We start from the raw sequence: 56,620 nt of genomic DNA, 5'->3' as shown, positions 1-56,620 counted from the left end.
GGGTGCTACTGCTCGTGCGCCCCCGCGCCGCGGGCGCGCCGCCGGCCCGCCGCCCGCCCGCCCCCCTCCCCCGCCCCCCCCACGACTCGTCGTTCGGGGGGCGTCGCCCTCGGCGGGCCCGCGCGCCACTCTCGACGGGTGGTCCGGTCGCCGTCGGCGTTGCAGAGCGTCGCCCTCGGCGGGTGTCAGCGTTCGCAGGCGACCCCGTTGCCGTCCCAGTCGAGCGCCGGGTTGAAGCCGTCGTCGCCCTGCTTGAGAGGGGCCTTGCCGTCGCGCTTCACGGCGTCGCACGTCAGGTAGATGCCGTTGACCTTCCCGTTCTGCCAGCCGCCGTCGTCGTTCCCTGCGTCGGCCTCGCGCTCCGCGATCGCGGCCTCGCGCTCGTCGAGGCCGACCTGCCGTTCGTCGAGCTCGGTCTCCCGTGCGGAGACCGCGGTCTCCCGCGCGGCGACCGCCTCGGTCGAGGCCGCGATGCCCGCGAGCTGGGTGTCCAGGTCGGCGCGCTCGGCGTCGAGCTTGGCCCGTTCGACCGCCATCTGCTCGGTCGTCAGCGCCGCTGCCGCGGTCGCGTCACCGGCCTCCGACTGCGCCTTGAGCGTCACGCCCAGCCCGAGGATGAGCCCGACGGCGAGGCCCCCGACACCGATGCCCAGCGGCAGGAGCCAGCGCATGTACGGGCGCTCCTCCCGGGGCTCGTCGTCCCCCGAGAAGATGGCGAGCGGCCCGCGCGCCGACGCGGTCGGCTCGGCGGAGGGGGAGGGGAGGGGGACGGCGGGACCCGCCGCGTGCCCGGCGGTGCCGGCAGCAGCCCCGGCAGCGCCGTTGACGACCGGCAGGATCATGGTCGACGACGGCGCCTCGGCCGGTGCGCCACCGCCGACGTCGCGCAGCGAGCGGCGAGTCGGCCCCGACGGTGGGCCGGCCGGTGACGGTGCCGAGGGGGCCGTGGCCCCGTGCCCGGGCGTCACCGGCACGATCGCGGTGGGGAAGTGGAGCGGGATGCCGCCGCCCGGCGTCTGTCGTGACCAGGCCTCGGCCCCTGCCGTCGGCGGGGCGGGCGGGGGCGTCGGAGCCGCCTCGACCCAGAAGACCCAGCCCGTGGGGGCGGCCGGCCAGGCGGGGTCCGGGTGCCAGTCCGACGAAGGGGAGAAACCGGGAGGTACCAACCAGCCGGGCGGCGGGTTGAAATGTACGGCCATGGGAGCTCTCCTTCGACGGTTCCTGCGCGCTCACTATGCTGCAGAACGGCCCGATGACGCTAATTCCCTCACCTTTCGTGAGACGACGTCGCACCCTGGGCGCGACGTGACGGCACCGGGATGTGGGCGGCACCCGGTAGAAAGGAACCGGGTCGCGGCAAGCGCCGCGACCGTCGACCGACGCTCGACCGGTTCGTCGAGGATCGACGACGCGCGTGAGCGATCCCGAGGAGTCGCCGTGTTCCTGATGGACCAGCAGGACCCGACCGTCGAGCCGCTGCTCGTCTTCTCGGCGAGCGACCTCGTCGCGGCGAGCGAGTGCGAGTACCGCCTGCTGCGCACCCTCGACGAGAAGGTCGGGCGCGCCGCGCACGCCGCCGTCGAGGTCGACGACATGCTCGAGCGGACCGCGACCCTCGGCGACGTGCACGAGCAGCAGGTGCTCGCGGGCTTCGTCGACCTCGTGGGGGCCGACGCGATCCGCGAGGTCCCTGTGCCGCGCACGGTGCGGCGCGCGGACCTGGAGGCCGCGCACGCCGCGACGCTCGACGCCCTGCGCGACGGAGTCGACGTCGTCTACCAGGGCTCGTTCTTCGACGGACGCTTCCACGGGCGCGCGGACTTCCTGATCCGTACCGACAGCCGGGCGGCCCACGCCTGGCCCCACGCTGCCGGCCCGACGACGTCGGGCACCCTGGAGGTCCCGGGGGCCGGCGGCCCGGTGTACGCCGTGCACGACGCCAAGCTCGCCCGGCGTGCCAAGGTGCCCGCGCTGCTCCAGCTCGCCGCGTACGCCGACCAGCTCCTCGCCGCCGGGGTCGAGACGTCCCCGGTCCTGCACCTGATCCTCGGGACGAGGGCCGTGACCGACCACCGCCTCGCGGACGTCCTGCCCGTCTTCCGCGAGCGGCGCACCGAGCTGCTGCGGCTCCTGGACGCGCACCGTGCGAGCGGCGAGCCCGTGGCCTGGGACGCGCCCGGCCTGCGCCAGTGCGGGGCGTGCGCGTACTGCGCGCAGCAGGTCACCGACCACGACGACGTGCTGCGCGTCGCCGGCCTGCGCAGCACCCAGCGCGTCCGGCTCCGTGCGGCCGGCATCACGACCATGACGCAGCTCGCGACCGCGACCACCCCGCCCAAGGGTCTCGCGGCGCGCACGTTCGAGACCCTGCGTGTGCAGGCCAGGCTCCAGGCCGGGCTCGTCGACGTGCCGGTCGACGGGGGAGGGGTGCCCGACGTCGGGCCCGGCCCCAGCGGGTCGGTCACGTGGAGCACGCCCGCAGGCGGAGGCGACGCGGGTCCCGGCGCGGCCGAGCCCGAGCAGCACACGCTGTCCTACGTCGTCGTCGACCCCGCCCCGTTGCGCGACCTGCCGCGCCCGGACCCGGGCGACGTGTTCTTCGACTTCGAGGGCGACCCGCTGTGGTCCGCTCCCGACGCCTCGCCCGAGGGCATCGTCTGGAACATCGACTACCTGTTCGGGCTCGTCGAGCGGCCGGGCAGCCCCGGTGAGAAGCCGCCCTTCACCGCGTTCTGGGCGCACGACCTCGATCAGGAGAGGCAGGCGCTCGTCGACTTCGTCGACTACCTCGCCAAGCGCCGCGCCCAGTACCCGGGCCTGCACGTCTACCACTACGCGTCGTACGAGAAGACGCACCTGCTCTCGATCGCGGCGCGGCACGGCGTGTACGAGCAGGAGGTCGACGACCTCCTGCGCGAGGGCGTCCTGGTCGACCTCTACTCGACCGTGCGCCACTCGCTCAAGGTCTCGGCGCCGTCGTACTCGATCAAGAAGCTCGAACCCCTCTACATGGGCGACCAGCTCCGTGGCGGCGACGTCACGGACGCGGCGGCGTCCGTCGTGGCCTACGCGACGTACTGCGCGGCGCGCGACGCGGGCCGCACCGAGGACGCCGAGCGTCTGCTGCACGGCATCGCCGACTACAACGAGTACGACTGCCTCTCGACCCTGCGCCTGCACGAGTTCCTCCTGGGGCTCGCGGGTCGCGCCGCTCCCGCGACCTCTGCCCCTGGCGTGCTCGCCGCCCCCCTCGGCAACGGCTGGGAGGACGACCTGCCGCCCACGCTCGAGCTCTCGGACGCCGAGGTCGCGCGCCGCGCCAAGCGCGCCGAGGCCGAGCAGGTCGAGCTCGACGTCCGCGCGCTCGCGGGCGGCGTGGACGGTCGCTCGGGGGACGGACGGACCGACGACGAGGAGGCCGTCGCGCTCCTCGGCGCGGGCGTCGGGTACTACTGGCGCGAGGCCAAGCCGTTCTGGCAGGAGTTCTTCGCGCGCCTCAAGGATCCCGTCGACCAGTGGCAGACGCCGCGCGCCTACTTCCTCGTGGAACGCGCCGAGGTGATCGAGGACTGGGCGAAGGCTACGCCGCGCAGCAACCCGTCGCGTCGCCTGCGCCTGTACGGCGAGCTGCCGGACGGCTCGGAGCTCAAGGCCGGGTACGACGGCGCCACCGCGCTCTTCGAGGGCCCCGCACCCGAGGGGATCGAGCCCGCCCGCGGCGCGGTGCGCTGGTCGACGGGGAGCGTGCGCGTCCACGGCGTCGAGCGGGGCCGACTCGGGAACGGGCGGGAGGTCGACGTCCTCGACGTGCGTCTGCCCGTGCCCAAGGGGGTCGCGCCGCACGACGTGCTGCCCATGGCGCTCACGGTCGGGCAGGTGCTCCCGACCCCGCAGCAGGAGGCGTCGATCCGGGCGCTGGCCACGGCCGTGCAGGTGCAGAACCCCGGGGGGCCGCAGGCGCCCCTGGTGCTCCCGGACCACCCGGCGCTCGACCTGCTCCGTCGTCGCCCGCCGCGCACGGTGTCCGGTGCCTCGCTGCCCGTCCTGGGCGGTGGCCCCGAGCGGTACGTCGACGCCGTGACCGACGCCGTGCGAGACCTCGACGGCTCCTATCTCGGCGTCCAGGGGCCGCCCGGCACGGGCAAGACCCACCTCGCGTCGAAGGTCGTCGGCCGGCTCGTCGCCGAGGGGTGGCGCGTGGGCGTCGTCGCGCAGTCGCACGACGTCGTGGAGAAAGTGCTCGCGGGCGTCATCTCCAAGGGCGGCGTGCCCGCGGACCGCGTGGGCAAGAAGGCCTCGGGGCCCAAGGGGCGCGACGTGTCGACCGTCGGGCGGGACGTGGGTCCCCTGCCCGACGACGTCGCGGCGGCGGACCTGCCCGAGGGCTCGCGGCTCGTGCCCTGGCGCCTCGTCGACTCCCCGCAGACCGCGGCCTTCGTCGCCGAGGGGCCGTGCGTCGTCGGCGGGACGGCGTGGGACTTCGCGCACGCCGAACGGTTCGGCGACGGCGAGCTCGACCTGCTCGTGATCGACGAGGCCGGGCAGTTCTCGCTCGCCAACACGATCGCGGTCTCCCGTGCGGCGCGACGAATCCTGCTGCTCGGCGACCCGCAGCAGCTCCCGCAGGTCTCGCAGGGGCAGCACCCCGAGCCGGTCGACCAGTCGGCGCTCGGGTGGCTGACCCGTGCGGGCGGCGGCCACGACGTGCTGCCGCCCGAGTTCGGCTACTTCCTGGCCCGCTCGTGGCGCATGCACCCCGCGCTGTGCGACGCGGTGTCCGAGCTCGCGTACGAGGGTCTTCTGCACGCCGAGGTCGCCGCGGGCGAACGCCTCCTCGTGGGCGTCGAGCCCGGTGTGCACGTCGTCGAGGTCGAGCACGCGGGCAACGCGGTGTCCTCGGTCGAGGAGGCCCAGGAGATCGTGCGGCAGGTCAAGGCGCTGCTCGGGACGACCTGGTACCCGGGGCCCGGTGGGTCGGACGGCACCGCACGTGACTCACGAGCACTCACGGAGGACGACTTCGTCGTCGTGGCCCCCTACAACGCGCAGGCGTGGACCGTCCGCCACGCGCTCCAGGCCGCGGGTCTGGGCGACGTGCGGGTCGGTACCGTCGACAAGTTCCAGGGCAAGGAGGCGCCCGTCGCGATCGTCTCCATGACGGCCTCGGCCCGCGAGGACGTGCCCCGCGGCATGGAGTTCCTGCTCTCGCGCAACCGCGTCAACGTCGCGGTCTCGCGCGGCCAGTGGTGCGCCGTCGTGATCCGCTCGCCCCGGCTCACGGACTACCTCCCGAACCATCCCGAGGAGCTCGCCGAGCTGGGCGCGTTCATCGGGCTGTGCCAGTCGGGCGTGGCGCCGCTCCGCTGAGCCACGCCGCTCCGCTGAGTGCGGAGCAGTTGTCGTCAGATCGGGCTCTCGGGGACAACTGCTCCGCACTCAGGCTCTGCCGGATCATGCACTCAGCGGCGGTCGAGGGACTCAGAAGTCTCCGAAGCCGCCGAAGTCCCCACCACCGAAGTCGCCGAACCCGCCGAGGTCGCCGCCGAAGTCGCCGCCGGCCTCGGTGAAGTCGCCGCCCGTGTCACCGGCTCCCGGGTCCGTCTCGCCACCGGCCTCGCCGGCGCCGGCCTCGCCGCCACCGGCCTCGCCGCCACCGGCCTCGCCGCCACCGGCCTCGCCGGCACCGGCCTCGGCCGCGCCGGGGTCGCCCTCGCCCGAGGTCCCGCCGTCGCCCGCGAAGTCCGCGGTCGGGTCGCCGAACATCGGGCCGAACATCATGTTGGCGACCGAAGAGCCGATCACGACGCCCGCGATCGTGCCGAGCATGCTGGAGCCGATCATCGAGCCCATGCCCGGGCCGCCCTGCCGGCCGCCGAACGACCGCTCGAGCGTGCCGGGGTTGCGCATCTCGGCGCGCGTCGCCATGCGGGCGAGCGACTGCGGGTCGTCGGAGGTCGCGCGCTCGGGGGGTGGCACGGTCTCGCCGAGATCGGCCAGCACGCGTCGCCGCTGCTCGGGCGTCAGCCGCTCGAACGCCTCGGCGTGCGCCTGCTCGACCGCCTCGGGGGGAGCGGTGCGCAGCAGGTAGCGGTAGCGGTCGATCGCGACGTCGTCCTCGCTGCGCGCGGGGCCGGTCGGAGCGGGCGGCGGGGTGCCGTAGGCGGGCGCTCCCGGGCCCGGGCGGTCTGCCGAGCCGTACGGTGAGCGGTCGTCCTGCGGGGTGCGGCCGAGGAGGCGGTCGAGGAATCCCATGAGCGTGTCCTTCTGGTCGAACCGTGGAGGGCGGGCGCCCTCACTGGTCCAACGCGGCGCCCGGCCGACCCGTTCCGTCGGTGCACGATCCGGCAGCGAGACACCGCGGGTCGCTGCCGGACCACGCACTCAGCGGGGAGGGTGCACCGGTTCCGGGACGGGGCCCACCCCGCCGAGCAGGCGCACGTTGAGCCCGCGGCCCCCGAGCTCGAGCGCGTGGTACTGCTCGTGCACCCGCACGGTGGACCCGGGGTCGAGGTCGAGCGCCGTGTGGTGCCACACCCGGCACGCTCCCTCGCCCGTCGCGTACTCGACGACGACCTCGACGCCGCCGTCTCGCGTCCGCACCGCGAGCACGAGGCCCTCGCGCCAGCCCCAGGGCCGGTTGCGGAGCATGCGCTCGTGGACGGGGTGCAGGAGGTGCCCGGTGTCGTACCGGTCGCAGACGGCGGGCGGGGGACAGGCGACGGCCGTCGCCCGGCGGTCCATGACGCGCTCGGCCATGGTGCTCCTTCTCTCCGTGCCCGACGACGGAGCTCACCCCCGTGCGTACGCTCGCCCGGGAAGGTCCCCGGGTGAGGGGCACGAGGAGGCGCCCTACGACGTCGGGCCTCGCTCTTCCCCCGCGGTCGCGGGGGCGGGTCTTCCTCCGGGAGCACCGTGCGCGTCGCGCGGTTGCCGGACCAGCACGCCGGAGGGCGGTTCGCTGGTCCTCTGGACCGTTCTCAGTTCTACCACGGCGTCAGCGCCAGAGCACGGGGGCTCCTGGTCCTGGACGCACGAGTGCCCCCGACCGAGACGGTCGGGGGCACTCGTTCAATGATCAACTACGCCCGGAGGCGAGTGAGATCAGAGCGGGCGGATGTTCTCCGCCTGCGGGCCCTTGGGGCCCTGCGTCACGTCGAACTCGACGCGCTGGTTCTCCTCGAGCGAGCGGAAGCCCTGCGTCTGGATGGCGGAGTAGTGCGCGAACACGTCGGCGCTGCCGTCCTCAGGTGCGATGAAGCCGTAGCCCTTTTCGCCGTTGAACCACTTCACGGTTCCCAATGCCATGGGGATCTCCTTCTAGAGTTTCAAACAGCTCCATGATCTGGAGCCGAACATCACGGTGTTCGTCGTCAACTCTTGGGTAACAAGGTTCGCGGTGGCATGGGGCCGTTGCGCAAGGACAAGCGAGGCACTGCAATCTCACCGGCTACGGTACAGGGGTTACTCCGACTGTGCTAGCCCTGATGCTAACGATTGAAGTACGCGTGTCCGCCAACCAGGTCAGGGCCGAGCAAATCGGGCACCGTCACGAGCGTGTAGCCTGCCGCCCGCAGACCGTCCACGATGCCCGGGACGGCGTCCACCGTCGAGGCGTGGATGTCGTGCATCAGGAGGATCGCCCCTGGTCGGACGCCTGCCAGAGCCCGTTCGGTCGTCATGGCCGTGTCCTTGTTCTTCCAGTCCTCGGTGTCGACGTCCCACAGGATCGCCGGCTCGTTGCGCTGGGAGAGGACACTGGTCACAGTGTCGCTCGTCGCGCCGTACGGAGGGCGTACGAGCGTCGGCCGGACGCCCGACGCGGCCTCGACCGCGTCCGCCGTCGAGGTCAGCTCGTCCGTGATCTGGTCCGTGCCGAGCTTCGAGAGGTCCGGGTGGGACCAGGTGTGGTTCCCCACCGCGTGCCCCTCGGCGACCTCGCGACGGACCAGGTCGGGGTGCGTCTTGACGGAACGTCCGACGAGGAAGAACGTCGCCTTGACCTGCTTCTCGGCGAGGGTGTCGAGCAGTCGCGACGTGTGCTTGCCCGGGCCGTCGTCGAAGGTCAGGGCCACGCACCGCAGCACCGAGCAGTCGGGGGCGCCGGACGGGTCGGGCGCGACCGGCGTGGTCACGGGGGGCGGCTCGACGGGCGGCGGTGCGATGCCCGTGAACGGGGTGCCGCTCGCCGCGACGTCCGCGATCTGCTTCCCGACCGCGGACAGGACCGTCCGCGTCGCGTCCGGCTCGATGCGCACGGCCAGCTCGCCGTCCGAGCGGGCCGAGACCAGCCCGGGCGAGAAGACCAGGGTCGCGGCGCCGTCGGGACCCAGCCGCACGTCCCGGAACGTGTCCTCCGACGACGGCACCGGCTCGTCGAACCCCAGGCCGGCCTCTGCGAGCGCCGCGTCGACCCACCGTGCGGCCTGCGTGCGGCCGTCGGCCGTGAAGAGGTCCGACGACCAGGTCGTGGTCGCGCGCGGGAGGTCGGTGTAGAACGTCTGGGCGCCCGTCGTGCCGTTGGCACCTCCTGTGAAGGCGTACGTCGTGGCCCGCACACCCAGGACATCGCCCTGGGCGAGCACCAGGTCCCACCCGACGTTGAGCTCGTTGCCCACCCCGGCGGGGTCGACCGCGGCGTCGTAGTCCTTCTCGGTCGCGTCGACGAACGTGCCGAAGGCGCGCGAGAGGGAGTGCTCGCCGGGGATCGACACCGTCGAGATCGAGCGCGCGTCCCCGGCGTCGGCGGTCGACTCCTGGTGGACCGTGAGGTTCTCGACCGACGCCGGGTCCAGGACCGTCGGCGGGTCGACCCGTCCGGCGGGGACCGGAGGGGCCGTGGGGGACGGTGAACCCGTGGGGGAGGCCGCCCCGGACGGGTCCGCCGCGGCGCGCGTCAGGTAGAACGTGACCCCGGCCGCGACGACCAGGAGCGGCACGAGCACGGCGAGGACCCAGACGGCACGGTTCCGCGGGCGCGCGGGAGCGGGGCCGCCCGGCGTCAGGTCGCGGGTCGGAGGAAGGGACTGGGGCATCAGTCCACCGTGCCACCAGCACCCGGTGCGCGTCGCGACCGGCACGGCGGATGAGAGCAGTGCCACAGTCGTCTCCGGCACCCTCTCGCACGGTCGTCGCAACGGCTCCACAGGCTTCACCGACCGATCACCGACCGGCTCCCCTCCCGCGACCGTCCCGGCGCCGCCGGGACGGGTGGTGCCCCCTGCGGGGGCCAGGGTAGAAAGGGGTGATGGTCTCTCCCGCACAGGTCCCCGACGTCGTGCTCAACAACGGTGTCACCGTCCCGCAGGTCGGGCTCGGCGTCTTCAAGGTGCCCGACGACGCGACCCAGGCGAACGTCGAGCAGGCGCTCGAGGCCGGGTACCGGCACATCGACACCGCGGCCGGGTACTACAACGAGGCCGGGGTCGGCGCCGCGCTGCGCGCGAGCGGCCTGCGCCGGGACGAGATCTTCGTGACGACCAAGCTCCGCAACGGCGACCAGGGGTACGAGTCGGCGCTGCAGGCGTTCGAGGACTCGCGCGAGGAGCTCGACGTCGAGGTCGTCGACCTCTACCTCGTCCACTGGCCCGTCCCCAGCAGGGACCTCTACGTCGAGACCTGGCGGGCGTTCGAGAAGCTCTACGCCGATGGCGCGGCCCGGGCGATCGGCGTCTCCAACTTCCTGCCCGAGCACCTCGCGCGCCTGCTCGCCGAGACCGACGTGGTGCCGGCCGTCAACCAGATCGAGGTCCACCCGACCTACCAGCAGCGCGCCACGCAGGCAGCGACCCTCGCCGCGGGGATCGCCGTCGAGGCGTACTCGCCGCTCGGCCGCGGCGCCGACCTCGACCACCCCGCCGTCGCCGCGGTCGCGGACGCCCACGGCGTCACGCCCGCCCAGGCGATCCTGCGCTGGCACGTCCAGGGCGACCGGATCGTGATCCCCAAGTCGGTGGACCCCGAGCGGCTCGCGGCCAACATCGACGTGTTCGGCTTCGAGCTGTCGCCCGACGAGGTCGCCGCGATCGACGCGCTCGACTCCGACGCCCGGCTCGGCTCCGACCCCGCGACCGCGGCGTTCTCGCAGTACCCGTCCTGAGCCGGGCGGCCGGTGCGGGTCGGCGGGTGCCGGGCATCCTGAGCCGGTCGTCCGGCGCGGGTCGTCCGGCGCGGGTCGTCCGGCGCGGGTCGGTCGGCGCGGGTCGGTCGGTGCCGGGCGACCGGTGTACCGGGCCCGGCACCAGATCGAGACGTTCCCGTGACGGCGCCGTAACGAGGGACGGAGTCTCGCGTAACCGCGCCCGCGTACGTTCCAGGCACTCAGGTCGTCGGACCCGGGGCCCGGGACGTCGGGCGCCTTGTCCGGTTCGCCGGGTGTGCCTCCCCGGTTGCAATTGTGCATCTGGGGTTTCGCGCTCGTCCGACCTGTGCCATCGTCAGCACGTTATTCAGTGCTGAATATCAGGTGATCCACCGCGGGTGCGAGGTCTCTGAGCACCCTGGGTGCGATCTGGGCGCACGGAGGTTCGGAATGCAACGCACAGCACGTCGAACGACGGGTGGGCTGGCTCTCGCGCTGGCCGCCACCCTCGCCATCACCGCATGCGGTACCCAGTCTCAGGGGGACAACGGAAGCTCGACGGAGTCATCGAGCGAGTCAGGGTCGGCCGATCTGAAGATCGTGCCGTCCGTCCAGATCGACATCGACGGCAAAGAGGTCCCGGTCGAGACCTCGGGCGACCCCGTCGACCCGGCCGGCGACGGCGCGGCAGAGTGTGCCGAGGGCACCTCGATCGCCATGGCAGGCGCTCTGACCGGTCCCAACGCCGCGCTCGGGCAGAACATCCTCTACGGCGCCAAGGTCGCCGTGGACGCGTTCAACGCCGCGAACGCGGGCTGCCAGGTCACGATCAAGGAGTTCGACACCGAGGGCGACCCGCAGAAGGCGACCCAGGTCGCCCCGCAGATCGTCGGTGACGCGAGCATCATCGCTCTCCTCGGCCCGGCGTTCTCCGGCGAGACCTCCGCGACCGGCGACGTCTTCAGCCAGGCGGGCCTCCCGTCGCTGTCGGCGTCGGCCACCAACCCCGACATCACCAAGAACGGCTGGAAGACGTTCTTCCGCGGTCTCGCGAACGACGCGGTCCAGGGCCCGGCGGTCGCCAAGTACATGGTGGACACGCTCGGGTACGAGAAGGTCTGCGTGGTCCAGGACAACTCGGACTACGGCGTGGGCCTCGCGAAGGAGATCACCGCTGGTCTCGGTGACGCCGCCGACGACTCGTGCTCGGCCGAGGTCAAGGTCGGCGACAAGGACTTCGCGGCCGCGACCCAGCTCATCTCGAGCTCGGACGCCGACGCGGTCTTCTACGCGGGCTACTACGCCGAGGCCGCGCCGTTCGCGCAGCAGCTGCGTGACGCGGGCGTCGACATCCCGTTCGTGTCCGCGGACGGGACCAACGACCCGCAGTTCGTCACCCAGGCGGGAGCGGCGTCCAAGGGCGCGATCCTCTCGTGCCCGTGCGGTCCGGCTCCCGACGAGTTCGCGTCCGCGTACGAGGCGCTCAACGGCCAGGCTCCGGGCGTCTACTCGGTCGAGGGCTACGACCTGGCGACGATCATGCTCACGGGCATCGCGTCGGGTGTCACGGACCGTGCCGGGATGCTCGACTTCGTGACGAACTACGACGGTGAGGGCCTGGCCCGCACCTACAAGTGGGACGACACGGGCGAGCTCTCGTCCGCGCTGATCTGGATCTACAAGGTCCAGTAGCCGGTCGGCGCCCGCCTGTCCGGAGCGCCGCCCCCTTCCCGGTCGAGCTCGGCCGGGCCGGGGGCGGCGTCGCCTGACGGCAGCCGCCGAGCGGGTCACGGTGCGACCGCCTCCTCGCGGGGTGGGCGGACCGTGGCCGGCCGACCGCCCTCCCACCGGCTCGAAGGAGCAGCATGTCGATGCTCGTCCACGACGTCCTCGCCGCAGACCCACTCATCGGATTCGACCTCGCGGCCCTGGGCCGCAACTTCTGGGCCCTCACCGTCGACGGCCTGACCTACGGCGCGGTCTACGCGCTCGTCGCGGTGGGCTACACGCTCGTCTACGGCGTGCTGCGCCTCATCAACTTCGCCCACTCCGAGATCTTCATGCTCGGCATGTTCGGGCAGTACGCCACGCTCCTCGCCCTGGGCTTCTACCCGAGCGGTGACGCGTTCGACAAGGGCGTCCTGCTCACGGTCGTCTACCTGGGGATCGCGATGATCGGCGGCATGGTGGTCGCGGGAGGGGCCGCCGTCGGGCTCGAACGCGTGGCCTACAGACCGTTGCGCAAACGCGGGGCCCCGTCGCTCGTCTTCCTCATCACCGCGATCGGTGCCTCGTTCGTGATCCAGGAGTTCGTGCACTTCGTGCTCCCGGCCCTGACCGGCGGCGAGCTGGGCGGCGTGAACGCCGAGCAGCCGATCCGGCTGGTCGAGCCCGAGGTCCAGTTCACGCTCTTCGGCGCCAACGTCACCAACGTGACGCTCATCATCGTGCTCTCGGCGCTGATCCTGGCGCTCGCGACGGACATGTTCATCAACCGGACCAAGTTCGGCCGCGGCATCCGCGCGGTCGCGCAGGACCCTGTGACGGCGACCCTCATGGGGGTCTCGCGCGAGCGCATCATCATGCTGACGTTCCTCATCGGCGGTGTCCTGGCCGGTGCCGCGGCGCTGCTGTACACGCTGCGCGTCCCCAACGGGATCATCTACTCGGGCGGCTTCATCCTCGGGATCAAGGCGTTCTCCGCGGCGGTCCTCGGCGGGATCGGGAACCTGCGCGGGGCGCTGCTCGGCGGCCTGCTGCTGGGCGTCATGGAGAACTACGGCCAGGTCGTGTTCGGCACGGAGTGGCGCGACGTGGTCGCGTTCGTCCTGCTGATCGTGGTCCTGATGTTCCGTCCGACCGGCATCCTCGGCGAGTCCTTGGGGAGGGCGCGAGCATGACCACCAGCACTCCTGCGGAGAACGACCGCACGACGGGCGCCGGCGGCGCCGCGCAGCCCGCACGTCCTCGCCCCGAGCTCCCGCCCGCGGGTCAGACGCCGGTCGCGCAGCGGCCGCACGGCGGGGTCGGGGACCGGTTCCGGCTGTGGTGGGACGCGCTCGCTCGGCCCGCGCAGTGGGGGGTCGGGGTCCCGTTCATCCTGTTCGTGGCCCTGCTGCCGATCCTGAACATCCCGGTCCTGACCACGGTCGGCACCAACTTCGGGGCCGTCATGGCGCAGTTCGGGATGTACGCGCTCATCGCGATCGGCCTGAACGTCGTGGTGGGGCAGGCGGGTCTGCTCGACCTCGGCTACGTGGGCTTCTACGCGATCGGCGCGTACACGCTCGCGATCCTGACGAGCCCCGACAGCCCGTGGAACGTGACGCAGCCCGAGGGCTGGCTGTCCGACGACTGGGCGTGGCTCGCGATCCTGCCCGTCGCGGTCGCCATCACGGCCATGTCGGGCCTGGTGCTGGGGTCCCCGACGCTGCGGCTGCGCGGCGACTACCTCGCGATCGTGACGCTCGGCTTCGGTGAGATCGTGCGCCTGCTCGCGGACAACCTCGACGAGATCACGGGCGGTGGCCAGGGCCTGAAGTCGGTCGCCTACCCGCGGCTCGGGGTCACCGAGGAGCTGCCGAACGGCGTGTTCTCGGCGGGCAACGTCGGGACGACGCTCAGCTCGGGCGTGTGGTGGTTCTGGCTGTCCCTGGTGTTCATCATCATCTCGCTCATGCTCGTGGGGAACCTCGAGCGCTCGCGCGTGGGTCGGGCGTGGGTCGCGATCCGCGAGGACGAGGACGCGGCCGAGATCATGGGCGTGCCCACGTTCAAGTTCAAGCTGTGGGCGTTCGTCATCGGGGCGTCGATCGGCGGCGTCTCGGGCGCGATCTACGCGGGCCAGGTGCAGTTCGTCATCCCGACGAACTTCAACATCATCAACTCGGTCCTGTTCCTGTGCGCGGTCGTCCTGGGTGGTCAGGGCAACAAGCTCGGCGTGATCCTGGGGGCGTTCATCATCGTGTACCTGCCCAACTTCTTCCTGGGCCGTACGTCCCTGTTCGGCATCCCGATCGACGGCAACGAGATCGCGAACTACAAGTACCTGTTCTTCGGGGTCGCGCTCATGGTGCTCATGATCTTCCGGCCGCAGGGGCTCATACCCGTCCGGCAGAAGCTCCTCACGTACGGGCGCGAGCTGTACGTCGCCGCGCGCCGCACGCTCGCCAAGGTGCCCGACGGCGGCCCGCAGGCCGCGTACGCGACGTCCGCTCCGGCGTCGGGCACGGGGGGCAGGACCGGGAGCGGGACCGACGGGCACACCGGGAACGGTGCCGGCGAGCACGACGAGACCACCGACGGGGGGCACCGATGAGCAACGATCCTGGTGGCATGGGGGCCGGCGGCGACGTCGGCGACGCGCACCTGTCGCTGTCCGCGGAAGCGGGCGAGCCCATGGCCGAGAAGTACCTGCCCGGTGCGGGGCTCGCCGAGCCCGTGATGGTCGACGTGACCGAGGTGCGGCCCGAGCTCGCGGACTCCGCGCTCGTCGACGCGATCGTCGCGGCCGACCGCACGGTCCGCACCGAGGTGGGCGAGCCGCTGCTGCGCATGGAGGACGTGTCGGTCGTGTTCGGCGGCCTGACCGCGCTGGACTCGGTCTCGTTCGACATCCGGCGCGGGGAGATCCTGGGGCTGATCGGGCCGAACGGGGCCGGGAAGACCACGGCCTTCAACGCCATGACGGGCGTCTACCGCCCCACCAGGGGCCTCGTGCGGTTCGACGGGCAGGTCCTGGGCAAGGCCAAGCGCAACCAGATCACGCGCCTCGGCATCGCCCGGACCTTCCAGAACATCCGTCTCTTCAACGAGATGACGGCCCTGGAGAACGTGGTCGTGGGGACCGACGCGCGGCACCGGACGTCGGTGCCGGGCGCGCTGCTGCGCACCAGGCGTCACCGGCAGGAGGAGCGTGACGCGATCGACCGGTCCATGGCGATCCTCGAGTTCGTCGGGGTCGGGGCGCGCGCCACGGAGAAGGCGCGCAACCTGTCCTACGGCGAGCAGCGACGCCTGGAGATCGCGCGGGCGCTCGCGACCGAGCCCAAGCTGCTGTGCCTCGACGAGCCCGCGGCCGGCTTCAACCCGGCGGAGAAGGAGGCCCTCATGGACCTCATCCGCCACATCCGCGACGACGGGTACACGGTCCTGCTCATCGAGCACGACATGCGGCTCGTGCGGGGCGTGACGGACCGCATCGTGGTGCTCGAGTTCGGCAAGGTCATCGCCGAGGGCACCCCGGAGGACGTCACGTCCGACCCCAAGGTCATCGCCGCCTACCTGGGCGTACCCGACGAAGAGCTGCCCGAGGGAGACGCAGATGCCCCTGCTTGAGATCACCGACATGACGGTCGCCTACGGGCGGATCGAGGCCGTGCGCGGCGTCTCGATCACGGTCGAGGAGGGCGAGCTCGTGACCCTCATCGGGGCCAACGGTGCCGGGAAGACGACGACCATGCGCGCGGTCTCGGGGATCCGGCCGCTGTCGCGCGGGAAGATCGTGTTCGACGGCAAGGACATCACGCGCATGAAGCCTCACCTGCGGGTCCTGGAGGGGATCGTGCAGGCACCCGAGGGGCGGGGGATCTTCCCCGGCATGACGGTGCTGGAGAACCTGGAGATGGGCGCGTACGGGCGCACGTTCGAGAGCAAGGCCGTGCACGACGAGACGCTGGCCCGGGTCTTCGAGCTGTTCCCGCGGCTGGAGGACCGCACGTCGCAGGTGGGTGGGACCATGTCCGGCGGCGAGCAGCAGATGCTCGCGATCGGGCGCGCGCTCATGGCCCGGCCGCGGCTCATGCTGCTCGACGAGCCGTCGATGGGCCTGGCGCCCATGGTCATCCAGCAGATCTTCCGGATCGTCTCGGAGATCAACGCGCAGGGCACCACGGTGCTGCTCGTGGAGCAGAACGCGCGACAGGCGCTGTCGCGCTCGCACCGTGCGTACGTGCTCGAGACGGGGGAGGTCGTGCGGTCCGGTGGCGGCCGGGAGCTGCTCGCGGACCCGAGCATCAAGGAGGCGTACCTCGGGGTCGCGTGAGCGGTGGAGCGCCCCTGTGCACACTGTCCCCAGGTCTGTGGATAACTTTGTGGACAGACGTGGGGACAACGTGTGGAACAGGGTGTGGACAGGCGTGGACCGGTGCCGCCGACGGTCCCGTCAGGACCCCAGGCGCTCCTTCGCCGCCAGCACCCGCAGCACCGCGGCGTCGACCGTGGCGGCAAAGGCGGGGTCGGCCTGCGCGCGTCCGACGAGGGCCGTCGCCATCTCGGGGACCACGGCCGGGTCGGCCGACGCGAGCACCATGTCGCCGCCCGCAGCGATGGTCAGGACGGCCCGGTCTCCCGGTGACCACGCCTGGACCTGCTCGGCCTTCGACACGTCGTCCGTGATGACGACACCTCCGAAGCCGAGGTCGCCGCGCAGCAGCCCGTCCACGACCACGGGCGAGAACGCCGCGGGGAGGCTGCCGTCGATCTGGTCGTAGATCGCGGTCGAGGTCATGACGAACGCCGCGCCCGCCTCGATGCCGGACCGGAAGGCAGCGACCGACGGGTCGTCGCGCGTCGTCACGGCGTCGTGCACATCGGCCGTCGTGTCGGTGTTCCCGCCCACGCGACCCAGCCCCGGGAAGTGCTTGATCGCGACGTCGACGTCGTTCGCCTCCATGCCCGCACTGAATGCGTTCGCGTGCGACGTCACGGTCTCGACCCCGAACCCGTAGTTCCGCCCGAAGTACCCGATCGGTGCGTTGGTCACCGCCGTCTCCGGGCTCGTGACGACGTCCATGACGGGCGCGAGGTTGAGGTCGATCCCCGCGTCGGCGAGCTCCTTGCCCCACGTGGTGGCCTGGTCCTGGAGATCCGCGGGGGCGAGCGCGGACTGGTCCATGGCGCTCGGCATGTCGGAGAAGCCGGGCCCGCGGAGCACCTGGACCTTGCCGCCCTCCTGGTCGGTCGCGACGAACATCGGGGTCCCGTGCGTCGTCTCGTCGGACACGAGGGCCGTGAACGAGTCGACGAGGTTCTTGACCGGCACCACGCCGGCCTGGGTGCGCCCCGCGAGGAACACGTTGCCCACGTGGTGCTGGTGGATCGCGTCGTAGCTCGACTGGTCGATCTTCCCCACGTTCACCCCGACCATGAGGAGCTGGCCCACCTTCTGCTCCAGGGTCCACCCGGCGAGGGGGTCCGGGGCGTCGGTGGTCGGGTCGGGCGTGGGGGTGGGCGTCGCGGTCGCGGTGGGGCGGGGCGTGCCCGACGGCGGAGCATCCGTCGGGGAGGGCGTCCCCCCTCCCGGGGAGCACGCGGCCAGCAGCAGGACGGTGGTGAGCAGGGCGACGCTCGTGGCGCCTCGACGGGACGACCTCATGCTTCGACCCTAGGACCGTTCGCGGGGGACTCGCGTCGAGCGGAGGCGCAGGGGCGTGTTCTTCGCGTCACGGTGCTGTGGCTGCGGTGGGTGCGGTGGGTGCCGAGCACGCGGTTGGCGTCAGCCGAGCATGCGGTTGGCGTCCGGAAACCGCCGATTCCGGATGCCGACCGCATGCTCGCCGCCGGGCAGGGGGCGGGGAGAGGGAGGGCCGGAGTCGGGGTCTCAGCCGGCGAGGTGCCGGCCCACGGGGTCGGGGGTCGCGATCGGCCGGCCGACGGTCAGGGCGTCACGCATCGCCGGGTCGAGGTCGGCGAAGGCCGCGTCGGCCTGGGTTCCCGTCGCCTCGAGGACCGAGCTGAAGAAGCAGCGCGCCGACGCGGCCAGGATCACGTCGAGGATCTCGCCGTCGTCGAGGCCGAGGTCGCGCAGCTCGGTGAGGTCGGGCTCGGTCATGTCCGCGGCGCCGGCCGCGACCTTGTCGGCGAGGTCCATGACGGCCCGGTCGATCGGGGAGAGCTGGAAGGTGTCGTGCCCCTCGGCGACCTCGCGCACGGCGTCGACCCCGACGTGGTGGTCGGCGAGCACTGCGCCGTGCGCGAGCGCGCAGTACGTCGACCGGAGCCGCAGCGCCGCCGCGAGGGTCGCGAGCTCGTACCGGCGGGGCGACATGGACGCCTTGATCGCGCCGTTGAGCCCGATCCACGCGTCGAGCACCGCGGGCCGGTTCGCGAGGAGCCGCGTGAGGTTCGCGACGTACCCGCGCGACTCCTGGTCCTTCGCGAAAGCTGCTGCGACGGCGCCGCTCGGCTCGCTCTCGTCGGCCTCTCGGATCCAGCTCATGGCAGGTCTCCTTCCCGGGCGGCCGAGCGCTCGCGGTGGGGAGCGCCGCGCCCCGGGGTGTCCCTCCAGGCTGGCACGGTGCCGGCCGCACCGGAAGGTCTCCGGTGGCGCCGAGCATGCGGTTCCTGTCTCCCGAGCATGCGGTTGGCGTCCGAGATCGGCCGAAGAGCGACGCCAACCGCATGCTCGGCACCGAGAGGGGGGCAAGATCACCCTCCCGTTTCCTCGCCGAGCCGCGCCCGCGGGTCTAGCGTCGGGTACAGGTACGCCCGTCGCTCGGACCGGGGGGATCTCATGTGGGCGATCCGTGGACGCGTCATGGCACTGTCGGACGACCGGTCGGTCGCGCCGTCCGAGTCCGCGGTCTTCACGGGCCGCGTGTGGATCGACGACGACGGCCGCGTCGCCGACGTCACCCGCAGCACCCGGCCCGGTCCCGCACGCTTCGACGGCTGCCCGGTCGTCGACGTCGGCTCGTCGCTCGTCCTGCCCGGCCTGATCGACCTCCACAACCACCTGGCCTACGACACGCTGCCGCTGTGGACCGAGCCGTCGCAGGCCGTCCCGTTCGCGCACCACGACTCGTGGCCCCGCGCGAAGACCTACGCCGCGAGCACCACGTGGCCCGCGTACGCGTTCATCACCGCGAGCCCGCACGAGCTGCTCGCGTACGTCGAGACCAAGGCGATCGTGGGCGGCACGACCTCGATCCAGGGTTCCCCGCCCATGAACCGCCCGCGCGACGGGTGGCTCGTGCGCGAGATCGACGACGAGAGCTTCGGTACGGGGGACCGCAACATGGTCCTCGCGTCGGTCCTCACGGCCAAGCCCGCCGACCTCGCCGACCGCGCCAACCGCATGCGCGCCGGCTCGCTGTTCGTCTACCACTGCGCCGAGGGACAGCCCGGCAGCCTCGTCGCCCGCGAGTACACCGACGCCGAGTCGGCCGGATGCCTCCAGCCCCGTTTCGTCGCGGTCCACGCGACCGCGGTCGACGCGGCCGGCTTCGCGCGCTGGACCGACCCCGGCGCCGTCGTCTGGTCGCCCTTCTCCAACCTGTGGCTCTACGGCGCCACGACCGACGTCCCCGCGGCGAGGGACGCGGGACTCGCCGTCTGCCTCGGGGCCGACTGGGCGCCGTCGGGCTCGAAGAACGTCCTGGGCGAGCTCAAGGCCGCCCGCCTCGCCGCCGACCACGCCGGGTGGAGCCTCGGCGACGAGGACCTCGTGCGCATGGTGACCTGCGTGCCCGGGGACGTCCTCGCGCGCGGCTGGGGACGGCAGACCGGACGGCTGCAGCCGGGGGCGCTCGCGGACGTCCTCGTGCTGCGGGCCGAGCGCGGCGCCGACCCGTTCGCCACCGTCGTCGCCGCGACCGAGGAGGACGTGGACCTCGTCGTGATCGACGGCGTCGCGCGCTACGGGACGCCCGCTCTCACGGCCGCGGCGGGCGCGCCCGACCTCACGGCCCTCACGGTCGGCTCGCGCGACATGCGCCTGAGCCTCACGCACCCCGACGACGGCACGACGCCCTGGGCGTGGACCGACGTCGTCGACCGCCTCGAAGAGGTCCGCGCCGACCCGCAGACCGAGATCACCGCGGCCCAGGCGCGGGCCGCTGCATGGGCGGGGAGCATGAGCGACGAGGGTGCGCCCCTGCGTCTTGCGCTCGACATGCCCACGGGCGTCGGCCCGGTCGGCGGGCTCCCGCGCGACCTCGGGACGATCACCGTCCCACCGCTCGAGTCCCTGGTGCCCGACGACGCCTGGTTCGCCCAGGTCGTCGGGCGCGGCTTCCACGCGGGCGTGCTCGACAGCCTACGCACCTACTACTGAGCGTCGGCCGGGGACCTCGCCGCACGCCGCACGACCGCTCCACCGCAGACCGCACGACCGCTCCACCGCAGACCGCACGACCGCTCCACCGCTCCACCGCTCCACCGCTCCACCGTTGGGAGGGAACGTGACGACCACCGACCCGCGCGACGCCCGCGTCCGGCGCCTGCTCGCCGAGGCCGTCACAGCCACGCACCTCGCCGACGTCCCCCCGGCCGCTCACCTCGACGGCGGCGAACGGCTCCAGGTCGTCGACACGTTCGTCACGGTCCTGGGCGGCCTCTACTCCCACCTGCCCGCCAAGCGCGCGGCCTACGCGAGCGACCCCGTGCAGGGGCTCACGCTGCTGCGCCGACGAGCCGTCGACCTGACCGACGCCGAGTTCCACCTCGCCCTCACGGGCATCCTCACCGGGCTGCGCGACGCCCACACCCGCTACGTGGGGCCCGTCGCCGCACGCGGGCAGGTCGCGACGCTGCCGTTCCTGGTCGAGGCCTACGGCCCCGACCGCGAGCCGCACTTCCTCGTGACCACCGTCGGCCCTGGCGCCACGACCGACAGGTCATTCGTCCCGGGCATCGAGGTCCTCGCGTGGAACGGGGTACCCATCGCCCGCGCGGTCGAGGTCCACGCCGACCGCGAGACCGGCGGACGGCCCGACGCACGGCGCTCGCGGGCGCTCGAGTCCCTGACGTTCCGTGCCCTCGACTACGGCCCGCCGCCCGACGAGCACTGGGTCGTCGTCGGGTACCGGACGCGCCGGGGTGCGACCAGGGAGACACGCTTCGACTGGACCGTCGTCGCGCCCGGGCGGGCCGGGACCGCCGTGAGCCGGGCCACGCGGGCCGCGCTCAAGATCGCGGTCGACCCCGCGGCCGACGCCGTGCGCCGCGCCAAGAAGCTCACGTTCGTGCCCGAGCTGTGGGCCACCGAGGACGAGACCGAGCCCGCCGCGCCACCACCACCTCCCTCTGCCCGGGCGAGCGCGACGCCGGCGAGCGCCGCTCACGCGGGGCGAGCGACGCCGTCGGGCCGTCTCCCGACCGGGCGCGCAGGCGGGGTGAGCACGGACTGGATCCCCACCCCGCTCCAGGACGTGCTCGCCGCGCGGGCCCTCGACGCCGACCACGGCCTGCTGCGACTGTGGTCCTTCGACGTGGGCGACGACGCCGCCTACCTCGACGAGATGACCCGGCTCCTGGGGCTCCTGCCCACCGGGGGCGTCGTCGTGGACCTGCGCGGCAACCCCGGCGGGCTCGTCTGGGCCGCCGAGCGCGCGCTGCAGCTCTTCACCGACCACCCCGTCGTGCCCACGCGCTTCAGCCTCGTCGCCACGCCCCTCACCCGGCTCATGGCCGCGAGCCCGTTCAACCGGCTCGAGCTCGAGGCCTGGAACGGCTCGCTCCAGGACGCCGTGTCGACCGGCGAGCAGTACGCGCAGCCCCTGCCGCTGACCGACCCCGCCTGGTGCAACGACCGCGGGCGGGTCTACCCGGGACCCGCGGTCGCGGTCGTCGACCCGAACACGTACTCGTCGGGTGACCTGTTCGCGGCCGGGTGGGTCGACAACGACGTGGGGCCGCTCGTCGCCGTCGGGCAGGCCACCGGCGGCGGCGGGGCCAACGTCTGGACGCTGTCCCAGGTGCGCGACGCGCTCGCGGGCACCGAGCGAGCGCTACCACCCATGCCCGCCGGGACGTCGCTGACCGTCGCGGTGCGACGGACCATCCGCTCGGGCCGGGGCGACGGCATCCCGGTCGAGGACCTCGGGATCGCGGGCGTCCCGTACGACATGACGCGCGACGACCTGCTGCGGGGCAACGTCGACCTCCAGGCGTTCTGCCTGGGGCTGCTCCGCGACGGGTGACCCGGCCCGCGCGCGCCGGACGACGACGCGCCGGACGACGAGTGTCAGGGACGACGAGAGGGAGGGACGGCATGAGCACCGACCACGACCCGGGACCGCCACCCGAGATCGCCGAGATCTTCGAGCGGCTACCGGGCTACGGCGAGCACGCCGCGCTGTTCTGGCACGACTGGGGCCCCGTCTTCTACCGGGGGCGCCTCGACCGGTCCGCGCGCCTGCTCGTCATCGCGTCGGACCCCGGCCCCACCGAACGCATCGCCGGTCGGTCCCTCGTCGGCAACGCGGGCCAGCGCGTCCAGGGCTTCCTCACGAAGCTCGGGCTGACGCGCAGCTACGTGTGCCTCAACGCCTACGCGTACGCGACGCTGCCGTCGCGCGCCGACGAGGCCGCGCGCGAGATCCTCCGGGCCCCCGAGCACACACGCTGGCGCAACGAGCTGTTCGACGCCGTCACGGGGCCCGGTCTCCAGGCGGTCGTCGCGTTCGGGGCCCAGGCGCGCGACGCGCTGGCGCGCTGGGAGGGTGCCCCGAACGTCCCCGTGCACAAGGTCCCGCACCCCTCCAGCCGCGACCCCAAGGCGCTGCTCGACGCGTGGCGCGACGCGGTCGGCGACCTGCGGGGCGTCGTGACCCCGGACCCCGACGGCGACGCGACAGTCCCCACCTACGGCGCGACCTTCGAGGAGAGCGACTACGCACCGATCCCGCGCGGAGACCTGCCGTACGGGATGCCCGGGTTCTACGGGGACGACGCCTGGATCCGCGCGCTCGGCGAGAACGGAGCCGTCCAGCGGCCACGCAGCGACGCCCTCCACACGATCGAGTGGAGGGCGCCGGGAGGAGCGGTCTGACGCAGGGTCGGCTTCGGCCGGGGCCGGGGCCGGGGCCGGGGCCGGGGCCCGCCCCGCCCGCCGGGGCCACCGGGCCGGGCGGCCTGCTGGCCGGTGGCCGGGCGGCCGGGCGGCCCGGCGGGCTCAGCCCGTGACGTGCGTGGCCGGCTCGTAGGCCGCGAGGAACGCCTCGAGCTGCGAGGTGATCCCCGTCAGGGAGTAGCCCGTGCGCAGCTCGACCTGTGCGAGCTGGCCCGACGCCACGGCCGGCAGCGCCGTGAACGTCGGGGTCTCGAGCTGCGTCGCGTCCGCCCACGTCGAGGGCACCAGGATGAGGTCGGCCGGGTATGCCCCCGGCTCCTCCCAGCTGGCCGACGCCCAGAAGCCGTCCTCGCTGTCGAGCTCGGTGAACGTCACGCCCAGGTCGACGAGCGTGCTGCCCAGCGGGGTCCACGTCGGGACCGCGTAGTCGACGCTCGTCTCGAGCGGGATCGCGTAGGCGACCGCGACGTCGGTCTTGGTCGCCGCGAGGGCCTTGACCTTCTCGCTCAGCTCGGCGAGCTCGGCGCTCTCCTCGGCGTAGACGGGCGACGTCTCGGAGCCGCCCAGGCTGAGGACGACCTCCTGGAAGTCGGCGAGGGTGGCGGCCGCGCCGTCGATGATGTTGACGCCCACCATGGGCACGACGCTCTCGACGCGCTCGATGTCGTCGCCCCAGATGCTGCCGAAGTTCCCGCCGTTGTAGGAGCTCCAGATGTCGAGGACCAGGTCGGCGTCCGCCGCGAGGACCTTCTCGAGGCTGATGTCGGTGTCGGTCTCGGAGATGCGCTCGATGCCCTCGAAGTCGAACGACGCGAGCGCTTCCTCGGACAGCCGCGAGAAGCCGATGATCCCGACGGGACGGATCCCGTACTCGAGGAGCACGGGCGCGGTGTCGGCGGTCGCGATGATGCGGTCGGGGACCTCGTCGAGGCTCACGGTCTCGCCGCGCGCGTCGGTGTAGGACCAGGTGCCGGCCGCGCCCGAGGTCTCGGCGGCACCTCCGGCGTCCGAGGCGTCGGAGCCCGACGAGCAGGCGGTGAGCAGCAGCGCCGTGCCGACGGCGGTGGCCCAGACGGCGCTCGCGCGGCGGCGGTGAGGAGTGCGCTGCGGTGCGTGCTGCGGGGAGGTGGACAGGGGAGCGGTCACGGTCACGGTCTTCGCTTTCGGGGGAGCTCGTGGGCACGGCGGGGACGGCCCACGGGACGGGACTCCTCGGGGTCGGGAACGGCCCGCGCGAGGAAGTTTGGTAAGGCTTACCTTCGTGTCGTCACTCTAGGCAACGGACAACCGGCGCACAATCACGCGATCTGGTCGCCGGATGTCGCGATCCGGTCAACGCCCAGGTCGGCGGCTTCCGGCCTGTGACGAACGGGCACCCCTGGGCCCGTCCGCGAGGACCGGGGAGCGCGTCTCCGCCCGGCGAGGCGACTCGTCCGCAGACCGGGCCGCGTCCCGGAAGGCCCCGGGGGTCGTGCCCGTCTCGCGCCGGAACACCGCGACGAACGCGCTCGTCGAGGTGTACCCGACGGCGTCGGCCACGTCGCTCACCAGGGCCCCCTCGGAGAGCCGGGCCATCGCGACGTTCATCCGCAGGTGCAGCCGCCACCGCCCGAACGGCTGGCCCGACGCGCTGCGGAAGACCCGGCCCAGGGTGCTCGTGCTCAGTCCCACGTGCCGTGCCCACTGGGCCAGCGTGCGGTCGTCGCCGGGATCGTCCAGGAGGTCGTGCACGATCCGCGCGACCGGCTCGACGGTCGGGACCGTGATGCGGGTCGACGGCGTCACGGGCGCCAGGAGGTGGATCGCGACCTGCTCGGCGTGATGGCGCGCCTCGTCGGGCATGTCCTGCGACGTCAGATGCAGGACCAGCTCTGTGAAGAGGGTGCTCGCGGCGACGGTGACGGGTTCGACCCCCAGGTCGCGCGAGTGCGAAGGATCGAGGTAGACCGTGAGGAACCGGCTGTCCGGACCTGCCCGCACGGCGTGGGGGAGCCCTGCCGGGATCCACAGGCCGTGCCGCGGCGGGAGCGCCCACACGTCATCGCCCGACTGGACGGTCAGGAGCCCCGAGAGCGGGACGAGCACCTCGTGCGTCCGGTGGGCGTGCTCGAGCCACACCACCGGCTGGTGCGTCCGCGACGGGCCGCCCGCGAGGACGAAGCCCGCGTCGTCGGGCGGGTCCTCGGGGCGCACGACGAGCGCGTCCTGCGAGGGGCTGCCCCACTGGAGCCACGTCCCGGCCGGGTCGGGCGGCCCGGTGGGTGCCGGCGGCCCCGTGGGTGCCGGCGTCACCGGGCCCTCCGGGGGCCGGGGCGTCGACGTCGAGCGTCTGCCGGGGCCGCCCCCCGCGTGATCCCCACTACCGGTGGTAGTGCGCGGTGGGGTGCCCGCCGACGTGGTGCACCGTGCAGGGGGTGTCGAAGATCATCGACAGGACGTCGTCCTGCATGATCTCGTCGACCGTCCCCGCCGCGGCGATCTGCCCGTCGCGCAGCGCGACGATGCGGTCCGAGTACGCCGCCGCGAAGTTGATGTCGTGGATGATGAGCACGATCGTCTTGCCCAGCTCGTCCGCGGCCCGCCGGAGCTGGCGCATCATGAGCACCGAGTGCTTCATGTCGAGGTTGTTGAGCGGCTCGTCGAGCAGGACGTAGTCCGTGTCCTGGGCGAGCACCATCGCGACGAACGCGCGCTGCTTCTGACCGCCCGAGAGCTCGTCGAGGAAGCGGCCCTGGAAGTCCTCGAGGTGGAGGAACGCGACGGCCTCGTCGATCTTGACCTGGTCCTCGGGCCCCAGGCGCCCCTTCGAGTACGGGAAGCGCCCGAACCCGACCAGGTCCCGGACCGTGAGCCGCGCCGTGAAGTGGTTCTCCTGCCGCAGGATCGACAGCCGCTTCGCGAGGACGTCGGACCTCGTGGTGTGCACGTCGAGGCCCGCGACCGAGATCTCGCCCGACGACGGCTGGAGCAGGCGGCCGATGATCGTCAGGAGCGTCGACTTCCCGGCGCCGTTGGGCCCGACGAGGGACGTGATGCCGCCCTCGGCGATCGTGCCGGAGACGGGGCCCAGGACGCGCTGGTCGAGGTAGTCCTTGGTGACGTTGGCGAACTCGATCACAGCGAGCCCCTTCGCAGGAGGAGGAACAGGAAGACGATGCCGCCGACGAACTCGATGATGACCGTCAGCAGGCCCGCGGCGTAGAACACGTGCTGCATGACGAACTGGCCGACCACGAGCGTCACCAGCCCCAGCAGGAACGCCATGGGCAGCACGAACTGGTGCTTGTGGCTGCCCGTGACCCGGTACGCGAGCGTCGCGATCACGAACCCGAAGAACGTCATCGGCCCCACGAGCGCCGTGGACATCGAGATGAGCAGCGCCACGAGCATGAGCACGATCGTCAGCTCGCGCTTGTGGTCGATCCCGAGGTTCGTCGCGGTGTCACGGCCCAGGGTGAGCGTGTCGAGCCGGAAGCGGCGGCGCCACACCACGACCCCCACCGCGACGCACACGATCGCGGCGAACGGCAGGTAGTCGGCGTCGACGTTGCTCATCCGACCGAACAGGCGCGTCGAGAGCAGGTCGTAGTCGGTCGGGGACAGCAGGCGCTGGAGGAACGTCGAGACGCTGCTGAACGCCATGCCGAACACGACGCCCACGAGCAGCAGCACGTACAGGTTCCCGAAGCGCCCCGAGAACAGCCACCGGTACAGCAGCGTCGCGAACGCGACCATGAGGAGCGTCTGCACGATCACCTTGGGCAGCCCCTCGGTGCGCGCCAGCACCTCGCCGCCGAACACGAAGACCATGAGCGTCTGCATGAGCGTGTAGAGCGAGTCGAAACCCATGATCGACGGCGTCAGGATGCGGTTGTTCGTCACGGTATGGAACAGGACCGTCGCGACTCCCTGCGTGAACGCCGCGATCACCATCGCACCCAGCATCGTGGCCCGGCGCTCGAGGACGAACTCGAACCCGCCCCGGATGAACAGGAGCAGGAAGCAGGCCGTGGCGACCACGACCACGGCCGAGACCAGGGCGAGACGGACGCCCGGGGTGAGCGGGCGCCGTCGGGCACGCCGCTTCTTCCCGCCCGACGACGACGCGGGCGCCAGGGCGTCCTGGTCGGGGAGCACGGCGGTCTCCGCGACCGTGGGCGAAGGACTAGTACGAGACATGACGACGCTGCCTGAGGACGAGGGCGATGAAGCCCACGGCGCCCACGGTGCCGAGCACCACCGAGACCGGGAGCTCCAGAGGGGCGATGACGACGCGACCGATCAGGTCGCAGGCCAGAATGAGCGCGACCGAGACCAGCGCGACCCACGGGAGGTTCTTGCGCACGTCGTCGCCGCGGACCATCGAGACCATGTTCGGGACGATGAGCCCCAGGAACGGCAGGAAGCCGACGACGACGCTCGTGACGCCCGTCGCGACCGCGACGACCAGCGTCCCGAGGAGCACGACGCGCTCGTACCGCAGGCCCACGTTGGTCGCGAGATCACGCCCCAGGCCCGCGACCGTGAGCCGGTCGGCCAGGAAGAACGTCGCGACCGTCGTGCCCGCCACGATCCACAACGGCTCGTAGCTGCCGCGCACGATGCTGCTGAAGCCGCCCGAGCGCCAGGCGTCCATCGACTGGAGCAGGTTGAACGTCGCGGCCAGGTACATCGTCACCGCGCTCACGACCGCGCCCAGCATGATGCCGATCAGCGGGACCACGATCGAGGACTGGAGCGAGACGCGGCGCACGATCGCCATGAACGCGAGCGTGCCGGCGAACGCGAACACGGTCGCGACCGTCATGCGCAGCAGGGGAGAGGCGCCCGGCACGAGGATGAGCATCACCAGGATGCCGAAACCGGCCCACTGGCTGGTGCCGATCGTCGTGGGCTCGACGAACCGGTTCTGCGTGAGGACCTGCATGATGACGCCCGAGACGCTCATCGCGACGCCCGCGAACACGAGCGCGAGCGTCCGGGGGACGCGCGAGATGAGGAACATGTTCCACGCGTCGGCCGTGAAGAGGTTGGCGAACGTGATGTCGTAGCCGCCGACCATGAGCGAGGCCACGAGCAGGGCCGCGACGACGAGGATCGTCGCGGGCATCGCGAGGCGGCGGAGCAGGACGGCGCGGCGGGGCGGGGCAGCGGGGTGCGGCGTCGCAGAGCGGCGGGGCGGGGCAGCGGGGCTCGCGACGGGGCTCGCGGCGTCGGCCGTGCCGTCGGTGTCTTCGGTGCCGTCGGTGCGGGCGCCGGGGGCGCTGGGGGTGCGGTTCATGGGACGTGCCGCCGGGGCGGCCGCGACAGGTCGCGACCGCCCCGGGCGGAGTGTCGTTCGATCAGGCCGCGAAGGCCGCGGTGATCTGGTCGTACGCCTTGGTGTAGGCGTGGATGCCCTCGGTGAGGTAGAAGGTCGGGGCGAGATAGACGACCTGGTCGTTCTTGAGGAACGTGGTCTCGGCCCAGGCGGCCTGCGACTCGAAGACGTCCTTGGCCGGGGTGAACTCCTCGTCCGAGGTCGCCGCGTCGTAGTCGAACACGATCGCCCAGTCGGGGTTGGCCTGCGCGACGGTCTCGGGGGCCAGGCCCTGGTCCGTGTGGTGCGAGCCGTCGTCGAGCGCGCCCGAGTCGACCGCGAAGACGTCCTTGAGGTTCAGGGGCTCGATGATGCGGCTGATGCGCCCGGCCGCGTTGTCGACCTTGCCGACCGAGGTCGAGGCGAGGAACACGGTCTCGCCGCCGGTGCTGTCGGCGGCCGCCTTGGTCGACTTCTCGAGGTCGGCGACCAGCTTCTCGGCCTCCTCCTCCTTGTCGAAGATCTTGCCGAGCGTGAGCGTCTGCGCCTTGAGGGCCTCGACGTAGCCGCCCTCGGAGTCGTCGGACGGTGCGATGTCGATCGTCGTCGCGATCTTGCTCAGGTCCTCGGTGTAGTCGCCGAAGCGGTACCCGCCGATGATGAGGTCCGGGGCGGCCTCGCTCACGGCCTCGAGGTTCGGCTCGCGGTGGCTGCCCGCGTCGAGGACCTCCGCGTCGTCGACCCAGGCCTCGAAGCCCGTCGAGGGCAGCAGCGGCTTGGGGGTGACGACGGGCTCGATGCCGAACGCCAGGAGGGTCTCGAACGACGTGCTGTCGAGGGCCGCGACGCGCACGGGCTGGACGGGCACCTCGACGTCGCCGTTGTTGGTCTCGACCGTGATCGTGGAGGCGGCGGGTGCCTCCTCGGCCTCGGGGGTGGAGGAGCAGCCGGTGAGCGCGAGCGCTGCGGCGATGCTGGCGCCCGTGAGGACGGTCCACCTGCGGGGGCTGGTCGTGAGCTTCAAGGCGTGTCTCCTGAGGGTGTCGGTCGTCCGGCACGGTGTGGGCGCGGTCGGCGACACGGCCAGAATGTCGCTTTCCGGCCGTGTCGTATGTCAGGTTAGCCTAACCTGACTTTCTACGGAAGTGGGACGCGGGTCCCAGGTGGCGTTTCTCGTCGAGTGTGCAGTTCGGGTCGCCGTCTCGCGCCCCTGACGACCCGAACTGCACACTCGACGGACGCCCAGGGCGAAACCATGACCCCTACGGCTCGCCGTGCGGGATCAGCACCCGCACCTCGCGCCGTTCCAGGACGGTCGTGGTCGTCTCGTCGAGGGTCCGCACGGTCGCCGCGTCGAACCCGTTGCCCACCGAACGTGCCAGGATCGTCGCCGACCCCGACGTCAGGTAGCGCAACGCCTCGCGCTGCCACGCGGCGTTCTGGTCGCGCGGCACGGGGCGCCCCTCGGCGTCCTTCGCCCCGACGTCGTACGCGTACCCCGACAGGTCCACGGGCAGCTCGCAGCCACGCGCCAGGTCGCGGCTCATGACGTCGGTCAGGGCGAGCAGCACAGGGGAGTCCGCACGGACGCAGCCCTCGTCCGGCAGGTGGGAGCGAACCTCGGCGGCGGGGAACGGGACCGTGCGCGGCGTCGCCGTCACCCCCGCACCGAGGGTGAAGCCCACGCACACGAGCGCCGTGACCGGCTCCCGCCAGCGCGCCGGCACGAGCGAGATCGCGGCCGCGACGACGAGGACCAGCGCCGGGACCACGAACGCCGCGTACTGCTGGTACGCCGACGGCGACGCCACCAGCACCACGGTCTGCACGACGAGCAGCGCGACCCACAGACGACCGCGACGACCGACCCAGGCGGCGACCGCCGTCACGAGCACCACGGACAGCACGGCCACGACCAGGGCGACCTCCGCCGTCGGGGTGCGGACCCACTCGGCGTTCCCCGAGCCCGCGATCCAGGCGAGCCGCGGCATGACCCCCGTGTCGGTCTCGCGCGGTCGCCCCAGCTGGTCGAGCACGACCATGCGGAACATGTCCGTGCCCGCGGCCAGCGCGAACGGCGCCACCACGACCACGACCGCCCCGACGGCCCCCGCGCCCGCCCGCACCGCGACCCGCCACCCCGCCGTCACGAGCAACCAGACGACCACGACCGCGAGCGGCACGACACCCCAGATCTTGACCGTCACGCCGAGCCCCAGGACCGCGCCGCCCGCCCACAGCCAGCCGTCCCTGGAGCCGGTCGCGGGGTGCCGGTCCGCGTCGAGGCCGCGCAGCAACAGCACGACCCCGCCCAGCAGGCACAGGGACCCCAGCGGTTCGAGCAGGGTCACGCGCTCGGCCCACGCCGCGGCGAACGACACGGCGTACAGGACTCCGCCCACGACCATCGCGGGCGTGCCCCACCGGCGCGCGACCCGCGTCACCAGCACGGCGTTCGCCGCCCCGACGAGCAGGAAGCCCGCACGCGCGGCGACCAGGGCGTCGCTGTCGCTCGTCCACGCGGTGAGCGCCGCGAAGGGCGTCAGTGCGAGCATCGAGCCGGGCGGGTGCAGGAGCAGGAAGTCGCGATAGGGCAGGAGGCCGTGCACGAACGCCACGGCCGACGAGAAGTACACGCCGTCGTCGTAGCCGTGATACCCGCGCAGGCCGACCGTCCCGCCGACGAGGTGCCACCGCACGAGGAACGCGAGCGCCCCGACCCCTGCGGCGACCGTCCAGCCCAGCGCACGGCTCGGCCGACGGTCCGGACGAGGGGCGCGGGGTGCGGGGCTCACTTCTTCGAGTCTGCCGGGCGCGGCGCCGGGCCGCGCGGGGAGCACCAGCCGGGCCGCGCGGGAGCGCCCGACGGCGGAGCGCGCCGTGGTCGGTCGGCCGCGGCCAGGGCGGGACGGACGGAGGGGCCCCTGAGTGCGGAGTACTTGTCGCCGCGGCGGCCGATCGACGACAACTACTCCGCACTCAGCGGGAGCGTGGTGCCAGCGGGCAGCCCGTGCAGGCCGACGGGAGGCGGCGGCCGGCGACCGGCGCGGCACCCGGGGTGCCTGGAGCACCAAGAGCACCCGGGGTGCCAGGGGTGCCCGGCGCACCAAGAGCACCCCGGGTGCCCGGCGTGCCCGGGCAGCCCGAGCAGGCGCCTCCGGCCCGCGGGGGACCCGCGACCTGCACGAGCCCCAGCCGGACGAGCTGCGCCACGGTCGCGTCGACCAGCCCGGGGTCGAGGCCGAGCGCGGCCGCGGCCTCGTCGGTCGTGTCGCCCGCGCGGAGCCTCGCCAGCACCGGGCGCGCCAGGGTGCGGTGCTGTGCGGGGGCGTACGCCGTCGGGCTCACCAGACGAGCCGCAGCAGCTGGAACGTCGCGACCGACAGGACCCACGCGACCGTGAGCTGGGCCACGACCGCCCCGAGCGTCCAGCGCCAGCCGAACAGGCGCTTCTGCTCGGCGACCGTCGCGAGGCACGGCGTGTAGGCGAGCACGAAGACCATGAACGCGAGCGCGGCGGCCGGGGCGTGCCCGCCCGAGGTCTTGTCGAGCGTGGCGCGCAGCTGCTCGCCGAGCTCGCCCGGCGACGACCCGGTCGGCTCGTCCACTGCGTACGCCTGCGCGAGCGCCCCGACGGCGACCTCCTTGGCCACGAACCCCGTGACCAGGGCCGACGTCGTGCGCCAGTCGCCGTAGCCCGCAGGGGCGAACACGGGGGCGACCTGGTCGGTCAGGCGGCCGTACGCCGAGTCGTGCACGGGGACCTCGCCGAACGTGTGGCCCGCGGTGACGGGGATCGCGAGCAGCAGCCACACGGCGACGAGGACCGCGACGATGATCGTGCCCGCGCCGCGCAGGAACGCGAGCACGCGACGGCCCGTGGTCGTCAGGAGCGGGCCGAGGCGCGGCACGTGGTACGCCGGGAGGACCAGTGCGAGGGGCTCCCGGTCCAGGTCGCGGAACAGCGTGCCGCGCAGGGCGAGCGCCCCGCCGAGCACGAGCAGCACGCTCAGCACGTACATGGCGAGCACCACGAGGCCCGTGTGCCGGGGGAAGAACGTCCCGGCGAGCAGGACGTACACGGTCAGCCTCGCGGGGCACGACGCGTAGGGGACGAGCAGTCCCGTGAGCAGGCGCTGCCGGGCGTGCGGGAGCGTCTTGGTGGCCGCGAGGGCGGGCAGGTTGCAGCCGAACCCCACGATGAGCGGCATGATGACGCGGCCGTCGAGCCCGACCGAGCGCATGAGCCGGTCCGCGAGCACCGCGACCCGTGCGACGTAGCCCGAGTCCTCGAGCAGCCCGATCGCGAGGAACATCATGGCCATGAGCGGCGCGAACGCGACGACGACGCCGACACCTGCGACGACCCCGTCGACCAGCAGTCCCTCGAACCACCCGCCGCCCAGGCCCAGGCCGGCGAGCGCCCACGAGACGACGCCCGCGACGGGGCCGGTGACGAGCGCCTCGGCGGCGCCCATGATCGGCGCCGCTGCCCACGTGGCGAGCTGGAACAGCGCCCACAGGGTCAGGACGAACACGGGCAGCCCGACCCACGGGTTGAGCAGCCACCGGTCGATCCGGTCGGCCCGGCTCCCGGTCGCGACGTGGTGGGCGCCGACCGCCTCGACGACGTCGTCGGCCCATCCGAGCAGCGCGTCGATCCGGTCGAGGTCGGCGTCGGCCTCCGGGGCCATGGGCACCCTGGTACCCGCGACGGAAGGGAGCCCGACGACGCCGCGCGCCTCGTGCGCGACCGCCCGGACCGCGTCGGCCAGCTCCTCGGTGCCGCGGCCCGTGCGGGGATCGACGTCGACGACGGGGACACCGAGCCGCTCGGAGAGCCGCGCCGGGTCGACGGCGAGGCCGTCGACCGTGGCGACGTCGGTCATCGTCAGGGCGACCACGACACGGTCGGTCAGGGCGGCGACCTGCCCGAGGAGGAACAGCGCGCTGTGGAGCTCGGCGGCGTTGGCGACGAGCACGCAGACGGCGGTCTCGCCCGCTGCGCCCACCGTTCCCGCCGCGCCCGGGGTACCCGCCGTGCCCGCCGAGCCCGCTGTGCCCGCCGTGCCCACCGTTCCCGCCGCGCCCGGGGTACCCGCCGTGCCCGCCGAGCTGCGGGCGACCTCCGCCGCGGTCACGGCCTCGTCGGGGGAGACGGGGGTCAGCGAGTAGGTGCCCGGCAGGTCCACGATCGCGAGGGTCGGTGGGGCTGCGAGGGCGGTCCGGGCTGTGCCCGGGGTGCCCGGGGTGCCCGCGGTGCCAGGTGCCCCGGCGCCTTCTCGACCTCCGGGCCCGGGCCGCCAGGTCCCGCGCGCGAGCTCGACCGTCGTCCCCGGAGCGTTCCGCGTGGTCTGGCGGGCGCCGGTGAGACGGTTGAAGAGCGTCGACTTCCCGGAGTTGGGCGTCCCGACGAGCAGGATCCGCGCGGCGTGGTGGTCGGTCGCGTCGAGCGGCGCACCCGGGCCGGTCCCGCGTCGGCGACCTTGCGCGGGCAGGTGAGCGGCGCCGTCGGGCCTCTTGTCGTGTGCTGGGCCCCCCTCGCAGTGCGGGCAGCTCACGACGCGATCTCGAGCCTGCGGACCGTCGCGGCGTCGAGCGCGATGCGGCGGCGGCCGACGAGCACGACGCGCCCGCCGAACGGGGTCCGCAGCGCCACGGTCATCCCGGCACCCGGGCGAAGTCCCAGCTCGCGCAGACGGACCCCGGCGCCGGGCGAGGTGGCGGCGTCCTCGCGGACCGACGACAGGACGACGTGCGCCCCCGGGGGGACCTCAGCCAGGTTCATGCTTCCGACGCTAGACGTGAGGTGAGCCTCACCTCACGTGCTGGAGGTCCCGGGCGGCCCGGGCCGTAGGTCCCGTCAGAGGTTGAGGAGCGCTCCGGCGCCGATGCCCGCGAGGATGCCCAGGGCCATGGTCGTGACCGTGAGGGCGACGGGGTGCGTGGGCGTGGTGTGCAGGCGCTGCCAGAGGCTCGGGGCAGGGGACGAGGTCTGGGCGTGGTGGATCTCGCGGCGCGAGAGCCCGGCCGTGACGGGGGCGGGCTCGGTGGCGTGCTGGGTGCTCATGGTGCGTCCTCCGGGGTTGTGCGTTCACCACGGTAGACACGCGCGCAGGCCCGACGTGACGCGAGATGCGCGTGAGGAGCCTCACGCCGGCCCCCGGTGGCGGGATCGCCGGCCCCGGGGTACCGGGGTACCGGGGCCTAGCGGGCCGCCGTGCTCCCGCGCACTACGAGGCTCGTCGCGAGGTCCATGCGCGTGTTCGTGACGTCGCCGTCGCGCGCCTTGAGGACGAGCCGCGCCGCCTCCTGCCCCATCTCCTGGAGCGGCTGGTGGACCGTGGTCAGCGCGGGGCTGGACCAGCGGGCCACGGGGACGTCGTCGTACCCGACGATCGAGAGGTCGTCGGGGACGCGCAGCCCGTGGCGGCGCGCGGCCTCGAGCACGCCGAGGGCCTGGAGGTCCGAGCCCGCGAAGATCGCGGTGGGAGGCTCGGGCAGGCTCAGGAGCTCCTCGGCGCGGTCGGTGCCGCCCTGCGGGTGGAAGTCGCCGAAGCGCACCAGGTCGGGGTCCGCCGCGATCCCGGCCGTACCGAGCGCCGACCGGTAGCCGTCGAGGCGGGCGAGCGAGCACATCATGTCCTCGGGGCCCGTGATGACGCCGATGCGACGGTGGCCGAGCTCGATGAGGTGGCGCGTGGCCATGAGCCCGCCCTGCCAGTTCGCGGAGCCGACCGACGGGACGTCGGGCTCGGGGTCCCCGGCGGGGTCGATGACCGCGAACGGGATGGCACGGGACCGGAGCTGTTCCTTGACGGCCGCGGGCAGCGTCGAGAAGACGAGCACGACGCCGAGCGGGCGGCGGGCGAGGACGCCCTCGATCCACTCGGGCCCGGGGGCGTGCCGGGTGCCCGACTCGGTCAGGACGACGCTCGCGCCGTGCTCGCGCGCGACGTCCTCGACGCCGCGGATGAGCTCCATGGCCCAGATGCTCTCGAGCTCGTGGAACACGATCTCGATGAGGGGGGCCGAGGCGGTGGGGCTCTTGCGGCGCCGGTAGCCGTGCTGGACGAGCAGCGCCTCGACCCGGTCGCGGGTCCCTGCGGACACGTCGGTGCGCCCGTTGAGCACCTTGGACACGGTCGAGAGGGACACCTGGGCCTCGGCCGCCACGGCGGCGAGCGTGACCCGGCCGGGAAGAACGTCGTCGGTCATGCGGGTCAGCGTAGCGCTTCGGACGGAAAGTTTCGACGGGTGATCTTCGGGGTCTCGATGAGCAGTTCTCAGGCTTCTCGCAGGAGATAACGGTTCAGACTCGGTGTTGACCGCGGCGGATTCGCGACTTAGAGTCCAGGGCAACCGAGTACTTTCGGCGCAGACGCCGAAACTTTCGAAAGGGTTCGATGATGAACACAAGAACGCGGAAGTCGCTCACGGCCGCGGCCGTGGCGTCGGCGCTGGTCCTCCCGCTCGCAGCGTGCGCGAGCGGGGACTCCGGTGGGTCGAGCCGCCCCGAGAACGAGATCCACGTCATGGTCTACGGGGACGCGACCAACAAGGTCGAGCAGCAGATGGTCGACACGTTCAACAAGACCTCGGACGTCAAGGTCGTCCTCGACACCATCCCCGGCGCCGACTACCAGCAGAAGCTCCAGACGATCATCGACACCAACGCGGCGCCGGATGTCTTCTTCAACTGGGGCGGCGGCTCGATCGAGCCCTTCGTCGACGCCGACCTCCTGCTCCCCCTCGACGACTTCATCGCCGAGGACCCCCAGCTCAAGGACGCGTTCCTGCCCGCGGTGTTCAACTCGGCCGTGATCGACGGCACGCCCTACGGCATCCCCATGCGCGGCACGCAGCCCGTCATGCTGTTCCACAACAAGCAGGTCCTCGCGGACGCCGGCATCGAGGCCCCCGAGACCTGGGACGAGCTCCTCGCCGCGGTCGAGACGCTCAAGGCCAAGGGCGTGACCCCGATCGCCCTCGGCGGCGCCGACCAGTGGCCGACCCTCATGTGGTACCAGTACGCGTTCGACCGCGTCGCAGGCCCCGAGCTCTTCGAGAAGGCCCTCGCGGGCGAGACCGACGTGTGGGACTCGGCCGAGAGCCACGAGGCGCTCGACAAGCTGTCCGAGCTCATCGACGCCGGCGCGTTCGGCACCAACTTCGACTCGGTGAAGTTCACCGACGGCGGCTCGCCCGCGCTCCTGCGCACGGGCAAGGCGGCGTTCGAGCTCATGGGCTCGTGGAACTACTCGACGCACTACGACGTGGACCCCGCGTGGACCGACGCCAACCTCGGCTACACGGCCTTCCCCGCGATCGACGGCGGCAAGGGCGACGCGGCCAACATCACCGGCAACACCAACAACTTCTACTCGGTGCTCGCCAAGACCCGCTACCCGGACGCCGTGCGCGACTTCCTCAAGCTCATGTACTCGGACGAGTTCGTCGAGGCGCAGCTCGCGATCGGCAACCTGCCGACCACGACCAACACCGAGCAGTTCCTGGACCAGGCCGCGAGCCCCGAGTACGCCGCCTTCCAGTTCGACCTCGTGAAGAACGCGCCGCACTTCCAGATGTCCTGGGACCAGGCCTTCCCCCCGGCTGCCGGCACCCCGCTCAAGATCGCGGTCCAGCAGTTCTTCAGCGGCCAGATCGACGCCGACGGCTTCATCGCTGCGATGAAGTCCCTGCCGGCCTCGCGCTGACCCGGTCCCCCGGACGGAGATCGTCATGACCACCCGCGCACCCCAGGGGCGCACGCGCCCGGGCGCCGCCGACCTCCAGGTCGGTCGCCCGGGCGTGGTCTGGGCCCTGCCCGCCGCCCTGTTCTTCGGGCTCTTCGCCCTCCTGCCCATGGTCCTCGTGCTCGTGCTGTCGTTCACGCAGTGGAGCGGCCTGGGCAGCCCCGAGTTCGTCGGGACCGAGAACTGGTCCCGTCTCCTCGACGACCCCGTGATGCTCAAGAGCATCGGGCTCTCGCTCGTGCTGACGGCGCTCGGCGTCGTGACCCAGACCCCGGTCGCGATGCTGCTGGGCGTGTGGGCCGCGGGCCACCAGTGGAACCGCGCGGTGCTCTCGGCGATCTTCTTCGTGCCGCTGCTGCTGTCGGCGGCCGCGGTGTCGGTCCTGTGGCGCGCGGTGCTCGACCCGAACTTCGGCGTCCCGGCCCAGATGGAGTGGCTCTTCGGCGACGGCAACCTGTTCGGCAACCAGTCGACCGCGATCGCGGTCCTGGTGTTCGTGAGCCTGTGGCAGTTCACGCCGCTGCACGCCCTGATCTACCAGGGCGCGGCGAAGGCCGTGCCGCCCATGCTCTACGAGGCGGCCGAGATCGACGGCGCCGGGCGCGTGCGCTCGTTCTTCGCGATTACGTTCCCGCAGCTGCGCAACACCATGATCACGTCGGTCATCCTCATGGTCGTCGGCGGCCTCACGACGTTCGACACCGTCCTCATCCTGACCAACGGCGGGCCCGGGACGGACACGACCATCACGGCCTTCTACATGTACCAGAAGGCGTTCCGCGGCTTCGACTTCGGGCTCGCGTCGGCGATCGCCGTGGTCCTGGTCGTCGCGGCGACCGCGATCTCCCTGGTCATGGTCCGCCTGTCCGGGTACGACAAGATGCGCAGCGAGCTGGAGGGCGTGTGATGAGCAACGACCTGAGCGTCACCCCCGCGGAGCAGGTCTCCGGCCCGACGACGTCGCCCACCCCGGGTGGTGCGTCCCGCCCGGGCGCGACGAGCGCGGGCGTCCCACTGCGGCGTCGGGCAGGGAAGGGCAGCCGCAACCGGCCCAACTGGGGCGCGGGCGTCGCGGTCACGATCTGGCTCCTGATCGTCGCGATCCCCCTCTACGTGCTCGTCACCGCGTCGTTCCAGACGCAGGCCGGGTACGCCGAGGGCGGCCCCCTGTCCCTGCCGACCACGTTCACGCTGGACAACTTCACCAACGCGTTCGACCAGGGCTTCGGCCGCTACTTCCTCAACACGCTCGTCGTGACGGTCGCCGTGGTCGGGATCGTGGTGCTGCTCGTGCCGCCGCTGTCGTACGCGATCGTGCGCAACCGGTCGCGCGCCACCACCGGCATCTTCCGGATGTTCCTGCTGGGCCTCGCGGTCCCGGCGAGCGCCGTGATCGTCCCGATCTTCTACGTGATCTCGGTCGTGGGCCTGTACGACAACCTGATCGGCGTGATCCTGCCGACCGCCGCGTTCTGCCTGCCGATCTGCACGATCATCCTCAGCGGCTCGATGCGCGACATCACCAACGAGCTCTACGAGGCCATGGCCCTCGACGGGGCGTCGCCCAAGCGGGTGTTCATGCAGCTCGTCCTGCCGCTGTCCAAGGGCGGCGTCGCGACGATCGTCGTGTACTCGGCGCTGCAGGCGTGGAACGGGTTCCTCTTCCCCCTGATCCTCACCCAGTCCGAGTCGACCAAGGTCATCACGCTCGGCCTCTTCAACTTCCAGACGCAGTACGGCGTCAACATCCCCGGCCTCCTCGCGGCGGTCGTCATGTCGATGATCCCGATCCTGCTCGTGTACCTGTTCGCCCGGCGTGCCCTGGTCCAGGGCCTCATGGGCGTCGGCGGAAAGTAGCCCCACGATGACTCTTCAGACGAACCTGCCGTCCTCCACCATGCCCGGCTCCGGCGGGGAGACCCTCCCCGTGTGGTCCGACCCGTCGGTCGGCACGGCGACCCGCGTCAAGGCCCTCATGGCGGAGATGACGCTGCGCGAGAAGGTGGCCCAGCTTTTCGGGGTGTGGGTCGGCGCGTCGGCCGAGGGCGGCGAGGTCGCCCCCCACCAGCACGACATGGAGGACGGCGTCGACCTCGACGCGATCCTGCCCGACGGGCTGGGGCAGCTCACCAGGCCCTTCGGGACCAACCCTGTCGACCCGGCGCTGGGCGCGCTGTCGCTGCTGCGCACCCAGGAGCGCGTGCGCTCCGCGAACCGCTTCGGCATCCCCGCCCTCGCGCACGAGGAGTGCCTCGCCGGCTTCTCGGCCTGGGGCGCGACGGCCTACCCCGTGCCGCTGTCCTGGGGTGCGTCGTTCGACCCCGCGCTCGTGCGCCGCATGGCAGCCGCGATCGGTCGCGACATGCGGTCGGTCGGCGTGCACCAGGGCCTGGCCCCCGTGCTCGACGTCGTGCGCGACGCCCGCTGGGGCCGCGTCGAGGAGACCATCGGCGAGGACCCGTACCTCGTCGGGACCGTCGCCACGGCCTACGTCCAGGGTCTGGAGTCCGCAGGCATCGTCGCGACGCTCAAGCACTTCGCCGGGTACTCGGCCTCGCGCGGCGGCCGCAACCACGCGCCCGTCTCGATGGGGGCGCGCGAGCGTGCCGACGTCATCCTGCCGCCGTTCGAGATGGCCGTGCGCGAGGGCGGCGTGCGCTCGGTCATGCACGCCTACACCGACACCGACGGCATCCCCTCGGCCGCCGACCGCGAGCTCCTCACCGGTCTGCTGCGCGACACGTGGGGCTTCGACGGGACCGTCGTCGCCGACTACTTCGGGATCGCGTTCCTCAAGATCATGCACGGCGTGGCGGGCGACTGGGCCGAGGCCGCCGCCGCGGCGCTCGCAGCCGGGGTCGACGTCGAGCTGCCGACCGTCAAGACGTTCGGCGAGCCGCTCGTCGCTGCCCTCGAGGCCGGGGACGTCGACGTCGCGCTCGTGGACCGCGCGCTCGAGCGCGTCCTGCGCCAGAAGGTCGAGCTCGGCCTGCTCGACGCCGACTGGGACCCCGTCCCGGCCGTGCTGCGCGACGTGCCCGGGGAGGTGCTCGCGGCAGTCGCCGGGGCGGGTGACGAGGTCGCGGTCGCCGCGCTGCGCGGGACCGTCGACCTCGACACCCCCGCCAACCGGGCGCTCGCACGCGAGGTCGCCGAGCAGGCCGTGGTCCTGCTCGCGAACGACGGCGTGCTGCCGCTCGGCCCGGGCGTCGGTCGCATCGCGCTCGTCGGCCCGACGGCCGAGGACCCCATGGCCGTGCTCGGCTGCTACTCGTTCCCCGCGCACGTGGGCCTGGCCCACCCCGAGATCCCGCTCGGGATCTCGCTGCCCACGCTCGCCGCGTCGCTGCGCGCCGAGCTGCCGGGAGTCGCTCTCGACGTGCTGCCCGCGATCACGCTCGACGGCACGGCCGACCCGTCCTCGGCCGGGGCCGTGAGCACGGCCGAGGTCGCGGCGGCCGACCGCGCGGGTATCGCGGCGGCGGTCGAGCTCGCCCGCGAGGCCGACGTCGTCGTGGTCGCCCTGGGTGACCGGGCCGGCCTGTTCGGTCGCGGCACGAGCGGCGAGGGCTGCGACGCCGAGTCGCTGCGCCTGCCCGGCGCCCAGCAGGACCTGCTCGACGCGCTCCTCGCCACGGGCCGTCCCGTGGTCGCGACGATCCTCTCGGGTCGTCCCTACGCGCTCGGCGCGGCCGCGACCACCGCACCGGGCGAGCCCGGCGCCGCGGCGATCGTGCAGGCGTTCTTCGCGGGCGAGGAGGGGACCCCCGCGGTCGCGGGCGTCCTGTCGGGGCGCGTGGCGCCGTCGGGCCGGCTGCCCGTGAGCGTGCCCGGGACCGAGGGCGCTCAGCCCACGTCCTACCTGGCCGCGACGCTCGCGCAGGCGACCGACGTGTCGAACATCGACCCGACCGCGGCCTTCGCGTTCGGCCACGGCCTCACCTACACGACCTTCGAGTGGTCGGACCTCGTGGTGAGCGTGGCCGAGGCCGCGACCGACGGGTCCTTCGAGGCGTCGTTCGTCGTGCGCAACACGGGTGGGCGCGACGGCGTCGAGGTCGTGCAGCTCTACGCGCACGACCCCGTGGCCTCGGTCGTGCGACCCGTGCAGCGGCTCGTCGGGTACCTGCGCGTGCCCCTCGCCGCGGGCGCCTCGGCACGCGTGAGCGCGACCGTGCCCGCCGACGTCCTGTCCTTCACGGGGCGCGACGGGCGGCGGATCGTCGAGCCGGGTGCGATCGAGCTGCGGTTCGGGGCGTCGAGCGCCGACGTCCGGCTCGTGGCGCCGGTGTCCCTCGTGGGCGACGTACGGGTGGTCGACCACACGCGCGAGCTGCACGCGCCGCTCGTGGTGGGCTGACGTGGTACCGGACCCGAGGTCGGTCGGCAGGCCGACCCCCGTCGCCCTGCCGACCTCGGGTCCGGCGGCCGCGACCTTCGCGAACCCCGTCCTGCCCGGGACGCACCCCGACCCGAGCATCTGCCGGGTCCCCGGCTCGGGCGGAGCGCCCGACGACTACTACCTCGTCACGTCGACGTTCGAGTACTTCCCGGGCCTGCCCGTCTTCCACAGCCACGACCTCGTGACGTGGACGCAGGTGGGCCACGCGATCCACCGGGCCGACCAGGTGGACCTGTCGAGCGTGCCGTCGTCGGGCGGGCTGTACGCCGCCACGATCCGCCACCACGCCGGGACGTTCTACGTCGTCACGACGCTCGTCCACACGCAGGGCCGGGGCGGGCACCTCCTCGTCACCGCGACCGACCCCGCCGGGCCGTGGTCCGACCCCGTGTGGCTCGAGGGCGAGGGGATCGACCCGTCGCTGTTCTTCGACGCTGTTGGTCAGGACGACGCTGCCGGTCAGGACGGCGCTGCCGGTCCCGGCGACGCTGCCGGTCCCGGCGACGCAGCCGGTCCCGGCGGCGGAACGCGCGTGTGGCTCACCGCGGCGCGCCTGGCCGACCCGGGGGAGTGGGAGGGCCAGACCGAGGTGTGGCTGCGCGAGCTCGACCTCGCCGCCGGGACGCTCGTCGGCCCCGAGCACGTCCTGTGGCGCGGCGCGCTCCACGGCGCGGTCTGGGCCGAGGGCCCGCACCTGTACCGGGTCGGCGGCCACTACTACCTGCTCGCCTCCGAGGGCGGCACCGAGCACCGGCACGCGGTCTCGGTCGCGCGCGCCGACACCGTGACCGGCCCGTACACGGGCAACCCCGCGAACCCGGTCCTCACGCACCGCCACCTGGGCCGGGACTTCCCCGTGGTCGGCGTCGGGCACGCGGACCTCGTCGAGACCGCCGCAGGCGAGTGGTGGATGGTCCTGCTCGGCAGCCGCCCCTACGGCGGCTACTACCCCAACCTCGGGCGGGAGACGTTCCTCGCGCCCGTGGTCTGGGAGGACGGGTGGCCCGTGGTCGCCCCGGGCGTCGGCCACGTCGCGGGGACCTTCCCCCTGCCCGACGTCGGAGCGCGGCTCCCGGGGGCGGGTTCGGCCGTGCGGTCGGGGCTCTCCGCGGAGGTGGGACCTCCTGCGGTGGAGGGCCGGCTCGACGAAGCAGGAGCGCCGGCCGAGGCTGGCCGGCCTGCCGGGGCGGGCGCCGTCGTCGTGCACGAGACGTTCGACGGGCCCGGCGAGGAGCTCCCTCCGGTGTGGAACCAGGTACGGACCGGGGACCGGTTCTGGTCCCTGACCGAGCGGCCCTGGCACCTGCGGCTCCCGCTGCTGCCCGCGACGCTGTCCGACGTGGCGACCCCCGCGTTCCTGGGGCGCCGCCAGCAGCACACGGACATGGACCTGACCGTGCGCGTCGACGTCGACCCCGCCGGGCCCGACGAGTGGGCCGGGCTCGCGGTGCGCCAGTCCGAGGAAGCATGGATCGCGGCGGTCGTGACACGGGCGGCTGTTGCCGCTCCAGGCGGGGCAGCCGGTGCGGCTCGGCGGCTGGGCGCGGTGTCCGGTTCCGCGCCGGGCACCGTGCCGAGCCCGGAGGCCGGCGGGCGCGAGGTGCTCGTGGTCGAACGCCTCGGCGGCGAGGAGGTCGTCGCGGGACGCGCCGCACTCGGGCCGCTGGGCCTGTCCGAGGGACCCGTGGACGTGGTGCTGCACGCCGTCGGGCAGGAGTACGCGCTCGGGGTCCGGACCCTGCGGGGCTTCCACGCCGTCGCGACCGTGCACGGCGGCCGGCTCAGCTCGCCCGAGGCAGGCGGTTTCCTGGGCGTGTGGGTCGGCCCGTACGCGACGGGCCGCGGGACGACGACCGCGACGGTCGCGGACGTCGAGTGTGTGGAGTACCGGGGGCGCTGAGCGACAAACGCACCGCACTTCGAGTCGCGCGATTCCTCGAGGAATAGTTGGCCACTGGGGGCGAGCCGATACCGCGGCCGATGTTGGGTGCCGCAATCACGGGTCAGATAACCGTTGCGCCGGATGTTCCCCTGCTGGCCCGGCGACAAGGTGCACAGGCTGTGATGCGACTAGCGAGGCGAACCCAAGAAGACTCTCCGGAGAACTGGTACACGCCGTCGACCGCGCTGAGGACAGCGGGCTCCGGTGTCAGCGCCCGGTCTGGGGCGCCAGTACCCGCGCGCTACGACACGCCGAGAGGGCAAGAAACTTGGCGGAGCCTCAACTGCAATGTACGGTAGCAGATGCATCTCGGAGGGCAGCGTGTCCACCGAGCAATAGGCGCTGGATCGGGAGAGTACGCCGCAATGAGCAGCATGGCTGACATCATGCAGTCTGCTCGCGCTGCTACGCGCGAGCCAAGCATCGACGCTCTCGCGGGTGCCCTTATAAGCGTGGGGTGGCCTTCCAGCTCCCTGGAGAGGGACACTAAGCGTGACGGGGTCGTGATCGCGCAACTCGGTGGTCAGCCGAAAATACTGATTGTCGGTGGCGACGCGCCGCAAGTCCACGCCGGAGATGCTGGCGCCGTGATGGGCCCCATGAGCATGGGATATAGCAGCGAGGCCCCGTACACATTGATTTGGACGCCCGAGCGCGTGCAACTGCATCAGACGACCTATTGGACGTCGCTCCCTGGCGACTCCCCGCTGGTGCAAGAGAGCAGCAGTAATCTGGCGGCGACCGCAAATCTATTGGAACTGCTCTCCCCGTCAAGTATCGTCAACGATGAGCCAGTGAGCTTTCGAACTGGACTGGGCAAGCAGCAGCCGGACCTCGCGCAGAATTTGGGACAAGCGCTTGCTCGGTTGCGCGCCGCCGTCGTCTCTGAGCGCGCCATTGAGAGTGATGGTAGTGCGGACGATCTAAGGGTGATGCGCCTGTTCCACCAGTTGCTATTCATCCGCTTTATCGAAGACCGCCATCCCGACGAAAGCCTAGCCCGTGTTTCGACCGTGCTTGAGGCTTCTGACCTGCAAGAGTCTCTTGCGAGAATAGTTCGGCACTATTCAAGGACGCTGCGTTCGGAACTGTTCACGCGGGAAGCTCTGCCAATCGAGGTAATACCTCCTGCGGCCCTGCGTGCCACCATTGAGGCGCTCACGGAACCCTGGCAGCGACTGCATCTCGATTTTCAACTGACACCGAACGACGTATCGGGCCGCCTGTACGAGTCCTATCTCGGAAAGAGACCAGCCATTGATCACGACGAAGGGACTCTTTTCCCTGTCGTCAACGAGACTGACGACCGCAGTCAGCGCGCCTCTTTCTACACCCCCACTGCGATCGCAATGGAGTTGGCCCGAGCGACTCTGGAACCGTGGCTTGAGGAAAATGCGCCAGAAAGTCCGTCGCAGGTAAGGGTGTTGGACCCCGCGTGCGGTTCGGGCGCCTTTTTATTGGCGTCGTACCGTGTGTTGCGCGAGTACTTCGGGGCGAGAAAGGGCAGTGCGCTGTCGCAGGGAGAGCGCCGCGAGCTCTTGGCCTGCAGCATATTCGGCGCCGATCAAGATGAATCAGCGCTCATGCTTGCTCAGGTTGCGCTTTACGAAGAGGCCGACCTAGGGGGTGACAGCAGCCTTCCTGCCATGGGCAGCAATCTTCTCCTTGGCGACTCGCTACTTTCGCCTCCGGGCGCCCCGTTGGTTGGAGGTGTCCCATGGGCTGAGGTGATCCGAGAAGGTCGATTCCAAGTTATCCTGGCGAACCCTCCTTTCGGTGCACAAAAGACCCGAGCTTCCCGTTCGACGGCACAGTATCGTCAGGGTGTACGCGCAGAGTTCTCTCAAACGCATGAATGGGGCGCCGATCTTGCCTACTACTTTGTTGAACTTTCCGCGCGCCTTCTGGATGATGGAGGAATGGCCGGATTCGTTTTGCCTCGGAAGGCCCTAACTGGTCTTACCGGATCGGCTGTTCGTCGCCTTATGACCATCCGCGGTCTTCGCACCCTCCAGGACTACCGTGGTGCACGCTTGTTCCCGAGCGTCTCTGCTTACGTCGCCCTGGTAACTTTCGGCGGTCAGCCCAAACCTATTGTCCATGTGGAAGACGTGCGGGACTCTCGGGTGGATGCATCGCTTCTGCTTGATCCGGAGACCCGTAGACAGATAACCCGTCAATCGATCGTGGCGAGAGAGGTTCTGGATAACGCGCCGTCGTGGTCTGCTTTTGAACTACGTTGGAACAGTTTGCAATCTCACATTGGCGCCCGATGGTGCGAATTGGGAGCCGTCGAAGGCATCACGATCGCGTCCGGCATCCAGTCGGGTGCGAACAAGCGATTCGTAGTTGAGCCAGAGCGTCTGAACCGGCGGTCAGCGGTCGTTCGCGGCTACCGAATCCCGCTTGATGTGCTGCCGAAGTTTGTCAAAGGGCCCGACGTGTTGCCATTCCGTGTCGCTGCCGATGTCGAGCGTCGTATCGTCGTCCCATTTCCGGCCAATTCAGTGCGTGGGCGGGCGCTGGATGGTGTTATTGCGGCGCTTGGTGGGCGTCCCGCGAATACGCAACTCGGAAAGATCGACACGTGGCTGGGGCCCAAGGTTCTGGTTCGGGCGTTCGGGCTAGAGCCATGCGCTGCTTCGGACCCGGTGGGTGACGTGGTTGCGCCAAAGGGTACGGCTGGTGCGTTCGCGGTCGCAGTTGGTGACCCCACGATTGAGAAGTTGCTTGGAATGGTCGCATACTTTAATAGCGCATTCGCTCAGTGGTGGCTGCGGGGGGCTGGCGAGCCAAGAGCAGATGAGACTGTGGAGATCCTTGAAGGCCATTTGCGGCGCCTCCCATGGCCGGATTTGGACAATGTCGGCTGGCAGAGTCTCGCTCGTGCGGCTGATGCGGTCCTGCTCACGTTGTCTTTGGAAGGTGCCGTCGAACGGGCGCAGGCATGGTGGTCTGCACGGCGTGCTGTTGACGACTTGGTTTTCGACATTCTTGAGATTAGTAGCGATCTTCGTTCGATCGTTGTCGATGAAGTCGTTCGGCGCGCTTGATGGGAAAGATCTCGGGCGTTGAGAAGGCTGCGGAGGACCAGCGCCGGGCAGTCCGCCAGTCGCTCCAAGCGTTGGAGATCTGGAACGCTCGCGTACAGATCAAGCATCCACACGGTTCAGAGCCGTTCGCGGCGGCATATATCGATCAGGTAAATTTTGAATGCGCCCTTGAGGGCGATTGGTTTCTGACCGGGTACTGGAGATACCATTCTGACCCGATCGATCCCTCTCGGTACGTTCACTTCGAGAGCTCTGCCGGATTGAATGTTGGTAATGACCCATACTCTTTGTGTTTGGATGCCGGGAAGGACGCGGTCTGCGTAGCGCGATACGATTATGACACGAGACAATCCCCAGCTCTGCACCTGAACGTCTACCAGCCGTCCCCTTTGCGTGATCGTATTCATTGGCGTCTTCCGTTAGGGTTGGAGCCCGATGGCTGGGACGCTGGTCGCGTCTTGAAGTATCTTGTTGGTGACACGGTTACCGAACTTGAAAAGGCCGGTTGGCCGCGGGCGAGTTAGTGATTTTTCCTGTTCTTTTTGGGTGCTGATTGCTTTGGCTGTGGGGTGTCGCAGGTTTGTGGCCGGATCGGTGATCCCGGGTTCGACGAGCAGAACGCCCGGTCCGGCCTTGTGCGACGACGCTGTTGTTCTGGAGCAGTTCGCTCCGATGGACTAGCGCGCTCTGCGCAACCTGTTCCAGCACGGGGGCTTTTCTCGTTCCTTCGCTCCCGGGTCCGACCGTGGTGCGAGGCGGAACTCATCGCCGCGTGGCACACCGCTCGCAGGCGACGGGGCCAAGACGGCAGGAGTGGCCTCTCGGACCCGCCAGGCCCGGAGCCTCACGCCGACGTGGGCCGGGCCTCACGCAGCAGGGCGAGATCTCGTCGGACGTAGCGCAGGTGCGCCCATTCCTCCTCCAGGATCACGCGCACGCAGTCCCCGACGCTGGGGTGCCAGTCCTCGCCGCCCCACGGGTCGTCGCGCTCCTCCGCGAGCAGCTCGGGGGTGGCCGTGGCGAGGAACTCGGTCACCAGTCCTTGTCGCTCGGCCCGCACGGCGAGGATCTCCTCGTACTCGGGTGGCTGCGCGCGGAAGATCGACATGTCGAAGCCCATCCGGTCGGCGCCGGTGAAGATCTGCCCGATCTCGTGGAACGGCTGCCCCATCCGCAGGATCCCGCCGCGGAGCCAGGCGTCGGTCGCCAGGACGAGGTGCCGCAGGGTCTGGGCTATGGACCATTCGTCCTCGACGTGGGCGTCGACCAGGTCCGGCGGCGTGCCGTCGACGGTCTCCTGCCACGCGGCCTGCACGGCGACCCACCCCTCGCGCAGCCCGTCGACGGTCTGCGCCTTCTGCAGCTCGCGGCCGGGGAACTGCCGGTTGAGCTCGGCGTCCACGTACGGCACCACGTCGATCCCGTTGACGACCAGGCTGCCGAAGAACAGGTCGTGGCTGTCGATGTCGAGCCCGTCCACGTCGACGGCGCGCATCGTCACGCCGCTCACGTCGGAGAACCGCAGGGTGGCGCCCTTGAAGCTGGCCCTGACGAAGGTCGCGCCCTCGAACTCCTTCGTCCCGGAATACGTCGTCATCGCTCCACCATGACGGACCTCGGGCAGTCCCGCCCGGCGACGGCCAGGTCACCCGGCGACGGCCAGGTCACCCGACGGCCAGGTCACCCGACGACCAGGTCACCCGACGACCAGGTCACCCGACGACCAGGTCGGCCGACGACCAGGTCACCCGATCACCAGCCGCAACCGGTCCTCCCCGACGCGCACCGCGATCTCCTGGCCCCAGGTCGCGACGAGCCGGTCCGACTCGACGCCGTCGCCGAAGACCACGAGCTGGTCCGACTCGACCGTGAGCCGGAGCTCGCCGCTCGCGTCGAGCAGCCCCTCGGTCAGGTCCGCGCCCGTCGCGGGCGACGGCCACGCCTCGCGCACGAACCAGGCGAGGAGGGGGTCCGTGGGCGCGGGGAGACGTCGCCCGCCGCGCTCGCGCGCGATCGACGCGCACCAGCCCGTGGCCCCGGCCCCGGTCGCGACGATCACGCCCGATGACGACTGCCGCTCCCTCCGGACGGACCCGGGCACCGACCCGCGACCACCCACCGCACCTCGCTCGTCGCGGCCCCCGCGCTCCCCGCCTGCGCCTCGGCCACCGCCCGGCCCGTCGGCAGCGATCCGGTACCGCGCCGACTGGTGCGACGGGTGCCCCACGAAGACCTCGTTGAGCGCGGACAGGTGCTGCCCGTCGTCGAGGTGCGCCACGACCGTCGTGAGGTCCTCGGTCCGCCAGCCGAGGTCGTCGAGGGGCGTGGCGCCGTCGGGCCTGGGGTTGCCAGGGCCTGTGCCGCCGGGCGTGCTCCCGACCCTCCCCGCCCGGGTCAGGAGACGCACGGCCGCGGTGACGTCGAGCCGGACGAGCGCGCCCGCGTTGGTGCCCGGCTCGGGGTCGACGCCCAGCACGGGCTGGTGCGTGAGGTACTTCGCGACGTTCGCGACGAGCCCGTCCTGACCGACCACGACCACGACGTCCTCGGGGGCGACGAGGAACCGGCCGAGGTCGGCGCGCTCGACGTCGGCCCGCCGCCACCCCTCGGGGATCGCGGAGGCGACCCGGGCGCGGGCCTCGCTCACGGCGTCGTGCCGCTCCTGGACCGCCGCGAGCGTGCGGCCCCGCGTGCGGAGGAAGAACTCGGCCTGACCTCTGGTCGCGTGCCGGTCGAGGAGCTCGTCGAGCTCGGTCCGCCGGTGCACGACGACCACGCGTCGCTGGAGGGGCACGTCAGGCTCCCCGGCTGGGGGCGGTCGCCCCGGTGACCGGGCCGCCCACGGCCCCCGCTCCGGTGAACGCGGCGAGCGCTCCGCTGAGCAGGTCCGGCGTGATGGTCAGGCTGCCGATTTTGGGCAGAGCCCCGGCGAGGTCGCGCATCGCGACCGCGAGGATCGTCGACCGGTCCATGCCCTCGTACACGTCCATGACGGTCCGGAACTTCGCGTTGTTCGCCTCGCCGAGCCGGCGGATCTCCTCGGCCTGCGCGGCCGACGTGAGGTCCCGCCGCTCGGCCGCGGCCCTGGCCTCGACGAGCGCCGCCGCGGCGGTCTCCTCGGCCTCGCGCCGGAGGTTGGCGCCCTCCTGCGCGACGAGCCGCTCCCGACGGGTCGCGAGCTCGATCTGGCTCGCGAGCTCGTTCTCCGAGATGGTGCGCTCGCGCTCGACGGCCAGCGCCCGCCGCTCGTACGTCGACCGGTCGGCCTCCGCCTGGACGTGCTCGCGCAGCGGGGTCTGGAGGGCGCGCTCGACGTCGCCGTCGGGTCGGACGGCGAGCACGTGGACCCCGAGGACCTCGATGCCGGTCGAGGCCAGCCGCGCGTCCGACCCGAGCGCCCCCACGAGCTGCGCCCGGACCTGGCTCACGCCCTGCTCGAGAGCGGTCGTCAGGGGGACTGCGGCGAGGTGGTCGATCGCGTGGCTCTGCGCGAGCTGGCCGATGATCGTCGCGACCTGGTCGCGACCCGTGGTCGTGGCGGCCCCGGTGTCGGGGTCGATCCCGAAGTCGAGCCGCTGCGAGACGACGGCCGGGTCCGCGAACCGGTAGGTCACGTTGACCTGGACCGTGACGTCCTGGTGGTCGCGCGTCGTGGCGTGGAAGAGGACGGGCAGCTCCTGGTCGTCGACCGGGACCTCGCTGAGGACCGAGGTGCCGGGGCGGAACCAGAACGCCTGGCCGATCCCGTGGTGCGCGACGTGTCCCGCCCTGAGGTGGATCACGGCGCCCGTGGGGCTGCCGAGGAAGTGTCGCAGCCAGGGGTAGCGCTTGATGGTGGCCATGGGAGGCTCCGTCCGTCGTGGTCGTTTATGTCACTCTGACGATAAGCCTGGACCATCTTTAGCGTCAACCTGACGATAAGGGGGTAGGGTGGGGGCATGAGCGAGCACCTGGAGACCCCGCCCTCGGCCGCCCGGATCCCCGTCACGGTCGACGTCGTCGCGCTCACCGTCCGCGACGGCACCCTCCAGGCCCTGCTCGTGACCCGGCTCCTCGACCCCTTCCAGGACCGGCTCGCACTCCCGGGCGGGTTCGTCCTGCCCGACGAGTCCCTGCCGCAGGCCGCAGCCCGCGAGCTCGCCGAGGAGACCGGCGTCGCGGTCCCCGGCCATCTCGAACAGCTCCGCACCTACGGCCCGCTCGGCCGCGACCCGCGCGGCCCCGTGCTGACCGTCGCGCACCTCCTGCTCGCACCCACCTACGGCCTGCCCACCGCAGGCAGCGACGCCGCGCAGGTCGGCTGGTACCCGGTCGAGGAGGTGCTCGCGGACACGGACGGCCTCGCGTTCGACCACCACCGCATCCTGCGCGACGGCGTCGAGCGCGCCCGCGCCAAGCTCGAGTACTCGACGCTCGCGACCGCCTTCTGCGGCCCCGAGTTCACGATCGCGCAGCTCCGCGCGGTCTACGAGGCCGTGTGGGGCACCCGCCTCGACCCCCGCAACTTCCACCGCAAGGCGGTCGGCACCCCGGGGTTCCTCGTCGAGACGGGAGAGTCGACCTCGGGCGGGACGGGCCGACCCGCCGCGCTCTACCGGCTCGCGCCCGAGGCGCGGCACCCTTTCGAGGCGCGCGACGCCGTCGGGCAGGACGAGGCGCCCGCATCCGTGCCCGCCGTGCTCAACCCGCCCCTCATGCGGCCCGCGGGGTAGCCGACTACGGCGCGCCGGCACCGCCCGACGGTTCGCGCGCTCCTGCCGCGTAGAGGTCGGCGAGGCGGCGCAGCACCTCGCGCAGCTCGGGCGGGTCGAGCACCTCGAACGGGGCGTCGACCGTCGCGAGGAAGCCCGCGACGTCGAGCAGCGAGTCCGAGCCGGTCTCCAGGACGCACGTGCCGTCGTCGGACCCTGTGAGGATGCCCGCGGTCGGGGTGACGCGCGCCGCGATCTCCGTCGCGGGCGCGAGGAAACGGATGCGCGGCCGGTGGCGCCACGCGGTCGACCCGACGCCGCGCACGACGTGCCGTGCGACGTCGGGCTCGGGAGGCTCGCGCGGGGCGAAGCGTGGCCCGCCCGGCGTGCGCGGGCTCATGCGGTCGGCGCGGAACGTCCGCCAGTCCTCGCGCGCGGTGTCCCACGCGAGCAGGTACCAGCGGCGGCCCGTGTAGACGAGGCGGTGCGGCTCGACGTCGCGCAGGGTCGCCGAGCCGTCGCGCCCGACGTAGTCGAAGCGGAGGCGCTCGCTGCGAGCGATCGCGGTCGAGGCCGTGGTGAGGACCTCGGCGTCGACCGTCGGGCCGCCCGCCGCGGCCGACACGGTCGCCCGGCGCAGCGCGTCGACGCGGTGCCGCAACCGCGACGGCATCGACTGCTCGAGCTTGGCCAGAGCCCGCACCGACGTCTCCTCGATGCCCGTGACCGACCCCGCGGCCGCCGCCTGGAGGCCGACGGCGACCGCGACGGCCTCGTCGTCGTCGAGCAGGAGCGGCGGCAGCTCGGAGCCCGCCGCGAGGCGGTAGCCGCCCGCGGGCCCGGTGCGCGAGCGCACCTCGTAGCCGAGCAGGCGCAGGCGCTCGACGTCGTTGCGCACAGTGCGCGTCGTGACGTCGAGGCGCGCCGCGAGGTCGGCGCCCGACCACTCGCGCCGCACCTGCAGCAGCGACAGCAGCCGCAGGAGCCGTACCGAGGTGTCCAGCATCCCTCGATCCTCGCAGGCGTCGAGGAATCGCACGTTCCACAATCCTCCGTAGCGTGGGAGGCATCAGCACGAACCGCTGCTGGACCGCACGGCACGAGGAGCACGACGATGAGCGACACGACCGGCACGACCCCGAGCGCGACCACCGCCCGCACCGCCGCCACGACCCCGCGCGGCCTGACGACCGTGAGCTTCTGGTCCGACGACGTCCCCGCGGCGGTCGCCTGGTACACCGAGGTGCTCGGCGTCGACCCGTACTACGTCATGCCGCCCGCGCCGGCCCCGGCCGCGTACGTCGAGTTCCGGGTGGGCGACTACCAGCACGAGCTCGGGATCATCGACCGCTCGTACGCGCCCGCGGGAGCCGCCACGGCGCCCGGCGGAGCGGTCGTCTACTGGCACGTCGACGACGTCCGCGCCACGTACGCGCGGCTGCTCGCGCTCGGCGGCACCGAGTACCAGTCCGTCACCCCGCAGGGCGACGGCGGGTTCGTGACCGCGGCCGTCGTCGACCCGTTCGGGAACGTGCTCGGCGTCATGGAGAACCCGCACTACCTCGCGGTCCTGGAGGGGCGCGAGGGGTGAGCGGGCGGGCCTCGCTACGATGCCGCCATGTCCTCGTCAGTGCCGCCGCGTCCGACGGCAGGTGTCCGGGAGACGGCCCCGGAGCCCGACGGCGAGGCCCGCCACGTCGCGCAGCCGAGCGCCTGGCGCGGCAGCTTCCTCCTCACGACCCGGCGGTACACCACGCTGACCGAACGGTCGTGGCGGGACGCGACCCATGCTGACGACGAGCTCGTCTGGTCCGACGGCGGCGTCCTGCGCGTCTCGGCCGACGGCGGCCACTGGACGGTCCCCGCGCACCTGGGGGTGTGGATCCCCGCGGGGACCGTCCACACCCTCCACGTGTCGGCGGACTCGACCGTGCTCGGCACGTACTTCCGGCACGACGCGGCCCCGCACCTGCCGCGGGCAGTCGTCGCGGTCGACCTGCATCCGGCGGCTCGCGAGTTGCTGCACTACAACGCCGCGACGGTCATGCCCGACGAGCAGCGGCAGCGGCTGCAACGCGTGCTCGTCGACACGCTCCATCCCGTCAGCACCGCGCAGGTCGACCTCCGGATGCCCGTGAGCCCACGGCTCCTGGTCGTCGCCCAGGCGATCGTCGACGACCCGGCCGACGACCTCTCGACCGAGCGCTGGGCCGAGCGGGTCGGGACGAGCCCGCGTCGGCTCTCGCGCGACTTCGTCGCCGAGACCGGGTCGAGCCTCACGCAGTGGCGCATCAACGCCAGGGTGCGGGCGTCCTTGGTCCTCCTGGGCTCGGGCGTCCCCGTGACGGCGGTGGCCCGGCGTCTGGGGTACGCGAGCCCGAGCACCTTCATCGGGCACTTCCGGTCCCTCGTCGGGCAGACGCCCGGCGCGTACTTCCGGTCCGAGCGGCCGTAGCCCGCGGGCGCCCCGGGCCTCGTCGGCCGGGGCGTCCTTCGGATCGGCCACGCGTGACAGAAACCGTCACAGAGCGACAACATATCGCTGTCCGGCATCGGTAGGTTGAAGTAAGGCAAGGCTTCCCTCATCAATTGGCCGTGCTGTCGACCTCCCGAAAGGACCTCCATGCGCATCTCCGCGCCCCGCGTCTCCGGCCCCGTCGGCCCCGACGCCCCGACCGCACCGGACGGCTCGCGCGCTCGCTCGACCCGTCGCACCGTCGGGTCCGGCGTCGCCGCCGCGCTCGCGCTCGTGCTGGCCCTCGCGGCCTGCTCGAGCCCCGACGGCGACGCGACCCCCGACACCGTGCCCGGCGAGACGCGCACCGTCCAGGACGCCCTCGGGGCCGTCGAGGTGCCGGTCGACCCGCAGCGCATCGTCTCGACCGACTTCTTCTCGTCGAGCGTCCTGGTGGACGTCGGGATCGTCCCCGTCGGCGTCATGTCCGGGATCGACGAGCCCAACCCGGCCGCGCGCCCGAACAGGTACTTCGACGCGCTCGGCGACGTCCCGGCGGTCAGCACGTACGCCGAGATCAACGTCGAGAAGGTGCTCGACCTGGCGCCCGACCTCATCATCGTGGACTCGCAGTTCTCCGACCCCGAGACGATCGAGCGCCTGGCCACGATCGCGCCGATCTTCAACGTCGACCTGTCCGGCTCGTGGTCCGAGCGGGCCCTGAGCATCGCCGACGCCGCGAACAGGCTCGACGAGGTGACGGCCCAGAAGGCCGACTACGACGCACGGGTGGCCGAGATCTCCACCGCCTACCGCGACGTCCTCGACGGGCGCCGGTTCGCGGTCCTCGCGCTCCACCCGACCGAGGCCACATGGTCGGCCTACCTGCCGGGGTCGTGGCCCACCCCGGTCTGGGTCGACCTCGGTGCGACGTTCCGTGAGACCACGGACGGCGAGTCCACCGACGACTCGTTCGTCTGGCTCCCCGACGAGCAGCTCGAGAAGCTCTCGAACGCCGACGTCGTGCTGGTCGTGGACACCGAGCAGCTCCCACGCATGGAGGCCAACGGGCTGTGGACGTCGCTCCCGGCCGTGACGGACGGGCTCGCGCTGCCCAACGTGAAGGCTTCCGCGACGTCGTCGTTCCTGTGGGGCCTCGACAACCTCGACGACGCCGAGGAGATCCTGCAGAAGGTGCAGGCCACGGCCTGATCGTGGCTGTCGAACCCGAGGTCGGCCAGGCTGCCGGCCCTCGTCGCCTCGCGGCCTCGGGTTCGACGCCGACGGCCCGCAGGGTCGACGACGAGGGCCAGGAACCGTCCGGATGTCGAGCCGTTCCTGCCCGCCAGGCGGCGCCCGCAGAGCACTTTCGAAGGGCCTTCGAACGTCAGATGAACACCAGGTGAACAGTCGCCGAAAAGTCGCCGACTTGGTTCAGACCGCTGTCACCCAGCGTCCACCATGGAGTACGTGACCGAGACGATCCTGCTCGCGCTCGTGGTGGTGACGGCCCTGGCCTTCGACTTCACGAACGGCTTCCACGACACCGGCAACGCGATGGCCACGTCCATCGCCACACGTGCCCTCAAGCCCAAGACCGCCGTCGCGCTGTCTGCAGTCCTCAACCTCGTCGGGGCGTTCCTGTCCCTGGCCGTGGCGGCGACCATCGCCAAGGGGATCGTGGACGCGAACGTCATCACCCTCGAGGTGGTGCTCGCCGGCCTGGTGGGCGGTATCACCTGGAACCTGCTGACCTGGTTGCTGGGTATCCCGTCGAGCTCGTCGCACGCCCTCATCGGCGGCGTCGTGGGCTCGGTCCTGGCTGCGGTCGGGACGAGCGGGGTCCTGTGGACCGGTGTCCTGTCCAAGGTGATGATCCCCGCCCTGCTCGCTCCCGTGATCGCGATCGGGGTCGCCGCTCTCGGCACCTTCCTGGTCGCGCGCATCACGAAGGACCTGCCGCAGGACACGACGAGCCGCGGGTTCCGCTGGGGCCAGATCGGCTCCGCCTCGCTCGTCTCGCTCGCGCACGGCACCAACGACGCGCAGAAGTCGATGGGCATCATCCTGCTCGCGCTCATCGCGGGCGGCGCCGTCCCGTCCGACTCCGGCGTCCCGTTCTGGGTCGTCCTGTCCTGCGCCTTCTTCATGGCGCTGGGCACCTACCTGGGCGGCTGGCGCGTCATCCGCACGCTCGGCAAGGGCCTGGTCGAGATCGACTCGCGCCAGGGCATGGCCGCCGAGACCTCCTCGGCCGCGGTCATCCTCCTCTCGAGCCACTTCGGCTTCTCGCTGTCGACGACGCACGTCGCGACCGGCTCGATCCTCGGCTCGGGCGTCGGCATGCCGGGCGCGAAGGTCCGCTGGGGCGTCGCGGGCAAGATGCTCGCTGCCTGGGGCCTGACGCTGCCGGCCGCAGGCATCGTCGGCGCGCTGTGCTTCTGGCTGCAGGACGTCATCGGCGGCGTCGGTGGGACCGTCGCGGTCTTCACGATCCTCATCGGCGTCTCGACCGCGATCTGGGTCGCCTCGCGCCGCAAGCCGGTCGACGCGTCGAACGTCAACGACGAGTGGGACGGCGAGGGCGAGACCGCTGTGGTCGACGCCGCCGAGTCCTTCACGGCCGTCGCCGTCGAGGTCACGGCCGAGGCCGAGGCCACGATCGCCGCGACCACGGCCGCGAACGCCGCCGCCCCGACCACCACCGCCCGTGAGGGAGTCCACGCATGAGCGAGTTCATCCACTTCGACGCCCTGCTCCAGGTCGTGGTCGCCGGGGCGATCGTCGGTGCGGGCCTGCCTGCGCTGTTCGCGCTGGGCGTCCGCCTGCTCTCCCCGTCGCAGGGTGCGGCGCTCGCGGTGGAGGGTGCGCCGTCGGGCACGGAGACCGGCCCGACGACGGCGCGCCCCACGGGCCTGCGTCTCGCGGGTGCGGTGGTCTGCTTCGGCGCGGTGCTCGCCGCGTGCGCGGTCGGTATCTGGTTCCTCGCGTCCGGCGGGCACTGAGCCCCCGTACGACCCCCCACAGGAGGCCGCCCCGTCGTTCGACGACGGGGCGGGCGCCAGTCGTCCCCCGGGCTCTCAGGGGGCGGGGGGGGGACGGGGCGCCCGGGCCCGCAGGGGCGGCGCGGGGGGGCCGTCGCCCACGCGCA

At 72.1% G+C, this 56,620-nt stretch carries 45 protein-coding genes and 1 riboswitch; of the genes, 22 read left to right on the top strand and 23 right to left on the bottom strand.

All coding sequences use genetic code 11. The annotated features are described in order from the left end of the window. Positions 1–185: 185 nt before the first annotated feature. Positions 186–1,199: an excalibur calcium-binding domain-containing protein gene (locus tag ACFVQ3_RS08675; protein ID WP_387637559.1), complete on the bottom strand. Its 1,014-nt coding sequence runs from the start codon at positions 1,197–1,199 to the stop codon at positions 186–188. Between the two features lie 247 nt (positions 1,200–1,446). Between ACFVQ3_RS08675 and ACFVQ3_RS08670 the strand changes: the two genes are divergently transcribed. Continuing rightward, the gene (locus ACFVQ3_RS08670; RefSeq protein WP_387637684.1) at positions 1,447–5,367 is read left to right on the top strand and encodes an AAA domain-containing protein; all 3,921 of its coding nucleotides are present in this window, start codon (positions 1,447–1,449) and stop codon (positions 5,365–5,367) included. 111 nt (positions 5,368–5,478) lie between these two features. Here the strand turns inward: ACFVQ3_RS08670 and ACFVQ3_RS08665 are convergent, their stop codons facing one another. The 4 genes from ACFVQ3_RS08665 to ACFVQ3_RS08650 form a co-directional block, all read right to left on the bottom strand. Next, complete coding sequence (locus ACFVQ3_RS08665; protein ID WP_387637557.1) at positions 5,479–6,252, bottom strand: hypothetical protein; 774 nt, start codon at positions 6,250–6,252, stop codon at positions 5,479–5,481. A gap of 129 nt (positions 6,253–6,381) precedes the next feature. Beyond that, positions 6,382–6,756: a hypothetical protein gene (locus tag ACFVQ3_RS08660; RefSeq protein WP_387637554.1), complete on the bottom strand. Its 375-nt coding sequence runs from the start codon at positions 6,754–6,756 to the stop codon at positions 6,382–6,384. 105 nt (positions 6,757–6,861) lie between these two features. Beyond that, a riboswitch (SAM riboswitch) is annotated at positions 6,862–6,973 on the bottom strand. Between the two features lie 128 nt (positions 6,974–7,101). Further along, the gene (locus ACFVQ3_RS08655; RefSeq protein WP_030152390.1) at positions 7,102–7,305 is read right to left on the bottom strand and encodes a cold-shock protein; all 204 of its coding nucleotides are present in this window, start codon (positions 7,303–7,305) and stop codon (positions 7,102–7,104) included. A gap of 182 nt (positions 7,306–7,487) precedes the next feature. Further along, a complete protein-coding gene (locus ACFVQ3_RS08650) occupies positions 7,488–9,032 on the bottom strand; it encodes a polysaccharide deacetylase family protein (protein WP_387637551.1) in 1,545 nt (514 codons plus the stop codon). A gap of 212 nt (positions 9,033–9,244) precedes the next feature. Between ACFVQ3_RS08650 and ACFVQ3_RS08645 the strand changes: the two genes are divergently transcribed. From ACFVQ3_RS08645 to ACFVQ3_RS08620, 6 genes are all read left to right on the top strand, one after another. Continuing rightward, entirely contained in the window at positions 9,245–10,096 is an 852-nt protein-coding gene (locus ACFVQ3_RS08645; protein WP_387637549.1) for an aldo/keto reductase, read from the top strand. A 582-nt stretch (positions 10,097–10,678) separates the two neighbouring features. Beyond that, entirely contained in the window at positions 10,679–11,770 is a 1,092-nt protein-coding gene (locus ACFVQ3_RS08640; RefSeq protein WP_387637546.1) for a branched-chain amino acid ABC transporter substrate-binding protein, read from the top strand. 173 nt (positions 11,771–11,943) lie between these two features. Then, on the top strand, positions 11,944–12,978 hold the full coding sequence (locus ACFVQ3_RS08635; RefSeq protein WP_387637543.1) for a branched-chain amino acid ABC transporter permease: 1,035 nt from the start codon (positions 11,944–11,946) through the stop codon (positions 12,976–12,978). After that, on the top strand, positions 12,975–14,396 hold the full coding sequence (locus ACFVQ3_RS08630) for a branched-chain amino acid ABC transporter permease (protein ID WP_387637540.1): 1,422 nt from the start codon (positions 12,975–12,977) through the stop codon (positions 14,394–14,396). Before ACFVQ3_RS08635 ends, ACFVQ3_RS08630 begins: the two co-directional genes overlap by 4 nt. A gap of 125 nt (positions 14,397–14,521) precedes the next feature. Next, entirely contained in the window at positions 14,522–15,415 is an 894-nt protein-coding gene (locus ACFVQ3_RS08625; protein ID WP_387637681.1) for an ABC transporter ATP-binding protein, read from the top strand. Next, the gene (locus tag ACFVQ3_RS08620) at positions 15,402–16,121 is read left to right on the top strand and encodes an ABC transporter ATP-binding protein (protein ID WP_387637537.1); all 720 of its coding nucleotides are present in this window, start codon (positions 15,402–15,404) and stop codon (positions 16,119–16,121) included. Before ACFVQ3_RS08625 ends, ACFVQ3_RS08620 begins: the two co-directional genes overlap by 14 nt. 120 nt (positions 16,122–16,241) lie before the next feature. On the opposite strand, the gene ACFVQ3_RS08615 is transcribed toward ACFVQ3_RS08620, so the two are convergent. Next, positions 16,242–17,453, bottom strand: coding sequence for a glycoside hydrolase family 3 N-terminal domain-containing protein (locus tag ACFVQ3_RS08615; protein ID WP_387637535.1), 1,212 nt, complete (start codon positions 17,451–17,453; stop codon positions 16,242–16,244). A gap of 225 nt (positions 17,454–17,678) precedes the next feature. After that, on the bottom strand, positions 17,679–18,296 hold the full coding sequence (locus ACFVQ3_RS08610; protein ID WP_387637532.1) for a peroxidase: 618 nt from the start codon (positions 18,294–18,296) through the stop codon (positions 17,679–17,681). A 318-nt stretch (positions 18,297–18,614) separates the two neighbouring features. Between ACFVQ3_RS08610 and ACFVQ3_RS08605 the strand changes: the two genes are divergently transcribed. From ACFVQ3_RS08605 to ACFVQ3_RS08595, 3 genes are all read left to right on the top strand, one after another. Continuing rightward, a complete protein-coding gene (locus tag ACFVQ3_RS08605; protein WP_387637529.1) occupies positions 18,615–20,132 on the top strand; it encodes a hypothetical protein in 1,518 nt (505 codons plus the stop codon). Between the two features lie 127 nt (positions 20,133–20,259). Beyond that, on the top strand, positions 20,260–21,999 hold the full coding sequence (locus tag ACFVQ3_RS08600; protein ID WP_387637526.1) for a S41 family peptidase: 1,740 nt from the start codon (positions 20,260–20,262) through the stop codon (positions 21,997–21,999). Positions 22,000–22,070: 71 nt separating this feature from the next. After that, a complete protein-coding gene (locus tag ACFVQ3_RS08595; RefSeq protein ID WP_387637524.1) occupies positions 22,071–22,850 on the top strand; it encodes a uracil-DNA glycosylase family protein in 780 nt (259 codons plus the stop codon). A 123-nt stretch (positions 22,851–22,973) separates the two neighbouring features. Here the strand turns inward: ACFVQ3_RS08595 and ACFVQ3_RS08590 are convergent, their stop codons facing one another. The 12 genes from ACFVQ3_RS08590 to ACFVQ3_RS08535 form a co-directional block, all read right to left on the bottom strand. Then, the gene (locus ACFVQ3_RS08590) at positions 22,974–24,017 is read right to left on the bottom strand and encodes a hypothetical protein (protein WP_387637522.1); all 1,044 of its coding nucleotides are present in this window, start codon (positions 24,015–24,017) and stop codon (positions 22,974–22,976) included. A 186-nt stretch (positions 24,018–24,203) separates the two neighbouring features. After that, positions 24,204–25,163, bottom strand: coding sequence for an AraC family transcriptional regulator (locus tag ACFVQ3_RS08585; protein ID WP_387637520.1), 960 nt, complete (start codon positions 25,161–25,163; stop codon positions 24,204–24,206). A gap of 67 nt (positions 25,164–25,230) precedes the next feature. Further along, positions 25,231–25,989 carry an ABC transporter ATP-binding protein gene (locus tag ACFVQ3_RS08580; protein ID WP_387637517.1) on the bottom strand — a complete coding sequence of 253 codons (759 nt, stop codon included), beginning with the start codon at positions 25,987–25,989 and terminating at the stop codon, positions 25,231–25,233. After that, positions 25,986–27,008, bottom strand: a complete 1,023-nt coding sequence (locus tag ACFVQ3_RS08575) for an iron chelate uptake ABC transporter family permease subunit (RefSeq protein WP_387637515.1) — start codon at positions 27,006–27,008, stop codon at positions 25,986–25,988. Before ACFVQ3_RS08575 ends, ACFVQ3_RS08580 begins: the two co-directional genes overlap by 4 nt. 28 nt (positions 27,009–27,036) lie before the next feature. Further along, a complete protein-coding gene (locus tag ACFVQ3_RS08570) occupies positions 27,037–28,152 on the bottom strand; it encodes an ABC transporter permease (protein ID WP_387637513.1) in 1,116 nt (371 codons plus the stop codon). A gap of 61 nt (positions 28,153–28,213) precedes the next feature. Then, complete coding sequence (locus ACFVQ3_RS08565; protein ID WP_387637511.1) at positions 28,214–29,194, bottom strand: siderophore ABC transporter substrate-binding protein; 981 nt, start codon at positions 29,192–29,194, stop codon at positions 28,214–28,216. Between the two features lie 238 nt (positions 29,195–29,432). After that, the gene (locus tag ACFVQ3_RS08560) at positions 29,433–30,965 is read right to left on the bottom strand and encodes a glycosyltransferase 87 family protein (protein ID WP_387637508.1); all 1,533 of its coding nucleotides are present in this window, start codon (positions 30,963–30,965) and stop codon (positions 29,433–29,435) included. 184 nt (positions 30,966–31,149) lie between these two features. Then, positions 31,150–31,518, bottom strand: coding sequence for a hypothetical protein (locus ACFVQ3_RS08555; protein WP_387637505.1), 369 nt, complete (start codon positions 31,516–31,518; stop codon positions 31,150–31,152). Then, entirely contained in the window at positions 31,515–33,731 is a 2,217-nt protein-coding gene (locus tag ACFVQ3_RS08550; RefSeq protein ID WP_387637503.1) for a ferrous iron transporter B, read from the bottom strand. Before ACFVQ3_RS08550 ends, ACFVQ3_RS08555 begins: the two co-directional genes overlap by 4 nt. Continuing rightward, on the bottom strand, positions 33,728–33,958 hold the full coding sequence (locus ACFVQ3_RS08545) for a FeoA family protein (RefSeq protein WP_387637500.1): 231 nt from the start codon (positions 33,956–33,958) through the stop codon (positions 33,728–33,730). The genes ACFVQ3_RS08550 and ACFVQ3_RS08545 overlap by 4 nt, the downstream gene beginning before the upstream one ends. A gap of 75 nt (positions 33,959–34,033) precedes the next feature. Next, the gene (locus ACFVQ3_RS08540) at positions 34,034–34,240 is read right to left on the bottom strand and encodes a hypothetical protein (RefSeq protein WP_387637497.1); all 207 of its coding nucleotides are present in this window, start codon (positions 34,238–34,240) and stop codon (positions 34,034–34,036) included. Positions 34,241–34,377: 137 nt separating this feature from the next. Then, the gene (locus ACFVQ3_RS08535) at positions 34,378–35,388 is read right to left on the bottom strand and encodes a LacI family DNA-binding transcriptional regulator (RefSeq protein WP_387637495.1); all 1,011 of its coding nucleotides are present in this window, start codon (positions 35,386–35,388) and stop codon (positions 34,378–34,380) included. 191 nt (positions 35,389–35,579) lie between these two features. Here ACFVQ3_RS08535 and ACFVQ3_RS08530 point away from each other — a divergent pair, with 191 nt between their 5' ends. The 6 genes from ACFVQ3_RS08530 to ACFVQ3_RS08505 all read left to right on the top strand — a co-directional run bounded on the left by ACFVQ3_RS08530 (position 35,580) and on the right by ACFVQ3_RS08505 (position 46,323). After that, on the top strand, positions 35,580–36,887 hold the full coding sequence (locus ACFVQ3_RS08530) for an ABC transporter substrate-binding protein (RefSeq protein WP_387637493.1): 1,308 nt from the start codon (positions 35,580–35,582) through the stop codon (positions 36,885–36,887). Between the two features lie 25 nt (positions 36,888–36,912). Beyond that, positions 36,913–37,833: a carbohydrate ABC transporter permease gene (locus ACFVQ3_RS08525; RefSeq protein WP_387637490.1), complete on the top strand. Its 921-nt coding sequence runs from the start codon at positions 36,913–36,915 to the stop codon at positions 37,831–37,833. Continuing rightward, positions 37,833–38,783, top strand: a complete 951-nt coding sequence (locus ACFVQ3_RS08520) for a carbohydrate ABC transporter permease (RefSeq protein ID WP_387637487.1) — start codon at positions 37,833–37,835, stop codon at positions 38,781–38,783. Before ACFVQ3_RS08525 ends, ACFVQ3_RS08520 begins: the two co-directional genes overlap by 1 nt. Positions 38,784–38,790: 7 nt before the next feature. Beyond that, on the top strand, positions 38,791–41,286 hold the full coding sequence (locus ACFVQ3_RS08515; protein WP_387637485.1) for a beta-glucosidase: 2,496 nt from the start codon (positions 38,791–38,793) through the stop codon (positions 41,284–41,286). A gap of 1 nt (position 41,287) precedes the next feature. Then, the gene (locus ACFVQ3_RS08510) at positions 41,288–43,228 is read left to right on the top strand and encodes a family 43 glycosylhydrolase (RefSeq protein ID WP_387637483.1); all 1,941 of its coding nucleotides are present in this window, start codon (positions 41,288–41,290) and stop codon (positions 43,226–43,228) included. 416 nt (positions 43,229–43,644) lie between these two features. After that, positions 43,645–46,323: a class I SAM-dependent DNA methyltransferase gene (locus ACFVQ3_RS08505; protein WP_387637480.1), complete on the top strand. Its 2,679-nt coding sequence runs from the start codon at positions 43,645–43,647 to the stop codon at positions 46,321–46,323. 844 nt (positions 46,324–47,167) lie between these two features. On the opposite strand, the gene ACFVQ3_RS08500 is transcribed toward ACFVQ3_RS08505, so the two are convergent. From ACFVQ3_RS08500 to ACFVQ3_RS08490, 3 genes are all read right to left on the bottom strand, one after another. Then, a complete protein-coding gene (locus ACFVQ3_RS08500) occupies positions 47,168–47,920 on the bottom strand; it encodes a DinB family protein (protein ID WP_387637478.1) in 753 nt (250 codons plus the stop codon). Positions 47,921–48,067: 147 nt separating this feature from the next. After that, positions 48,068–49,117 carry a hypothetical protein gene (locus ACFVQ3_RS08495; RefSeq protein ID WP_387637475.1) on the bottom strand — a complete coding sequence of 350 codons (1,050 nt, stop codon included), beginning with the start codon at positions 49,115–49,117 and terminating at the stop codon, positions 48,068–48,070. A 1-nt stretch (position 49,118) separates the two neighbouring features. Further along, positions 49,119–50,165, bottom strand: coding sequence for an SPFH domain-containing protein (locus ACFVQ3_RS08490; RefSeq protein ID WP_387637472.1), 1,047 nt, complete (start codon positions 50,163–50,165; stop codon positions 49,119–49,121). Positions 50,166–50,261: 96 nt separating this feature from the next. Between ACFVQ3_RS08490 and ACFVQ3_RS08485 the strand changes: the two genes are divergently transcribed. Further along, positions 50,262–51,035, top strand: coding sequence for an NUDIX domain-containing protein (locus tag ACFVQ3_RS08485; RefSeq protein WP_387637469.1), 774 nt, complete (start codon positions 50,262–50,264; stop codon positions 51,033–51,035). Between the two features lie 4 nt (positions 51,036–51,039). Here ACFVQ3_RS08485 and ACFVQ3_RS08480 read toward each other — a convergent pair whose 3' ends face one another. Further along, the gene (locus tag ACFVQ3_RS08480) at positions 51,040–52,020 is read right to left on the bottom strand and encodes a helix-turn-helix transcriptional regulator (RefSeq protein WP_387637466.1); all 981 of its coding nucleotides are present in this window, start codon (positions 52,018–52,020) and stop codon (positions 51,040–51,042) included. 108 nt (positions 52,021–52,128) lie between these two features. Between ACFVQ3_RS08480 and ACFVQ3_RS08475 the strand changes: the two genes are divergently transcribed. The 5 genes from ACFVQ3_RS08475 (at position 52,129) to ACFVQ3_RS08455 (ending at position 56,474) form a co-directional block, all read left to right on the top strand. Further along, positions 52,129–52,605 carry a VOC family protein gene (locus ACFVQ3_RS08475; protein ID WP_387637464.1) on the top strand — a complete coding sequence of 159 codons (477 nt, stop codon included), beginning with the start codon at positions 52,129–52,131 and terminating at the stop codon, positions 52,603–52,605. A 27-nt stretch (positions 52,606–52,632) separates the two neighbouring features. Then, positions 52,633–53,469 (top strand): helix-turn-helix domain-containing protein, encoded by an 837-nt coding sequence (locus ACFVQ3_RS08470; RefSeq protein ID WP_387637462.1) that lies wholly within the window; start codon positions 52,633–52,635, stop codon positions 53,467–53,469. 168 nt (positions 53,470–53,637) lie between these two features. Further along, positions 53,638–54,681, top strand: coding sequence for an ABC transporter substrate-binding protein (locus ACFVQ3_RS08465; protein ID WP_387637460.1), 1,044 nt, complete (start codon positions 53,638–53,640; stop codon positions 54,679–54,681). Positions 54,682–54,939: 258 nt separating this feature from the next. After that, on the top strand, positions 54,940–56,199 hold the full coding sequence (locus ACFVQ3_RS08460) for an anion permease (protein ID WP_387637458.1): 1,260 nt from the start codon (positions 54,940–54,942) through the stop codon (positions 56,197–56,199). Then, on the top strand, positions 56,196–56,474 hold the full coding sequence (locus ACFVQ3_RS08455) for a hypothetical protein (RefSeq protein WP_387637455.1): 279 nt from the start codon (positions 56,196–56,198) through the stop codon (positions 56,472–56,474). The genes ACFVQ3_RS08460 and ACFVQ3_RS08455 overlap by 4 nt, the downstream gene beginning before the upstream one ends. The last annotated feature ends 146 nt before the right edge of the window (positions 56,475–56,620 follow it).

Source organism: Oerskovia sp. NPDC057915, assembly GCF_042887685.1.
Lineage (GTDB): Bacteria > Actinomycetota > Actinomycetes > Actinomycetales > Cellulomonadaceae > Oerskovia.
Note: the sequence above shows the minus strand (reverse complement) of the source record. Positions and strands in the feature narration are given on the sequence as shown.

Coding starts and splice junctions, on each gene's coding strand:
- ACFVQ3_RS08625 (WP_387637681.1), top strand. CDS start 14,522: ATGGTCGACGTGACCGAGGTGCGGCCCGAGCTCGCGGACTCCGCGCTC.
- ACFVQ3_RS08615 (WP_387637535.1), bottom strand. CDS start 17,453: ATGAGGTCGTCCCGTCGAGGCGCCACGAGCGTCGCCCTGCTCACCACC.
- ACFVQ3_RS08655 (WP_030152390.1), bottom strand. CDS start 7,305: ATGGCATTGGGAACCGTGAAGTGGTTCAACGGCGAAAAGGGCTACGGC.
- ACFVQ3_RS08675 (WP_387637559.1), bottom strand. CDS start 1,199: ATGGCCGTACATTTCAACCCGCCGCCCGGCTGGTTGGTACCTCCCGGT.
- ACFVQ3_RS08545 (WP_387637500.1), bottom strand. CDS start 33,958: ATGAACCTGGCTGAGGTCCCCCCGGGGGCGCACGTCGTCCTGTCGTCG.
- ACFVQ3_RS08520 (WP_387637487.1), top strand. CDS start 37,833: ATGAGCAACGACCTGAGCGTCACCCCCGCGGAGCAGGTCTCCGGCCCG.
- ACFVQ3_RS08535 (WP_387637495.1), bottom strand. CDS start 35,388: ATGACCGACGACGTTCTTCCCGGCCGGGTCACGCTCGCCGCCGTGGCG.
- ACFVQ3_RS08670 (WP_387637684.1), top strand. CDS start 1,447: ATGGACCAGCAGGACCCGACCGTCGAGCCGCTGCTCGTCTTCTCGGCG.
- ACFVQ3_RS08530 (WP_387637493.1), top strand. CDS start 35,580: ATGAACACAAGAACGCGGAAGTCGCTCACGGCCGCGGCCGTGGCGTCG.
- ACFVQ3_RS08515 (WP_387637485.1), top strand. CDS start 38,791: ATGACTCTTCAGACGAACCTGCCGTCCTCCACCATGCCCGGCTCCGGC.
- ACFVQ3_RS08645 (WP_387637549.1), top strand. CDS start 9,245: ATGGTCTCTCCCGCACAGGTCCCCGACGTCGTGCTCAACAACGGTGTC.
- ACFVQ3_RS08455 (WP_387637455.1), top strand. CDS start 56,196: ATGAGCGAGTTCATCCACTTCGACGCCCTGCTCCAGGTCGTGGTCGCC.
- ACFVQ3_RS08595 (WP_387637524.1), top strand. CDS start 22,071: ATGAGCACCGACCACGACCCGGGACCGCCACCCGAGATCGCCGAGATC.
- ACFVQ3_RS08610 (WP_387637532.1), bottom strand. CDS start 18,296: ATGAGCTGGATCCGAGAGGCCGACGAGAGCGAGCCGAGCGGCGCCGTC.
- ACFVQ3_RS08570 (WP_387637513.1), bottom strand. CDS start 28,152: ATGAACCGCACCCCCAGCGCCCCCGGCGCCCGCACCGACGGCACCGAA.
- ACFVQ3_RS08505 (WP_387637480.1), top strand. CDS start 43,645: ATGGCTGACATCATGCAGTCTGCTCGCGCTGCTACGCGCGAGCCAAGC.
- ACFVQ3_RS08605 (WP_387637529.1), top strand. CDS start 18,615: ATGGCACTGTCGGACGACCGGTCGGTCGCGCCGTCCGAGTCCGCGGTC.
- ACFVQ3_RS08635 (WP_387637543.1), top strand. CDS start 11,944: ATGTCGATGCTCGTCCACGACGTCCTCGCCGCAGACCCACTCATCGGA.
- ACFVQ3_RS08485 (WP_387637469.1), top strand. CDS start 50,262: ATGAGCGAGCACCTGGAGACCCCGCCCTCGGCCGCCCGGATCCCCGTC.
- ACFVQ3_RS08540 (WP_387637497.1), bottom strand. CDS start 34,240: ATGAGCACCCAGCACGCCACCGAGCCCGCCCCCGTCACGGCCGGGCTC.
- ACFVQ3_RS08525 (WP_387637490.1), top strand. CDS start 36,913: ATGACCACCCGCGCACCCCAGGGGCGCACGCGCCCGGGCGCCGCCGAC.
- ACFVQ3_RS08490 (WP_387637472.1), bottom strand. CDS start 50,165: ATGGCCACCATCAAGCGCTACCCCTGGCTGCGACACTTCCTCGGCAGC.
- ACFVQ3_RS08660 (WP_387637554.1), bottom strand. CDS start 6,756: ATGGCCGAGCGCGTCATGGACCGCCGGGCGACGGCCGTCGCCTGTCCC.
- ACFVQ3_RS08620 (WP_387637537.1), top strand. CDS start 15,402: ATGCCCCTGCTTGAGATCACCGACATGACGGTCGCCTACGGGCGGATC.
- ACFVQ3_RS08470 (WP_387637462.1), top strand. CDS start 52,633: ATGTCCTCGTCAGTGCCGCCGCGTCCGACGGCAGGTGTCCGGGAGACG.
- ACFVQ3_RS08465 (WP_387637460.1), top strand. CDS start 53,638: ATGCGCATCTCCGCGCCCCGCGTCTCCGGCCCCGTCGGCCCCGACGCC.
- ACFVQ3_RS08500 (WP_387637478.1), bottom strand. CDS start 47,920: ATGACGACGTATTCCGGGACGAAGGAGTTCGAGGGCGCGACCTTCGTC.
- ACFVQ3_RS08630 (WP_387637540.1), top strand. CDS start 12,975: ATGACCACCAGCACTCCTGCGGAGAACGACCGCACGACGGGCGCCGGC.
- ACFVQ3_RS08665 (WP_387637557.1), bottom strand. CDS start 6,252: ATGGGATTCCTCGACCGCCTCCTCGGCCGCACCCCGCAGGACGACCGC.
- ACFVQ3_RS08480 (WP_387637466.1), bottom strand. CDS start 52,020: ATGCTGGACACCTCGGTACGGCTCCTGCGGCTGCTGTCGCTGCTGCAG.
- ACFVQ3_RS08475 (WP_387637464.1), top strand. CDS start 52,129: ATGAGCGACACGACCGGCACGACCCCGAGCGCGACCACCGCCCGCACC.
- ACFVQ3_RS08650 (WP_387637551.1), bottom strand. CDS start 9,032: ATGCCCCAGTCCCTTCCTCCGACCCGCGACCTGACGCCGGGCGGCCCC.